The 56151-nt window shown below is 66.2% G+C and carries 53 protein-coding genes, 1 tRNA gene and 1 pseudogene (2 of these 55 cut by a window edge); 27 read left to right on the top strand and 28 right to left on the bottom strand.

Annotated features, from left to right (window positions below):
• From ACOEQ1_RS12355 to ACOEQ1_RS12335, 5 genes are all read left to right on the top strand, one after another.
• Positions 1-246: the 3' portion of an ABC transporter ATP-binding protein gene (locus ACOEQ1_RS12355; protein WP_419759555.1), read on the top strand. It extends 939 nt beyond the left edge of the window; the window shows 246 of its 1185 coding nt (coding positions 940-1185); the start codon falls outside the window, past its left edge; its stop codon occupies positions 244-246.
• Between the two features lies 1 nt (position 247).
• Positions 248-1477, top strand: a complete 1230-nt coding sequence (locus ACOEQ1_RS12350; protein ID WP_419759554.1) for an extracellular solute-binding protein — start codon at positions 248-250, stop codon at positions 1475-1477.
• 15 nt (positions 1478-1492) lie between these two features.
• Entirely contained in the window at positions 1493-2353 is an 861-nt protein-coding gene (locus ACOEQ1_RS12345) for an ABC transporter permease (RefSeq protein WP_419759553.1), read from the top strand.
• Positions 2350-3186, top strand: coding sequence for an ABC transporter permease (locus ACOEQ1_RS12340; protein WP_419759552.1), 837 nt, complete (start codon positions 2350-2352; stop codon positions 3184-3186). Before ACOEQ1_RS12345 ends, ACOEQ1_RS12340 begins: the two co-directional genes overlap by 4 nt.
• A gap of 180 nt (positions 3187-3366) precedes the next feature.
• On the top strand, positions 3367-8088 hold the full coding sequence (locus ACOEQ1_RS12335; protein ID WP_419759551.1) for a hypothetical protein: 4722 nt from the start codon (positions 3367-3369) through the stop codon (positions 8086-8088).
• Positions 8089-8418: 330 nt separating this feature from the next.
• Here the strand turns inward: ACOEQ1_RS12335 and ACOEQ1_RS12330 are convergent, their stop codons facing one another.
• The gene (locus ACOEQ1_RS12330; RefSeq protein WP_419759550.1) at positions 8419-8691 is read right to left on the bottom strand and encodes a hypothetical protein; all 273 of its coding nucleotides are present in this window, start codon (positions 8689-8691) and stop codon (positions 8419-8421) included.
• Between ACOEQ1_RS12330 and ACOEQ1_RS12325 the strand changes: the two genes are divergently transcribed.
• The 3 genes from ACOEQ1_RS12325 (at position 8681) to ACOEQ1_RS12315 (ending at position 10929) form a co-directional block, all read left to right on the top strand.
• Positions 8681-9355 carry a hypothetical protein gene (locus ACOEQ1_RS12325; protein WP_419759549.1) on the top strand — a complete coding sequence of 225 codons (675 nt, stop codon included), beginning with the start codon at positions 8681-8683 and terminating at the stop codon, positions 9353-9355. The genes ACOEQ1_RS12330 and ACOEQ1_RS12325 overlap by 11 nt on opposite strands.
• Before the next feature lie 71 nt (positions 9356-9426).
• The gene (locus ACOEQ1_RS12320; RefSeq protein ID WP_419759548.1) at positions 9427-10506 is read left to right on the top strand and encodes a glycosyltransferase; all 1080 of its coding nucleotides are present in this window, start codon (positions 9427-9429) and stop codon (positions 10504-10506) included.
• 252 nt (positions 10507-10758) lie between these two features.
• A complete protein-coding gene (locus tag ACOEQ1_RS12315; RefSeq protein WP_419759547.1) occupies positions 10759-10929 on the top strand; it encodes a hypothetical protein in 171 nt (56 codons plus the stop codon).
• A gap of 131 nt (positions 10930-11060) precedes the next feature.
• On the opposite strand, the gene ACOEQ1_RS12310 is transcribed toward ACOEQ1_RS12315, so the two are convergent.
• Positions 11061-11933: an oxygenase MpaB family protein gene (locus tag ACOEQ1_RS12310; protein ID WP_419759546.1), complete on the bottom strand. Its 873-nt coding sequence runs from the start codon at positions 11931-11933 to the stop codon at positions 11061-11063.
• A gap of 130 nt (positions 11934-12063) precedes the next feature.
• On the opposite strand from ACOEQ1_RS12310, the gene ACOEQ1_RS12305 reads away from it, so the two are divergent.
• Both ACOEQ1_RS12305 and ACOEQ1_RS12300 read left to right on the top strand, forming a co-directional pair.
• The gene (locus tag ACOEQ1_RS12305; RefSeq protein WP_419759545.1) at positions 12064-13785 is read left to right on the top strand and encodes an ABC transporter ATP-binding protein; all 1722 of its coding nucleotides are present in this window, start codon (positions 12064-12066) and stop codon (positions 13783-13785) included.
• A 168-nt stretch (positions 13786-13953) separates the two neighbouring features.
• On the top strand, positions 13954-14214 hold the full coding sequence (locus ACOEQ1_RS12300) for a hypothetical protein (protein ID WP_419759544.1): 261 nt from the start codon (positions 13954-13956) through the stop codon (positions 14212-14214).
• Between the two features lie 119 nt (positions 14215-14333).
• Here ACOEQ1_RS12300 and ACOEQ1_RS12295 read toward each other — a convergent pair whose 3' ends face one another.
• The 4 genes from ACOEQ1_RS12295 to ACOEQ1_RS12280 all read right to left on the bottom strand — a co-directional run bounded on the left by ACOEQ1_RS12295 (position 14334) and on the right by ACOEQ1_RS12280 (position 17711).
• Positions 14334-14663, bottom strand: a complete 330-nt coding sequence (locus ACOEQ1_RS12295; RefSeq protein ID WP_419759543.1) for a hypothetical protein — start codon at positions 14661-14663, stop codon at positions 14334-14336.
• 458 nt (positions 14664-15121) lie between these two features.
• On the bottom strand, positions 15122-15346 hold the full coding sequence (locus ACOEQ1_RS12290) for a hypothetical protein (RefSeq protein WP_419759542.1): 225 nt from the start codon (positions 15344-15346) through the stop codon (positions 15122-15124).
• 31 nt (positions 15347-15377) lie between these two features.
• Positions 15378-16766, bottom strand: a complete 1389-nt coding sequence (locus tag ACOEQ1_RS12285) for an amidase (protein WP_419759541.1) — start codon at positions 16764-16766, stop codon at positions 15378-15380.
• Between the two features lie 81 nt (positions 16767-16847).
• Positions 16848-17711, bottom strand: coding sequence for a dienelactone hydrolase family protein (locus ACOEQ1_RS12280; RefSeq protein WP_419759540.1), 864 nt, complete (start codon positions 17709-17711; stop codon positions 16848-16850).
• A gap of 169 nt (positions 17712-17880) precedes the next feature.
• On the opposite strand from ACOEQ1_RS12280, the gene ACOEQ1_RS12275 reads away from it, so the two are divergent.
• Both ACOEQ1_RS12275 and ACOEQ1_RS12270 read left to right on the top strand, forming a co-directional pair.
• Complete coding sequence (locus tag ACOEQ1_RS12275) at positions 17881-18048, top strand: hypothetical protein (protein ID WP_419759539.1); 168 nt, start codon at positions 17881-17883, stop codon at positions 18046-18048.
• 59 nt (positions 18049-18107) lie between these two features.
• Positions 18108-18521, top strand: coding sequence for an NUDIX hydrolase (locus tag ACOEQ1_RS12270; protein ID WP_419759538.1), 414 nt, complete (start codon positions 18108-18110; stop codon positions 18519-18521).
• Positions 18522-18630: 109 nt separating this feature from the next.
• Here ACOEQ1_RS12270 and ACOEQ1_RS12265 read toward each other — a convergent pair whose 3' ends face one another.
• The 7 genes from ACOEQ1_RS12265 to trxB all read right to left on the bottom strand — a co-directional run bounded on the left by ACOEQ1_RS12265 (position 18631) and on the right by trxB (position 24961).
• Positions 18631-19779, bottom strand: coding sequence for an acyltransferase family protein (locus tag ACOEQ1_RS12265; RefSeq protein ID WP_419759537.1), 1149 nt, complete (start codon positions 19777-19779; stop codon positions 18631-18633).
• A gap of 182 nt (positions 19780-19961) precedes the next feature.
• Positions 19962-20036 (bottom strand) — tRNA-Met (locus ACOEQ1_RS12260).
• An 83-nt stretch (positions 20037-20119) separates the two neighbouring features.
• A complete protein-coding gene (locus ACOEQ1_RS12255; protein WP_419759536.1) occupies positions 20120-20965 on the bottom strand; it encodes a phosphodiesterase in 846 nt (281 codons plus the stop codon).
• Between the two features lie 33 nt (positions 20966-20998).
• Positions 20999-22090 (bottom strand): tRNA 2-thiouridine(34) synthase MnmA, encoded by a 1092-nt coding sequence (gene mnmA / locus ACOEQ1_RS12250; RefSeq protein ID WP_419759535.1) that lies wholly within the window; start codon positions 22088-22090, stop codon positions 20999-21001.
• Between the two features lie 17 nt (positions 22091-22107).
• A complete protein-coding gene (nth, locus tag ACOEQ1_RS12245; RefSeq protein WP_419759534.1) occupies positions 22108-22851 on the bottom strand; it encodes an endonuclease III in 744 nt (247 codons plus the stop codon).
• A 24-nt stretch (positions 22852-22875) separates the two neighbouring features.
• Complete coding sequence (locus tag ACOEQ1_RS12240; protein WP_419759533.1) at positions 22876-23760, bottom strand: LysR family transcriptional regulator; 885 nt, start codon at positions 23758-23760, stop codon at positions 22876-22878.
• 232 nt (positions 23761-23992) lie between these two features.
• Positions 23993-24961: a thioredoxin-disulfide reductase gene (gene trxB, locus ACOEQ1_RS12235; RefSeq protein WP_419759532.1), complete on the bottom strand. Its 969-nt coding sequence runs from the start codon at positions 24959-24961 to the stop codon at positions 23993-23995.
• 169 nt (positions 24962-25130) lie between these two features.
• On the opposite strand from trxB, the gene ACOEQ1_RS12230 reads away from it, so the two are divergent.
• A complete protein-coding gene (locus ACOEQ1_RS12230) occupies positions 25131-25610 on the top strand; it encodes an Lrp/AsnC family transcriptional regulator (RefSeq protein WP_419759531.1) in 480 nt (159 codons plus the stop codon).
• A gap of 2 nt (positions 25611-25612) precedes the next feature.
• Here ACOEQ1_RS12230 and ACOEQ1_RS12225 read toward each other — a convergent pair whose 3' ends face one another.
• Together ACOEQ1_RS12225 and ACOEQ1_RS12220 are read right to left on the bottom strand one after the other, a co-directional pair.
• Positions 25613-26563, bottom strand: a complete 951-nt coding sequence (locus ACOEQ1_RS12225; RefSeq protein WP_419759530.1) for an NAD(P)H-dependent glycerol-3-phosphate dehydrogenase — start codon at positions 26561-26563, stop codon at positions 25613-25615.
• A 9-nt stretch (positions 26564-26572) separates the two neighbouring features.
• Positions 26573-27238, bottom strand: a complete 666-nt coding sequence (locus tag ACOEQ1_RS12220) for an OmpW/AlkL family protein (protein ID WP_419759529.1) — start codon at positions 27236-27238, stop codon at positions 26573-26575.
• Between the two features lie 213 nt (positions 27239-27451).
• Here ACOEQ1_RS12220 and ACOEQ1_RS12215 point away from each other — a divergent pair, with 213 nt between their 5' ends.
• Entirely contained in the window at positions 27452-27982 is a 531-nt protein-coding gene (locus ACOEQ1_RS12215) for a M23 family metallopeptidase (RefSeq protein ID WP_419759528.1), read from the top strand.
• Here ACOEQ1_RS12215 and ACOEQ1_RS12210 read toward each other — a convergent pair.
• Both ACOEQ1_RS12210 and ACOEQ1_RS12205 read right to left on the bottom strand, forming a co-directional pair.
• The gene (locus ACOEQ1_RS12210) at positions 27919-28728 is read right to left on the bottom strand and encodes a YdcF family protein (protein WP_419759527.1); all 810 of its coding nucleotides are present in this window, start codon (positions 28726-28728) and stop codon (positions 27919-27921) included. The two genes, ACOEQ1_RS12215 and ACOEQ1_RS12210, sit on opposite strands and share 64 nt — an antisense overlap.
• Positions 28729-28754: 26 nt before the next feature.
• A complete protein-coding gene (locus tag ACOEQ1_RS12205) occupies positions 28755-29198 on the bottom strand; it encodes a hypothetical protein (protein WP_419759526.1) in 444 nt (147 codons plus the stop codon).
• A gap of 166 nt (positions 29199-29364) precedes the next feature.
• Here ACOEQ1_RS12205 and chrA point away from each other — a divergent pair, with 166 nt between their 5' ends.
• Positions 29365-30543 (top strand): chromate efflux transporter, encoded by a 1179-nt coding sequence (gene chrA / locus ACOEQ1_RS12200; RefSeq protein WP_419759525.1) that lies wholly within the window; start codon positions 29365-29367, stop codon positions 30541-30543.
• On the opposite strand, the gene ACOEQ1_RS12195 is transcribed toward chrA, so the two are convergent.
• The gene (locus ACOEQ1_RS12195) at positions 30533-31795 is read right to left on the bottom strand and encodes an Hsp70 family protein (RefSeq protein ID WP_419759524.1); all 1263 of its coding nucleotides are present in this window, start codon (positions 31793-31795) and stop codon (positions 30533-30535) included. The two genes, chrA and ACOEQ1_RS12195, sit on opposite strands and share 11 nt — an antisense overlap.
• Before the next feature lie 136 nt (positions 31796-31931).
• On the opposite strand from ACOEQ1_RS12195, the gene ACOEQ1_RS12190 reads away from it, so the two are divergent.
• Positions 31932-32162 (top strand): hypothetical protein, encoded by a 231-nt coding sequence (locus tag ACOEQ1_RS12190; protein WP_419759523.1) that lies wholly within the window; start codon positions 31932-31934, stop codon positions 32160-32162.
• A 142-nt stretch (positions 32163-32304) separates the two neighbouring features.
• Here ACOEQ1_RS12190 and ACOEQ1_RS12185 read toward each other — a convergent pair whose 3' ends face one another.
• The 5 genes and pseudogenes from ACOEQ1_RS12185 to uvrA form a co-directional block, all read right to left on the bottom strand.
• A complete protein-coding gene (locus ACOEQ1_RS12185) occupies positions 32305-32457 on the bottom strand; it encodes a hypothetical protein (protein WP_419759522.1) in 153 nt (50 codons plus the stop codon).
• The gene (locus tag ACOEQ1_RS12180) at positions 32406-33005 is read right to left on the bottom strand and encodes an SDR family NAD(P)-dependent oxidoreductase (RefSeq protein WP_419759521.1); all 600 of its coding nucleotides are present in this window, start codon (positions 33003-33005) and stop codon (positions 32406-32408) included. The genes ACOEQ1_RS12185 and ACOEQ1_RS12180 overlap by 52 nt, the downstream gene beginning before the upstream one ends.
• 15 nt (positions 33006-33020) lie before the next feature.
• Positions 33021-34598 (bottom strand): FAD-dependent oxidoreductase, encoded by a 1578-nt coding sequence (locus tag ACOEQ1_RS12175; protein WP_419759520.1) that lies wholly within the window; start codon positions 34596-34598, stop codon positions 33021-33023.
• 67 nt (positions 34599-34665) lie between these two features.
• Positions 34666-35100: a CBS domain-containing protein gene (locus tag ACOEQ1_RS12170; RefSeq protein ID WP_419759519.1), complete on the bottom strand. Its 435-nt coding sequence runs from the start codon at positions 35098-35100 to the stop codon at positions 34666-34668.
• A gap of 139 nt (positions 35101-35239) precedes the next feature.
• A pseudogene (gene uvrA, locus ACOEQ1_RS12165) lies at positions 35240-38130 on the bottom strand (excinuclease ABC subunit UvrA).
• A 242-nt stretch (positions 38131-38372) separates the two neighbouring features.
• On the opposite strand from uvrA, the gene ssb reads away from it, so the two are divergent.
• The 5 genes from ssb (at position 38373) to ACOEQ1_RS12140 (ending at position 45549) form a co-directional block, all read left to right on the top strand.
• Entirely contained in the window at positions 38373-38873 is a 501-nt protein-coding gene (gene ssb / locus ACOEQ1_RS12160) for a single-stranded DNA-binding protein (RefSeq protein WP_419759518.1), read from the top strand.
• Positions 38874-39055: 182 nt separating this feature from the next.
• Complete coding sequence (locus ACOEQ1_RS12155) at positions 39056-40783, top strand: diguanylate cyclase (protein WP_419759517.1); 1728 nt, start codon at positions 39056-39058, stop codon at positions 40781-40783.
• Between the two features lie 27 nt (positions 40784-40810).
• The gene (locus ACOEQ1_RS12150) at positions 40811-42160 is read left to right on the top strand and encodes a chloride channel protein (RefSeq protein ID WP_419759516.1); all 1350 of its coding nucleotides are present in this window, start codon (positions 40811-40813) and stop codon (positions 42158-42160) included.
• Positions 42157-43881 (top strand): adenine deaminase, encoded by a 1725-nt coding sequence (ade, locus tag ACOEQ1_RS12145; protein WP_419759515.1) that lies wholly within the window; start codon positions 42157-42159, stop codon positions 43879-43881. Before ACOEQ1_RS12150 ends, ade begins: the two co-directional genes overlap by 4 nt.
• Before the next feature lie 9 nt (positions 43882-43890).
• Positions 43891-45549, top strand: coding sequence for an FGGY-family carbohydrate kinase (locus tag ACOEQ1_RS12140; RefSeq protein ID WP_419759514.1), 1659 nt, complete (start codon positions 43891-43893; stop codon positions 45547-45549).
• 98 nt (positions 45550-45647) lie between these two features.
• On the opposite strand, the gene ACOEQ1_RS12135 is transcribed toward ACOEQ1_RS12140, so the two are convergent.
• From ACOEQ1_RS12135 to ACOEQ1_RS12120, 4 genes are all read right to left on the bottom strand, one after another.
• Positions 45648-47114 (bottom strand): mannose-1-phosphate guanylyltransferase/mannose-6-phosphate isomerase, encoded by a 1467-nt coding sequence (locus tag ACOEQ1_RS12135; protein WP_419759513.1) that lies wholly within the window; start codon positions 47112-47114, stop codon positions 45648-45650.
• Positions 47115-47223: 109 nt separating this feature from the next.
• Entirely contained in the window at positions 47224-48648 is a 1425-nt protein-coding gene (locus ACOEQ1_RS12130) for an MFS transporter (RefSeq protein WP_419759512.1), read from the bottom strand.
• Positions 48649-48661: 13 nt separating this feature from the next.
• Entirely contained in the window at positions 48662-49879 is a 1218-nt protein-coding gene (locus ACOEQ1_RS12125) for an MFS transporter (RefSeq protein WP_419759511.1), read from the bottom strand.
• A 63-nt stretch (positions 49880-49942) separates the two neighbouring features.
• The gene (locus ACOEQ1_RS12120; RefSeq protein WP_419759510.1) at positions 49943-50989 is read right to left on the bottom strand and encodes an RluA family pseudouridine synthase; all 1047 of its coding nucleotides are present in this window, start codon (positions 50987-50989) and stop codon (positions 49943-49945) included.
• A gap of 54 nt (positions 50990-51043) precedes the next feature.
• Here ACOEQ1_RS12120 and ACOEQ1_RS12115 point away from each other — a divergent pair, with 54 nt between their 5' ends.
• From ACOEQ1_RS12115 to ACOEQ1_RS12095, 5 genes are read left to right on the top strand one after another with little or no spacing between them, the layout of a single operon-like run.
• Positions 51044-51331 carry a hypothetical protein gene (locus tag ACOEQ1_RS12115; RefSeq protein ID WP_419759509.1) on the top strand — a complete coding sequence of 96 codons (288 nt, stop codon included), beginning with the start codon at positions 51044-51046 and terminating at the stop codon, positions 51329-51331.
• A gap of 7 nt (positions 51332-51338) precedes the next feature.
• The gene (locus ACOEQ1_RS12110) at positions 51339-52628 is read left to right on the top strand and encodes a DUF445 domain-containing protein (RefSeq protein WP_419759508.1); all 1290 of its coding nucleotides are present in this window, start codon (positions 51339-51341) and stop codon (positions 52626-52628) included.
• Positions 52629-52659: 31 nt separating this feature from the next.
• On the top strand, positions 52660-53655 hold the full coding sequence (denD, locus tag ACOEQ1_RS12105) for a D-erythronate dehydrogenase (RefSeq protein WP_419759507.1): 996 nt from the start codon (positions 52660-52662) through the stop codon (positions 53653-53655).
• Positions 53656-53712: 57 nt separating this feature from the next.
• Positions 53713-53964 (top strand): type II toxin-antitoxin system ParD family antitoxin, encoded by a 252-nt coding sequence (locus tag ACOEQ1_RS12100; protein ID WP_419759506.1) that lies wholly within the window; start codon positions 53713-53715, stop codon positions 53962-53964.
• A complete protein-coding gene (locus tag ACOEQ1_RS12095; protein ID WP_419759505.1) occupies positions 53954-54241 on the top strand; it encodes a type II toxin-antitoxin system RelE/ParE family toxin in 288 nt (95 codons plus the stop codon). Before ACOEQ1_RS12100 ends, ACOEQ1_RS12095 begins: the two co-directional genes overlap by 11 nt.
• A 53-nt stretch (positions 54242-54294) precedes the next feature.
• Here the strand turns inward: ACOEQ1_RS12095 and ACOEQ1_RS12090 are convergent, their stop codons facing one another.
• Positions 54295-54936, bottom strand: a complete 642-nt coding sequence (locus ACOEQ1_RS12090) for a LysE family translocator (protein ID WP_419759504.1) — start codon at positions 54934-54936, stop codon at positions 54295-54297.
• A gap of 96 nt (positions 54937-55032) precedes the next feature.
• On the opposite strand from ACOEQ1_RS12090, the gene ACOEQ1_RS12085 reads away from it, so the two are divergent.
• Positions 55033-56151: the 5' portion of a Re/Si-specific NAD(P)(+) transhydrogenase subunit alpha gene (locus tag ACOEQ1_RS12085; protein ID WP_419759503.1), read on the top strand. Its footprint extends 18 nt past the window's final position; the window shows 1119 of its 1137 coding nt (coding positions 1-1119); its start codon is at positions 55033-55035; its stop codon lies beyond the right edge, outside the window.

The following is a 56151-nucleotide window of genomic DNA, read 5'->3' as shown; positions in this document are numbered from 1 at the left end:
ATTTTGGACGAGAGCGCGAAACCCGGTCCCGAATGGAACGTCATAGAGGGCAAGGTCGGGGAGGCTGTCTATCTGGGGGTCAGCCATCAATACGCAGTCGAGAGCCGCACCGGACAATCGCTGACGGTCTACGTGCAGAATCTTGGCAAGCCCATGCTGAGCCCGGGCGAGTTTGTGCGGCTCGCCTGGTACCCCGAACATACCTTCGTCATCGAACCATCTCCCGAAGCAGCCACAGGAGCATGATATGAGCAAAACGTCCAAGCCAGACGAGAAATCGATAGCCTTCTTACGGGGACTGACCGAACCTCGTATTTCGCGCGGGGACTTCATGCGCGGGGCCGCCGCGACCCTGGCGGCTATGATCCTCGGTGGACCGGGAGGGGCGGATGCCGCAACCGTCACTGATTGGGATGCGTGGTGGGCCGCGCAGAAGCCAACCGACAAATTCGTCTTCGCGAACTGGCCGCTCTACATCGACGTGACGAGCACCGGATCGGATCATCCTTCGCTCGACGCCTTCACCAAGGAGACCGGCATCAAGGTCACCTACAAGGAGGTGATCCAGAACAACGCGCCATTCTATGCGCAGATCGCGCCGGTGCTCAAAGCTCATCAGGCGACCGGCTACGACATGATCGTGATGACGAATCACTGGGAGCTGACCGAGCTGATCCTGCAGAAGTGGCTGGTTCCAATCTGGAAGGAGAAGGTGCCCAACTTCGCCAAATACGCCAGTTCAAGCGTCGTCAGCCCGGCCTATGATCCTGGCAACAAATACACGATGACCTGGCAATCCGGCCTCACCGGCATCGCATACAATCCCAAGCTCACCAAACGCGAGATCACCTCACTGGACGATCTCTGGGACCCAGCCTTCGCTGGCCATGTCGGCATGATGAACGACAACACCGAGCTTGGGAGTGCCGCTCTACTTAAACTAGGCATCAAGCCCGTATCATCCACGCCCGCTGACTGGCAATCCGCCGCGGCAATCCTGCGTGATCAGAAGGAAAAAGGTTTGGTCAGGCAATACTATGACCAAAGCTACATAAATGCCCTGGAAAACGGCGATTTGTGGATAACCCAGGCTTGGTCGGGCGACATCTATCAAGCAAACGAGAAAGGCTTCAAGGATCTCAAATTTGTCGTGCCGAAGGAAGGCGTGATGATCTGGCACGATAACATGTGCATCCCGATCGGAGCCACGAATGCGCTCTCTGCGCTGGCCTGGATGAACTACTACTACACCCCGAAGACCGCGGGCATCATCGAGGACTACGTCAACTACATCTGCCCGGTCCCGGACGCGAAGGCCTACATCGCCGACGTCATCAAGGATGCGGCAGTCGCCGACAGCCCGCTCGTTTTCCCGTCGGCTGCCGTGCTCGACAAGGCGCACGATTTTTACGCCTTCAAAAGCTATGCTGAATTTCAAAGGTGGAACGGCATTTTCAACCCGATCATACAGGCCTGACGGGAAGAACCGGCCATGCGGCGTCTGAGCAGACAATTCGCACCCTATCTGCTCAGCTTGCCAAGCTGGGCCTATCTGGCGGTTTTTTTCGCGATCCCACTGTGCTCGATGCTGGGCCTGGCGTTGGCCACCGGGAACCCGCTGGACGGCTATGTCGCGTCGGACAACTTCAGCGAATTCGCCATCGGCTTCTCGCAGTACCATGCCGAGTTCGAGCGCTCGTTCCTCTACGGCGCGATCTCCACCGTCATCACCCTGGCCATCGCCTACCCGGTCGCCTACTGGATCGCGTTTCATGGGGGGCGCAACAAATCCACCTACCTATTGTTGCTGATCCTCCCGTTCTTTGTGACGTTCGTGATTCGCGTGCTGGCTTGGGAGTTTATCCTATCCGACGAGGGTTTCGTCCTCGGCCCGCTGAAAAGTCTCGGGCTTATACCACAGTCCGCGCACATCCTCTCGACGCGGTGGGCTGTCATCGGCGGATTGGTCTACAACAGCCTGGCCTACTACGTGATGCCGCTTTACGTGGCGCTCGAGAAGATCGATCGGCGCGTAGTGCGTGCTGCGGGAGACCTGTTCGCGACGCCAACGGTCACCTTTATCCGCGTCATCATCCCGCTTTCTGCACCGGGAATCTTCGCCGGGTTTTTGCTGGTGTTCGTCACCAACGTGGGCGACTTCGTCAATGCCGACATTCTCGGTGGCACGGGCACCTACATGATCGGCAACGTGATCCAGGACAGTTTTTTCGTCAACCAGGACTACCCGCTGGCTGCTTCTTTGTCGTCGATGCTGATGTTCCTGCTGATGGTCGCGATCTTTCTCTACGCCCGCGTCTTCGGCACCGACACCATCCAGGACTACGCGGCATGAGCGCCACTGTCACCAGAGTGATGACGCGCCGCCCGAAGCCCGAACTCGGGCGGCGTCTGCTTGGTTTTTATACCGGCCTCGTCATAATTTACACGATGGTCCCCATCGCGGTGATGATCGTGTTCAGCTTCAACCTCGCGCCGAATGGGCATGTCGCACTGAAATGGCTCGGCTTCACGCTGGATGCCTACCGACACGCCTTCGGCATTGAAGACCTTACCGGCGCACTGATCAATTCGCTCGTGGTCGGTGTAGGCAGCGCGTGCATCTCGATCATTCTCGGGACGCCGCTGGCGCTGGCGCTGACCCGATACAACTTCCGCGCCAAGACCACGACCGACATCGTCATCTTCGCCGACATCGCGGCTCCAGCCGTCGTCGTCGGCGCATCGTTGCTATCGCTGTTCCTCGAACTCAACATCCCGCGCGGGCTGATCACGATCCTCATCGCCCACGTCGCCTTCAACGTGGCTTTCGCCGTCGTGGTCATCCGCGCCCGAATGACCGGCCTCGACCGCTCACTCGATCGCGCCGCGGCGGACCTTGGCGCGACGCCCTGGGTGGCATTCTGGACCGTGACGATGCCCCTCATCCTGCCCGGCATCGTCGGCGCCGGGCTGCTGGGGTTCGCGATGTCCATTGATGATCTCATCATCACGAACTTCGTCGCCGGGCAGACCCTCACCTTCCCACTCTGGGTCTACGGCGCGACCAAGATCGGCACGCCGCCGCAGGTCTTCGTACTCAGCACATTCATCTTTGCCGCCGGCGTCGCCCTCGCGGTCATCAACAGCCTCATCAACCGCCGGCTGGAGCGGCGGAACAGAGGTTGAAGACGACAAGGAAGCTGGCGGACTGACAATCCGCTCGCTGAGAGATCGCGCCGTCCAACTTGCCCTCTTTGTTAGGAAGTTTCTGTTACAGCGCGAACGAGATTGGCGGTCGCGTCACTGTTGAGACGACTGAAGCCCGGCGATCTGCCTGCATATCATCTTCCGGGGCACCTGACAGTCATGCCAATTATCTCCAGCGTCCTGACTGTCTACAGCACGACCTCGACAGGTTTGACGATATCGAGCGGCGGCGTCGTGACTGTTGTCGGGGGCGGCATCACGAGCGGCACGGTCATCAGCTCTGGCGGCACCGACGTGATCAGCTCCGGCGGGAAAGATTACACCGGCACCGTCAGCAGCGGCGGCAGGATGGTCGTTTCATCCGGCGGCACGAGCTTGTACGACATCATTAGCAGCGGCGGCGTTGCTACGGTTCTCAGAAGCGGCACGATGAGCGGCACAGCGGTGCGCTCTGGCGGCACGGAAATCGTTTCTTCCGCCGGCAAAGACTACAGCGCCGCCGTCAGCGGCGGCGGCAGCCTGATCGTCTCCTCCGCGGGCACGAGTTTGAATGACACCGTCGCCAGTGGCGGGATCGCGATTGTCGTCAAGGGCGGCACGATAAGCGCCACGGTGGTGAGTTCCGGCGGCACGGTCACGCTTTCGTCCGGCGGCGCGGATCATAGCGCCACCATCAGCAGTGGAGGCACCGAGATCCTCTCCTCTGGCGGCACGGGCTACAACGACGCGATCAGCGGCGGGGGCACCGTGATCGCCTTGTCCGGAGGGGAGGCCTACGCTGCCACCGTTCGCCAGGGCGCGACCCTGATCGTCTCCTCCCACGGCACGGAGGACGACGCCGCTGTCACCTCAGGCGGGATCGAGATCATCTCGTCCGGCGGCTATGGAGTCGGGGGCTTTAGTTACAGCGGTGGCACGACGATCGTCCTCTCCGGGGGCACCAGCGACGATAACCTCAGCAGCGGCGGGACGCTGATTGTTTCATCGGGTGGCACGAGCACGGTCATCTGGATCAGCGGCGGCACCGAGATCGTTTCTGCCGGTGGCATAGAAGCGGACGATTTGCTCAGCACCGGCGGGGTGGAAATCATCGCGGGTAACGCGAACTCCACCACCGTGAGCTCCGGCGGCAAGCAGGAGATAGTTGCAGGGGGCGTGGCGAGCGGCACGCTGTTGAGTGCTTTCGGCATAGCCATCGTCTCTTCCGGCGGCCTCCTGAGCGGCGCGACCCTCAGCGGCGTCGCCCAGCCTGCCTCCGGCGGCAGCGACATCGTTCTATCCGGCGGCGTCGCCAGCGGCACGGTCGTGCGCGGCGGCAGCGAAATCGTCTCTTCCGGCGGCACAGCGACCGGGACGATCGTCTATTCCGGGGGTTCGCAGTTCGACTTCCTGGGCGGGCTCACGATCGGCACGGTCTTGAGCGCCGGCTCGGAATATGTCTCCGGCGGCACGGGTATCAGCACCACGCTGCTCTCCGGCAGCTACCTCGATGTTGCATCCGGCGCCGTGGTGAGCGGCACCGCCGTGAGTTCCGGCGGCTTCGAGCTGGTCTTCTCGGGCGGAATCACGAGGGCCACGGTGGTGAATGCCGGCGGCTCCGAGGTCCTTGGCGGCCTGGTTATCGGCACGACGGTCGATGCCGGGGGCGGCGAATACAATTATTCCGGCGTCACCAGCGGGACGGTCGTGAACGCGAGCGGCGCCGAATTCGTCTATTCCGCCGGCACGGCCATGAGCACGGTCGTGAGCGCCGGCGGCGCCGAATTCGTCTACTCCGCCGGCACGGCCGTGAGCACGGTCGTGAGCGCCGGCGGCACCGAAATTATCTCTTCCGGCGGCACGGCCAGCGGCACGATCGTCGCCAGCGGCGCCACCGAAATCGCCTCGTCTGGCGGCGGGGTATTTGTCGGCGCCCAGGTTTTGAGCGGCGGCACCGAACTCGTCTCCTCCGGCGGCACGGCAGGCCGCACCACTGTCAGCGCCGGCGGCTTCGAGGTCGCCTCTTCCGGCGGCACCGCTTTCGGCACAACGATTGGCTCCAGCGGGGCCATCGTACTCTTCGGGGGCGCCACCGTGAGCGGGCTCCTCTTCTCCGGCGGCACCGAGATACTCGTCTCGGGTGCAAGTTCCGGCGGTTTGGTCCTCACCGCCACGGGGCTGGGCAATCTCGTCCTTGGCCCCGGGGGTGCTGCGAGCGGCACGATGACCGGGGGCGGCACGATCGAACTTGTCTCGGGCGGCACCGCCACGGGCAGCATCCTGAGCGGCATTGCAACCGGTTCTCTCGCCCTGCAGATCGTCTCGGCGGGCGGCGTCACGACCAACACCGTCATCGGCAGTTTCGGCGCGCAGACGGTTCTCTCGGGCGGCACGGCGAGTGCGACGCTGGTTTCGGGCAGCTCCGGGGGCAAGGGCCTGCTGACGGTCTCCTCCGGCGGCACTGCGACCGGCACGACCGTCACCGCGCTGGGGATCGATGCCGTCTGCTCGGGCGGCACGAGCATCGGCGCGAGGGTGGCGAGCGGCGGAACCGAGGCCGTGGCTTACGGCGGCACGGCGGTGGGCGCGGTCATCAGCCTCGGCGGCTTCATGCTCGTGTCGTCCGGCGCCACGGCCATCAGCACGACGCTGTTGAGCGGCGGCAGCCTGATCGTCGCCGCAGGCGGCACGGCGCTCGACAACATCTTCGCGAGCGGCGGCACGCAGATCGTCCTCTCGGGTGCGGTGGCCACGTCCAGCACCGTCTCCAGCGGCGGTTCGCAGGTGGTGTCCGGCGGCGGGATCATCAGCGGCACGACAGTCTCGAGCGGCGGCATCGCTCTGATCGGTTCCGGTGGAACCAGTGTTAGCGCCACGGTGAGTTCCGGCGGCCTCACGGTGGTGTCTTCGGCCGGTGTCGCCAGCGGCACGATCCTGTCGAGCGGCGGCATCGTCCTCGCACTGCCCGGCGGCGATGCCGGGAATGATGCGGTGGGGAGCGGCGGCACACTCATTGTCATTCCCGGGAGTGTCGTTTCCGGCACAGTGAGCGGCACCGGCGGCGAGGTCGTGTCGACCGGCGTCGTCTACTACCAGCCGGATCCGGCCGTGAGCGTGACCTCGGCCACCGTGGCGGCGTCCGGGTTTGTTTTATCAAACGGCGACGCGCTGTTCGTGTTGTCCGGCGGAACGGCCGTGGCGACCTCCGCCTTGAGCGGAGGGACGGTGTTCGTCTTCTCCACGGGGATCGCGAGTCATGCCGTAATCAGCAGCGGCGGCAGTCTGGTCGTGTCCGCCGGCGGCGTCGCAAGCGCAACCACGGTCGCGGGCGGCGGGACGGCCATGGTGTTCTCTGGCGGCGCGACGGTCGCGGACAGGCTCGGCAGCGGGGGGGCGGAGACGGTCCTTGCCGGCGGCACGGCGAGCGGAGCAGTCGTCAGCAACGGCGGTGCCCTCATCGTCACATCGCACGGCCTGACAGTGGGCGCGACGGAGTACGGGGCGGAGATCGTGTCGTCGGGTGGCGCTGCCAGCGGGTCCTATGTCGGCAGCGGAGGCACCATCACCGTATCGGCAGGCGGGACCGCGGTCAGCACCACGATTGCGGGGTCCGGCGTTTTCGATCTGCTAAGCGCCAGTGTGGCCTCGGGCGGCATCCTGTTCGCAGGAAGTGCCGCAACGCTTCTGGTCAGCGGCGCAGATGGCGGCGTCGTGGGCAGCGCCGGCGTCGTGGCGACGGTTCCCATAAGCAATTTTGCGATCGGAGACATCATCGATCTTGCCGGGTTGGCGGCGAGCAGCGTGACCTCGGTTACCTACGCCGGGTCGGGCGGTCTGCTGTCCGTCGCCTATGTCGGCGATGGGGGGCAGGCGCAGACGCTCGATCTGGCCGGAAGTTTCACGGGCAAGGCCTTCGCGTTTGCCGCCGACGGACAGTCCGGCACCGACATCACCGTGACGAATGTTGTGCAGTCCTACGATGCGGTGACGATCACGGGCGACTTTGCAGGGTCGGGCACGCTCTATGTCGTCTATGATCCGGAAGGTTTCCCCCCAAACGGGACACCGGGGGGCACCGAGACGGTGCTGGGCTCGGGCGAAATATCAAGCTTCGTGCTGTCGGGTGCGGATTTCAGCTTCAGCACGACCCTGCCGTCGGGTGGCAGCTACTCGTCGGCAACGATCGAGGTCACATCGAATAATCTGACGTTCGTTCAGGGTTCGGTAACGGACACTGCGATCGGAGCCACGGGTGCCACCGGCGCTACTGGAGCAACAGGCTCTACCGGCAGCACAGGTGTCACGGGAGCGACAGGCCCCACCGGTGGTACGGGTGCCACGGGAGCGACAGGCCCCACCGGCAGTACGGGTGCCACCGGCGCCACGGGAGGGACAGGCTCCACCGGCAGTACGGGTGCCACCGGCGCCACGGGAGCGACAGGCCCCACCGGCAGTACGGGTGCCACCGGCGCCACGGGAGGGACAGGCTCCACCGGCAGTACGGGTGCCACCGGCGCCACGGGAGCGACAGGCCCCACCGGCGGTACGGGTGCCACCGGCGCCACGGGATCTACAGGGTCCACCGGCAGCACGGGTCGCTACCGGCGCCACGGGCGCGACAGGCTCCACCGGCTGGTACGGGTGACACCGGTGCCACGGGAGCGACAGGCTCCACCGGCGGCACGGGTGCCACCGGTGCCACAGGAGCCACAGGCAGCACGGGCGCGCGGCTACGGGTGCCACAGGGTCCACCGGCAGCACGGGCGCTACCGGCGCCACGGGTGCTACGGGCGCCACCGGCAGCACGGGTGCCACAGGAGCCACGGGTGCCACAGGGTCCAGCGGCAGCGCGGGTGTCACCGGCGCCACGGGCGCGACAGGGTCCACCGGCTCCACGGGTGACACCGGGTCCACCGGAGCTACAGGGTCCACCGGCAGCACGGGCGCCATCGGGTCCACCGGAGCTACAGGGTCCACCGGCAGCACGGGCGCCACGGGATCTACAGGGTCCACCGGCAGCACGGGCGCGACAGGCTCCACGGGCGCCACCGGAGCCACGGGCGCGACAGGCGCTACCGGCTCCACGGGTGACACCGGATCCACCGGTGATACGGGTGCCACGGGCGGCGCTACCGGCTCCACGGGCGCCACGGGCGCGACCACGGGCGCGACAGGCTCCACGGGCTGACACCGGGTCCACCGGCAGCACCGGCGCCACGGGCGCGACAGGCGCTACCGGCTCCACGGGTCCACCGGGTCCACCGGCAGCACCGGCGCCACGGGCGCGACAGGCGCTACCGGCTCCACGGGTTCCACCGGGTCCACCGGCAGCACAGGGTCGGCAAGCCCGCTTCCCGGCCAATCGACGGAGGCAAGCGGTGCGCCCGCCGTTTTCAGTGCCTTCTTCAACGCCAGCACGGCCTTCACAGTCGTGACGGAAAGCGGTGTGTCCACCGCCGCCGGACCAGTTGTCTTGGCCTCCGCGAATTCTTCTGTGGCGCTCACTGCGGCTTCCGCCGTCGTCGACACGACTGCCGGCGCCAACACGATCACGACCACCGCGCCGAGCGTCATCTTTGCTGGACCAGACGACACGGTCTCCGCCGCCGCGGGATCGACGACCCTGTTCGGCGCCAGCTCGGGCGTGACACGATTCAGCGTCAGCGGGGCCGACAGCTCGATCACCGGCGGGGCTGGTGGCATCACCGGCATCGTTTCGGGTATGAACAGCACACTCGTTGGCGGCACGGGCACCAGCATCTATTCGGTGACTGGCGCCAACAATCTTGCGATCGCCGGCCCATCCGGGATCACCGGTATCGACGCGTCCGCAAGCAAGGGCCCCGAGACCATTGCAACGAATCCGCTGGGCGATACCGGCACCCTGGTGGCGATCCTCGGAAGTGGAGCGGACAGTGTGCTCGGCGGCTCCGGCGTGTCGACAATCACCGCTGGCACGGGCGGCGACGTTTTCGCCTTCATCAAGGGCCACGCTGGCGGGCTCGAGGAGATCATCGGCTTCGACGCTTCGGACAACCTGGCCTTCGCTGGCTATGACTATACTCTGGCCGACCTACCCCTCGAAACAGTGGGAGGCCTGGGCGACGTCATTACCCTTTCCGACGGAACCACAATCCTGCTTGCCGGTGTCGAGCATCGGATCTTCTAATCTGGCTGGTGATCGCCGGCCGAACGAAGCGGTGCGAGATGAACCAGTCAGGCCAGACAGTTTGCCTTTGCATGATCGTTAAGAACGAGGCGGAGGTGATCCGCCGCTGCCTCGACTCCGTGCTCGGCTTAATCGACACTTGGCTGGTCCTGGATACAGGCTCCACCGATGAAACGCAGGAGGTCATCCGCGACCATTTGCATGCCATCCCCGGCGTCTTGCAAAGCAAACCGTGGCGCGACTTCGGCCATAATCGTTCCCAGGCCCTGCTTTTGGCTCGCGGAATGGCTGATTACACACTCATAATGGATGCTGACGATAGTCTGGAGATCGAGGCCGGATTCAAGATGCCCGACCTATCGGCCTCGGCCTATAGTCTAGACATCATCAATGGCGGGACGCGCTTCAGTCGTCCCCAGCTGATCAGCAACGCCTTGCCCTGGCGGTATGAGGGCGTTCTGCACGAATATCTGACGTGTTCGGACCCGCATGACCACGCGCACCTTGCCGGCCTCCGCATCCGACAGAACCATGACGGCGCGCGGCGGAAGGACCCGGACACCTATCGGCGCGATGCGCTCGTTCTGGAGGACGCGCTCCGTCTAGCGACAGATCCCTTTCTGATCTCGCGTTATCGCTTCTACCTCGCCCAGAGCTATCGTGATGCTGGTGACCCGGCGAAGGCATTGGAGAACTACCGCCTGCGCGCCGAGTTGGGATTCTGGCCTGAAGAGGTCTTCATCAGCCTGTATCAGGCGGCGCAGCTGATGGAGACATTGCAGCATTCGCAGCGTGCGGTGATCGATACGTATCTGCGGGCGACAACGGCCTTCCCCAGCCGGGCGGAGGCCCTGCACGGCGCGAGCCGCTTCTGCCGTCTCAAAGGACGGCACGAAGAGGGTTTTCAGCTTGCCAAGCGCGGTCTCGCGATTTCCCGCCCAGCCGACGGGCTGTTCATGGAAGACTGGATTTACGCCTTCGGACTGCTCGATGAGCTGGCCGTCAACGGCTACTGGTCGGGCCATCACCACGAAAGCCTGCAGGCGTCGCTGAAATTGCTGTCGGACCCGGATTGTCCTCCGGAATATCGGGCCCGTTTCGCGGCAAATGCGTTCTGCTCGCTGGAAAAATTGCGACAAGCTACCGACTGATGGAGGTAAGAGTGGCGGTGACTTCGCGCGCCGCTGCTTAGATTTCGGCCTTCAACGTTCGACGAAGGAACTCCCGCGCCCGGCCACGTGCGGGATTGGTGAAGAACTGCTGAGGCGTCGTGTCCTCGATAACGCAGCCATGATCCATGAACAGGATGCGCGAGACGCCGTGAACCGAGTTCGCCGCCAGTGCGAATGAGCGCGTTGTATCAATTGATACCTTAACGCGACCGATGGTTTGAGGAGATCCGAATGCCAACCCATCTGGACCACCAGACGCCGGAACAACATCGTGCGCGCTCCGGGGCGCTGAAGACCCAGGCCCGGGCCAAATTCACCATGGCCGAGACGGCACCCGTTGCACCGCCCGTCGTCGAGGAAACGGCGATTGTGGCGCGAGAAACCATTCCCGGCGGTTGGTAATCGTCTTTGCACGTTGCCCGCGGTTCCCGGCCGCGAAGTCTGCGCGGGGCAGCGCGCTGCGGTGGTGAAGCTCGACCGTAGTCAGTGGCCTTAGCGCCGCGGCGGCGGACCCGCTCGGGTGTCTGGTCGGTCTACGAGAAGGCCCAGCGGAGGGTGCGGGCGACGCTCAGCGTTCCGGCGCGTACAAGTGGACGGGCCAGGGCCGGGTCCGGGAGCCCCTGTTGCCGCCGCGCCCAGGATGGCAGCAGATCGATGCCTGCCTGCATCGTTAGCGCCTGCAATGGCTCGACCATCCGGTTCTGGGCCGGCTGGTTCAATACCAGCCGGGCGACTTCCCGCGTCCGGTCGTCACATACGAGCTGCGGCCGCATCTCCAAGATCAATGCCTGTGCCTCGCGGCGGCTTCGCGGCACCGGGTTGGCGCCGAGCGGCTCGGCGATCCTGACCATTTCGGCGAAATAGCGATCCTGGTCGGTCACCCGCATGCGTGGTTCGGCGTAGCGGATCCAGGCATCGAGGAAGCTGGTGGTCTCAGTGACATGCACCCAGGCCAGCAGAGCCGGATCATTCGCGGCATAGGGAACGCCGTTGGGCAGCACGCCGCGGACGTGCTCGTGGATGCCGCGCACACGCGCCAGCAGGGCCTCGGCCTCCGGCCGGCCGCCATACGTGGTGACCGCAATGAAACGTGCCGTGCGCCTTAGCCTTCCATGCATGTCGGTGCGAAAGTTCGAGTGGTCCCACACCCCTGCCAGCACGGCTGGATGCAGCATCTGGAGCAGCAGGCTCGCGACCCCTCCCACCATCATCGAGGTCACGTCGCCATGAACGCGCCACGCAACCGAACGCGGGCCGAACAAACCGTCGGCCTGTCGGGTGACCGGTCGTTCGCCACGGGTGCGGTCGTTGAAGATAGCAGCCGTCCGGGCCGCGATCAGCCGCTTGATCGGCTGCGTCATTCCGTTGACCGACGCGCCGACGAGCGATGGAGATGGATTGGTCATCTAATGCAACAGGTCGGCAATGTCCCGGTCGCAAGCTAGAGGCCTGCCGATCACTTTCCGGACAGCCCCTCCTGAACGAGATGGGACGCCGCGCTTGCACTCTTCCTGGCGCCTGCTACAGGGCAAGGGAATGACCATCCTCCGCCGTTTCGCAAGCTACTACCGTCCGCATCGCAAGCTGTTCATCCTCGACTTCGGCTGTGCGGTGTTGTCGGGGCTGTTGGAACTTGCCTTTCCGCTTGCAGTCAGCACCTTCATCGACCGGTTGCTGCCCGGCCACGACTGGGGCCTCATCGCCGGCTATGCAGGGGGGCTGGTTGCCCTCTATCTGGTCAATACGGGCCTGATGGCGATCGTCACCTACTGGGGGCATGTGCTCGGGATCGCACTGGAAACGGAGATGCGCCGCCGCGCCTTCGATCACCTCCAGTCATTGTCTTTCTCCTTCTATGACGAGCAGAAGACCGGCCATCTCATCGCCCGCGTGACGCGCGACCTGGAGGATATCGGGGAAGTTGCCCATCACGGCCCCGAGGATCTCGTCATCGCCGTGATGACCTTCGTCGGCGCATTCGCGCTGATGTTTGTCATCAACGTCGATCTTGCCGTTCTGACGGTTCTTGTCGTGCCGCCGATCCTGCTGGTCGCGACCAGCTACGGCAATCGTCTGACGCATAATTTCCGGGCGATCTTTGCCGGTATCGGCGTCTTCAATGCGCGCGTCGAAGAGAATATCGGCGGGATGCGGGTGGTTCAGGCCTTTGCCAATGAGGCGCATGAGCGCCAGCTATTTGCCCGCGACAACCAATCCTATCAGCGTATCAAGCAGCAGGGCTACCGGCTCATGGCCGCGAGCACGGCGCTCACTTACCTGTCGATGCGGTCGACGCAGATGATCGTGATGGTGGCGGGCACGTGGTTCGTGCTTCACGGCGCGCTTACGCCCGGCGGCTTTGTCGGTTTCCTGCTGCTGGTCGGCGTCTTCTTCCGGCCCGTCGACAAGATCAGCGCGGTGCTGGAGACCTATCCTAAGGGCATCGCCGGCTTCCGCCGGTATTGCGACCTGATCGACACCAAGCCGACGTTGACCGAGCGCCCTGGCGCCCGTCCAGCCCCGCCGCTCGCCGGCGACATCGTCTATGAGGACGTGACTTTCGGCTACAGCTCCGAGCGCACCGTGCTGCGCGGCGTGAGCCTCCACATCAGGGCCGGTGAGACCGTGGCTTTCGTCGGCCCGTCCGGCGCCGGCAAGAGCACGCTCTGCGCGTTGTTGCCGCGCTTCTATGACGTGCATAGCGGCCGGATCATGATCGACGGCATCGACATCGCGAGCATGACGCTTACCTCCCTGCGGCAGCAGATCGGTGTTGTGCAGCAGGAGGTGTTCCTGTTTGGCGGAACGCTCCGCGAGAACATCGCCTACGGGCGCCTCGGCGCGAGTGAGGCTGACATCCTGGCGGCAGCCGAGCGCGCTCAATTGACGGGGATGATCGCCAATATGCCTGAGGGGCTCGACACGATCCTCGGCGAGCGCGGGGTGAAGCTTTCGGGTGGGCAGCGGCAGCGCGTCGCGATTGCCCGAATGTTTCTGAAGAATCCCCCGATCCTGATCCTGGACGAGGCGACCAGTGCCCTCGACAGCGAAACCGAGCGGGCCATCCAGCAATCGCTGTCGGAGTTGGCTGCCGGCCGCACCAGCCTCGTCATCGCCCATCGGCTCGCAACGATCCGCGATGCCGACCGGATCGTGGTGGTCGATCGGCATGGCGTGGTCGAGCAGGGGCGTCATGCGGAGCTTCTTGCGGCCGAGGGCGCCTACCGCCGCCTGCACGACGTGCAGTTCCGCGGATAGGGCTTTCCCGGCGCAGGTGGATGTCGGCTGCAGAACGGCGGCGCACCACGTATCGTGAAGCCCCTGATGTCTCGCATGGCCCGTCCGCATCCCCATCTGACGTTTGTCAAACAGCCGTCTTCAACTGCCAGCTAGCTAACCGCGTGTTCGGCTACTGGAGGATCCAACATGAGCGATCTTGAACTCGACGCGACGACAGCCCGGGCCTACGCTGAAGCCTTGCGGACCTCACTACACAACATGGCTGTGGCGACTAAACTTCACGGGCTGCCGCCAGACGCCGACGCCCTTCTTTCCGCCATCAATCACACCTTCGAGAGGGCAAATGCCGCCGCAGTTCAGGCAGGCGTGGCTCTACTCACCGAGAAGGAAAATGCCAAATTGGAGGATGAAGTCCACGTCGATGCGGCTGGGGATGATCGCGAATAGAAGGATTCTGCGTGTGGTGGCGGCTTGGGCGACCGCCCGCTTGACTTGCAACACCCGAAATTTTCGTACCCGCCGGCGCAAGACGCATCTTGGCCCGCACATCTGATGGGGGAAGGTGCCTAAGAATCGGCTCCGGCGCATTCCGTGACAGCATCGCGAGGGGCGAGGTCCTGCTTGAGGACAAACGATCCGCAACCTGGGCCCTCTATTTCGCCTGTTAAATTAGCAGGTTCGTGCACATCGCCGACAAGGCCTACGGCAACATAATCATCGGGTCTGAGGCGCCATGCGCCCGGCATAAGACTGACATGGCCGGAGTTGTTCTTGCTGCCGCTCATCTCGAAGCATCCGCTGGGCACTGTCGGGTTGCGCCGGTCAGCGTAAAATTCAAAGAGCGCATAAGCGTCACCGACCTTATCGACATTCATGACCAGCGTCAGATCGGTCACGCCCTGTGCACAGACATACTGACCCCGCCAGACCTCATAACCTGCGGCCAAGGCTGGCGTTCTGCAGCTCCCCAAGGCCAGTCCGAAGACGATTGTCAGCGCGGTCACTCGTGCAACGCGGCTGTCTGTCATCTCGGCTGACCAAGTTGTGTGCCTGCTCCGGATTGCTAGTCTTGCGAGCGACCGACCGAGTGGTTCGGCAACGGACGGCCGGCGCGATTACCGCGACGCGGCCCCTGGAGAGGTTCAGGAGCCAATGCGCCTTTTCGAAACGCCACGTTGAAGCTTTCCGTGTTGCGCGCAGCGCGCCATCCATCGTCAGCATGATCCATCGCCAGCGTCGCGCGAGGCGCACCCAGCCGTCTGTGGCTGCTTCATCCGCCCATCGCACGGCCCGGTCAGGCGTAGATGGGTGGGGCGTCGGCGGCCTCATGGCAGCCGCCGGCGCACCATGCGTATCAGCCGGGCGGCGGCGGCGGCCGGTAGCCCGGCGGCGGCAGGCGGTAGTGATGATGATGGTGATGATGGTGATGGTGACGGTGGTAATAGGGGGGCGGGGGCGGACGGTAGCCGGGGGGCGGGGGTGGACGGTATCCGGGCGGCGGGGGCACCTGGGCCAAGGCCGGCAAGCCGGCGCCAGTTCCAAGCGCGGCCAGAAGGGCCAGCGCAATTAAACGTCTCATCAAGTGATCTCCAGTCTGTTGAGGCGGATCATCAATCCAGCCTTGGCCATGGACGTTGCGGAGGCCGCATCGCCTCGAAGGCGGCTGCGACCCGGATAACGCCAAGATCGTCGAAGCGGCGTCCCGCGATTTGCAGCCCGATAGGCATCCCCGAGGACGAGTAACCGCAATTGATGGCAAGGGCCGGTTGCTCGCTCATGTTGAAGCCGACGCAGTAGCCGATGTGCTCGAACGGGCGGGACGGGTCGTTCAGGGGGCTCGCAAATTCCGCGGGGAACGAAACCACCGGCCATACCGGGGAGAGGACAAAGTCGAAGGGCGCGGTTGCCGCCTGCGTTGCCTCGCTGATCGCCGGGATCTGAGTGAAGCCGCGATAGACGTCCACGCCGGACAGGTCGCGCCCGCCCTCGATCCAATCCCGGATGTAGGGCAGGATCCGCTCATGCTGCGCCTCGGTCAGCCCGGACGTGTCTGCGGCAAAGCGTGTGCGCCAGAAACCGTCTAGCCCGTCGAGCATCGGTCGGGTCAGATACGGCCCGAGCGGCGCCACACGAGCCCCTGCTGTCTCGAACAGCCTTGCGGCGGCGGTGACCGCTTCCACGACCGCGGCCTCCGGTCGCGAGCCAATGCCCGTCTCGAGACAGAGCCCGAATGTCAGACCCCGCAGGTCGAGCGGCGACGCCGCCCAATCGATCGTGGTCGGTGGCAGGCTCATGTAGTCGCGTGCGTCCGGCAGGCTCAGCACCGACATGGCTAAGGCGAGGTCTTCGACCGTGCGGGTGATCGGGCCCACCGCGCGGCCCAGGAACGGCGGCGAAACCGGTATGCGGCCGAAGCTCGGCTTGAGGGCGACCGCTCCGCAAAGCGCTGCCGGCAGGCGGACGGAGCCGCCGATATCGGTGCCGATATTGATCGGCGCGTAGCCCGCGGCGGTCGCGGCTGCGGCCCCGGCGCTTGACCCGCCCGGATTGGCCGCAAGGTCCCAAGGGTTGCGCGCCAGACGGTGAAAGCTCGAAAGGCCCGAGGAGAGCATGCCGAAGTCCGGCATCGTCGTCTTGCACAGGATAACGGCGCCGCTTTCCCGCAGACGCGCGGCGGCGGGAGCGTCGGCTACCGCCGCCTTCGGATCGACGGCCGCTGTGCCCGCCGGCATCGGCACGCCTTTGGTGGCGATATTCTCCTTGATCGTCACGGGCACTCCGTCGAGCGGTCCTTGGGGCTTGCCCATGCGCCATCGTGTCTCGGAGGCCCGGGCCGCTTCCACCGCACCCTCCGCGTCGACGGCCCAGGTGGCGCAGAGGCGCTCGTCCCAGGCATCTATTCGGGCGAGGGAGGCGGCCGTCACCTCCACCGGTGAGAGGTTGCCCGCGCGAAAGGCGCGGATCATGGCGGAGGCGGTCAGGTCCGGAAGATCAGTCATAACCGGATAGCTAGTGGCGGAAGCCGCCGCTGTCTTCCCCCGAGGCCGATATTTGTCGCCGACGGGCGTACGCGCTCCGGATCAGGCTACGTCGTATTCCCGCAGCCAGGCGATGGCGCGCGCCCAGGCGGCCTGCGCATCCGCGGCATTGTAGCTCGGCCGGTAATCGGCATGAAAGCCGTGGCCGGCGTCGGGATAGTAGACGATCTCGACGGTTTTTCCTGCCACCTGCGCCTTTGCCTGCGCGGCATGGACATCCGCGGGTGCAATGCTTTGATCGCGGCCTCCGTAGAGCCCGAGCAGGGGGCATTTCAGCTGCCCCGCGAGGTCCAGAGGGGTCTGCGGCTGGATCGCGCTGGTGGGGCTGGCAACCGGACCATAGAAGGCGACGGCGGCCTTGAGCCGTGCATCCTTCTCCGCGAACAGCCAGACATCCCGGCCACCCCGGCAGAACCCGAGGGTCGCGACGCGGCTGCTGTCGCCGTGATGCGCCACAGCCCAATCGACGGTCGCCGAGAGATCCGCGAGCATCGTCGCGTCGGGCGCCTTCAGGATGACGTCGCGCATGATCTGGGCGGAGTCGGACATGGTCGACAGATCGGCGAGGCGCGCATAAAGCTCCGGCGCCACCGCGAGATAGCCGAGCTTCGCCAGCCGGCGGCAGACGTCCTTGATGTATTCGTGGACGCCGAAGATCTCCTCGATGACGATGACGACCGGCGGGTTGGCGACGCCTGCCGGCCGCGCGGCGTAAGCCGGCAGGTTGCCGTCGGCGACGGGGATCTGCACTTCTCCCACGCTCAGGCCGACACTGTCGGTGTGGATGGCCGCAGCCTCGGCGCGGGTGGTCGCCAGGGTGAAGCCGGTCATCAGACTGGTCATCACGAAGCCGCGCCGGCCAAGCTGCGGGCGCTCGAGGTGCGGCGATCGGTCGGCGCTTGGCATGGCAATCTCCTCGGTGTCCATCGCCTGATCGTCATGGCGTGTGCGGACCGTCGATGCTGTCGTCTCCGCGCCGATGTGCCATGGTGTGGTGCCGGTGAGGGCTCACGTTCAGGAGAACGGGAGCCAATACGGCATGACGACCCCGCTTGGTCCGCAGCGAGCCGACGCCATGAGTGAAAACGAACCCTCCGGCGGCCGCCGCGGCGCGCTGATGGCGCTGGCTTTGCTGGTGGTTCTCGCCGTGTTAGGCCTTTGGGTCAGCGGCGCGCTTCAAAGGACGAGCGCGGTGCAGGATTGTGCGATGCAAGGCCGCTCGAACTGCAGCTCGTCCCCGTAGGGGCTGCAAGAGGAGCCTGAGTGCTCCTTGATAACGCCTAGGAGGACCGGATAACGGGGATGCCCAAGACTTTGAAGCAGTTGGCCGCGCTCCCGGTCGCGACGATTGACGGCCGCACGCAGGTGCTGCTCATCACATCACGCGAGACCCGTCGCTGGATCATCCCGAAGGGACACCCCGAGAAGAATCGGGAGGCAAGCGCGCTCGCAAGTCAGGAGGCGTTCGAGGAGGCAGGTGTCTCAGGCAACATCCAGCCGGAGCCGATCGGCTGTTACCCGTCTTCGAAACGATTGCCGTCGGGCAAGTGTCTGCCGTGCAAGGTCACGGTCTTCCGGCTCGACGTGACGCGCCACCTCGAGGATTGGAAGGAGAAGGGCGAGCGGGAGCGGCGCTGGCTGCCGTTGGCTGAGGCCGCCGCGCTGGCTGAAGATGGCGGCCTCGGCGAGTTCCTGGCGCAACTGGACCTCCCGTAGCCTTTGCTCGAGCATTCTCACGCTCCGGCGATCGATAGCCGTGACCGGTGCAATCGCGCGACTGCCTTCGGGCGCTCGCTAATCGGATCATGTCCCCGTTGAACGGCAGCTAGCCCTGCTTGTTGCCGGGCGCCAGTATGGCGGGAGGTGCCTCCATAGGCTCGTCGCTCAGCGTCGCCTCCGGAAGTGCCGCTATATGCACACCGCCGCGCGACGGCAAAAGCATTGCCAGGATTGGCATTTCGACAAAGCGATAGACGATGACGGCAAAGACTAGCGAAGCGATCAGCGCGCAGGGAATGAAGCCGGTTGCCCCCACGCTCCGACCCATCGGCAAGTGCAGTCTTTCCCATATGACGGCGGCTGCCGATATCGCCACGGAATGGGTCAGATAGAGCGAGTATGACGCGTCCCCGAACAGCAGCAGGATGCGACTTGGCCTACGCGCCAGAACAGGCTCCATCACCAGGCTGCCGGCAACGATGAGGATCGCCGGGATGCCCAGGACGAGGACGCGGCGAACACCTTCCTCCACGATCAGCCGGTAATTGAAGACGATCAGGACGAGCCCGATCGTCACCACGATCACCCCGATGCCGAATGGCGCCCGCTGTAGATTGAGCATCATTGCAGCGAGGATCGCGCCGGCCGCAAACTCGAGCAGCAGCGAACTGGTGTAAGTCTCCAGGAGGGCGCTACCGGCTGGGACCAGCGAACCAAGGATCGCAAAGGCGCACAGCGCTACGACGACGGTGACGAGCCGGGTCGTCCGGTCGGCAATCAGAAGCGTGACACTGAAAATCGCGTAGAAGAAGATTTCAATCTGAAGTGTCCATCCAGGCACGAGGATGGGCCAGACCTGTCCGACAAAGACGTGATGAAAATGAGGCACCAGCAGATAACTGCAAATCAAGGTGTCCACGGTGATGTCTCTGTTTTGCAGACGATCGGGCAGGATGAGCCTGATTACAATCCACAAGGTGAGAGCGATCCACCACATGGGATAGACCCTGTAGATGCGGCGCTTGAGGAACTTTACCAAGCCGCCGCGGTGGTTCGTCGAGGTCCACATGATGAAGCCGCTGATGACAAAGAAAATATCGACCCCGGAAAGACCGATATTCCGGCCGCCGCTCCAATCTTCCGCCACCCGGTTCGAGAAGATGTGATAGTACACGACTATGAAGGCCGCAAACGCGCGCAGATATTGAATCGATACGAGCGTGGATAGTCCGCGCCCGCGCGAAATCCCTATCATGTCGATGCTCGCTTGTTGAGGTTCACTCGCAGGAAATAGCCAGCGGACGAGTCATCGCTACAAGAAGATCCAACGTCGCTGGCGCAACCAAGTAGAGGATCGTTTTCCCGCCACGATGGAACGACCGGGATGGAAAGCTCGCTTGGCCCGTGGCTGAGGAGTTATCGCTGGATACGCAAATCTGGTAGCGGCGGACGGATTTGAACCGCCGACCAAGGGATTATGATTCCCCTGCTCTACCGCTGAGCTACGCCGCCAAACCAGAACAACCGCCGCAGGTGACCCCGGCGCGGTGGGTGCGGATAGCGCCCGCCCCGCCTGCCGTCAACCCGGCTTGCGGTCAGGCCTTACCACCTCTAGCGGGGTAACCAGGGTAGTCGTCATCGACCAGGAAAGGGTAGGGGCCTGGGAAGCGCTCCACGAAGGCCGTATGCGTCGCGATCCCGCTCTCCGGCAGGTGCAGGTGCAGGTGATAGGCGGGCGGCTCCAGGACCAGCTGATCAGGCCGCCCGCCCAGCAGGTTCAGCTCCGTCTGATGCACGACGGCGGGTGCCACGATGACGATCGCGTGGCCCAGCCGCCCGACGATCGACCGGTGGTGATGCCCGGTCAGGATGCGCTCCACCTGAGGGTGCCGCTCCAGCAGCGCCCCCAGCGCCGTGGTGTTGCGGAGGAAAATCCCATCCATCCCCGCCGCACCCGTCAGCATCGGTGGGTGATGCAGCACCAGCATCGTCGGCTTGTGCGGATCGGCGCCCAGCGTCTCGTCCAGGAACGCCAGCCGGCGGTCGCACAGCAACCCGTGGCCGGCCTCCGGGACCACCGAGTCCAGCATCACCAGACGGACCGGGTAATCGTCCACCGCATACTGGACGAAGTCGGGATGTTTTGTCACCCCGGGCATGTGGCCGAGCCCGGCCCGGAAATGCTCCCGCCGGTCATGGTTGCCGGGCACCACGAACACCGGCATCGTCAGGTGGCGGCGGAACAGCTCAGCCGCCATCCTGTACTCCTCGGGGCGGCCGCATTCGGTCACGTCGCCGGAAACCACCACCACATCCGGGCGCGGGTTGAGCGCGGCGACAGCCGCGAGCGCGCGCTCTACCAGCATGTTGGTCTCGACGACGCGGGCGGCGGGAATGCCGCGTGGCCGCACATGCAGGTCCGATAGCTGGGCGATGAGCATGAGGCTGGGCTCCTTGGGCGGGAAGACGGAGGCCTAGCTCCCGACGGCCAGAAACTCCACCGGCCGTTCGATGAAACCGCCGCCGATCACCCGCTCCCCCTGGTAGAACACGCAGGCCTGACCGGGCGCTGGCAATGCGGCCTCATCCAGCAGAACCTCTGCGCCGTCTCCGCCTACAGGCCGCACCACAGCGCCCGCCGGCTCCGCCCGCGCACGCAGCTTGACCGACACCCGCAGCCCGGAGACGGGCGCCGCCGTCAGCCAATTCACTTCACGCAGCCGCACGACGCGCTCGCCCGCACCGCGCGGGCCGATCACCACCCGCCGGCGCGCCGGGTCCAGCCGTGTCACCACAGGCGCGGCCTTGCCCTCCGCACGCGGCAGCCCGAGCCGCTTGGCCTGGCCGACCGTATAGTGCGCGACGCCCTCGTGGCGGCCGACCACCCGGCCCTCGGCGTCGACGATCTCGCCCGGCGCCATCGCCTCCGGACGGAGCTTCCGCACGATGTCGGTGTAGCTGCCGGCGGGCACGAAGCAGATGTCCTGACTGTCGGGCTTCACCGCGACGGCGAGCCCCAGCCGCGCGGCTTCGGCGCGAACGGCGGCCTTGTCCGGCATGTCGCCCAGGGGAAAGCGGCTGTAGGCGAGTTGCTCGCGCGTCGTCGCGAACAGGAACCAGCTCTGGTCACGCGCCGCGTCGGCCGCCTTGTGCAGTTCAGGGCCATCCGTCCCCTCGACCCGGCGCACGTAATGGCCGGTGGCCATCGCCTCGGCGCCGAGGTCGCGCGCCATGTCGATGAGGTCGCCGAACTTCAGGCTCTGGTTGCATCGCACGCAGGGAACCGGCGTCTCTCCCGCCGCGTAGCCGGCAGCGAAATCCTCCATCACCGCCGCCCTGAAGCGGGCTTCGGCGTCGATCACGTAATGGGCGATGCCGAGGCTGTCGGCGACGCGGCGGGCGTCATGGATGTCCTCGCCGGCGCAGCAGGCGCCACGCCTCTTGGCGGCGGCGCCGTGGTCGTAGAGCTGGAGGGTCACGCCGATGACCTCATGCCCCTGTTCGGACAGAAGACCGGCGACGACCGAGCTATCCACACCGCCGGACATGGCCACGACGACCCGCATCACGAAATCCCTCGAAATTACGGGTCTTCTATCTCGGTGGCGGTGATCCGGCCACGCGGTTTCGGAGATGGCCGCTTCTCGGAGTGCGGCGGCGTCTTCGGCTGGAAGCCGCACCAGGGGGCCGCGTTGCAGCGCCAGCACTCTGGCGTCCGTGCCTTGCAGATATAGCGCCCGTGCAGGATCAGCCAGTGATGCGCCAGCAGCAGCATGTCCTTCGGGATGCGCTTGAGGAGCCCGTCCTCCACCGCGCGGGGCGTCGTGCCGGGCGCGAGCCCGGTGCGGTTGCCGAGGCGGAAGAGATGCGTGTCAACCGCGATCGTCGCCTCCCCGAAGGCGACGTTCAGCACCACGTTGGCGGTTTTGCGGCCGACGCCGGGCAGCGCCTCGAGCGCCTCGCGGTCGTGGGGAACCTCGCCTCCATGCTCGGCGATGAGGCGCTCGGAGAGCCCGATGACCGCACGCGCCTTCGCCTGCCACAGGCCAATCGACTTGATGTAGCCGCTGAGGCCGGCCTCGCCGAGCGCCACCATCGCAACGGGCGTTGGCGCGGCGGTGAACAGGGGTCCGGTGGCGCGATTTACGGCGGCGTCCGTCGTCTGGGCCGACAGCACGACCGACACGAGGAGCGTGTAGGGGTCTTTGTAGACCAGCTCCGTCCTCGCGTCCGGCCAATGCTCGTGCAGCGCCTGCATGAAGGGCCGCACGTTCCGGGCAGGCATCCGGGCAGCCGGCTTCGACTTCGGGAGCGGTGGCTCGGCCATCAGCGCATCAGTCCGACTGACGGATCAGGATTTCTCGGCGATATGCGCCAGGAGGAAGTCGCGGAAGACGGCGACGCGCTTCGAGTTCCGCAACTCCTCCGGATAGACGAAGAACACATCGACCTTCGGAGCCTTCACGTCCGGCAGGACGTGGACCAGCCCTTCGGTGTCGCGCGCCAGGTAATCCGGCAGCACGCCGATGCCGAGCCCGGACCGGATGGCGAGCGCCATGCCGTGCAGGTTGTTGATCTCGAGCGCCGCGCGGCGAGGGTTCCCTGGACGGCGGCCTGCTTCGGCCAGCCAGTTGATGTCCTCGACCGGAGGGCGATAGCCCCCGAACAGGATGATCTTGTGGTTGTCGAGATCCTCCGGCGTTTGCGGCGTGCCGTGCTTCTTGATGTACTCCGGAGCGGCGAAGACCGTCCAATGGATGTCCATGAGGTGCCGCTGGACGAGATCGGGCTGCTTCGGCGGATGCATGCGGATGGCCACGTCGGCCTCGCGCATGGCGAGGTCGAGGTCGCCGTCATCGAGCAGCAGGGACATCGAGACTTCGGGATACTGCTCGAGGAAGGCCTGGGCGCGGGAGGCGAGCCAGATGGAGCCGAAGCCCACCGTGGTCGTCACCTTCAGCCGCCCGGCGGGCTTCTCCTTGCTCTCGGTCAGCAGCGCCTCGGTCATTGCGAGCTTGGCGAAAACCTCCCGAACCGTGCGGTTCAGCGCCTCGCCCTGTTCGGTCAGGATGAGGCCGCGCGCATGGCGGTGGAAAAGCGGCACCTGCAAGGCTTCCTCGAGCGCGGAAATCTGACGGGAGACGGCGGATTGGCTGAGGTTCAAGGTATCACCCGCGTGGGTGAAGCTTCCCGCCTCCGCCACCGAGTGGAAAACCCTCAATTTATCCCAATCCATACTGCCGATCCCGATCCAGCCCGAGGTTCACTTCATTGATGGCGCAGCCCTCCGCGCCACCCTTCTCCTGCCTAGCGTAGCGATTCCGAAGCTCGCATCCACTCGCGGCAGCCTCCGAGCGAACTTCAGAATCAGAAGCTACACTAGCAAACATTTGATTCTAGTGTGCTTTTGGATTTTGAAGTTCGCAAGTCGGTGCTCCGAGACAGGCGCGAACTTCAAATTACGCACGCTAATAGGCCGCTACCGAAACCTCGGACAGGCTGTGCGACAGCCATTTCTCAGCATCCAGCGCCGCCATGCACCCGGAGCCGGCGGCCGTTACCGCCTGCCTGTATATCCGGTCCTGCACGTCACCGGCGGCGAAAATACCGGGCACCGAGGTTCGCGTGGTGCCCGGTTCCGTCACTATGTAGCCGTCGGCATCCAGATCGAGCGCGTCGCGGAAAATCGTGGTGTTCGGCGTATGGCCAATGGCGACGAACACGCCGTCCAGCGCCAGCGTCTGCGTCGCACCGGTGCGGACGTGCGAGAGGCGAAGCCCCGTCACCACAGCCGGCGTGCCGTCGCCGAGAATTTCGTCCACCGCATGGTCCCAGATCACCGAAACCTTGGGGTTGGAGAAGAGGCGGTCCTGCAGGATGCGCTCGGCCCGCAACACGTCGCGGCGATGCACCAGGGTGACATGCCGTGCATGATGGGTGAGATAGAGCGCCTCCTCCACCGCGGTATTGCCCCCGCCGATCACCGCGACATCGCGGCCGCGATAAAAGAACCCGTCGCAGGTCGCGCAAGCCGATACGCCCGCGCCGCGCAAGGCGCGCTCCGACGGAATCTCCAGCCATCGCGCGGAGGCGCCGGTGGCGATGACGATGGCGTTGGCGCGGAAGCGTTCGTCCGAGTCGGACAGACAAACGAACGGCCGCCGCGAGAAGTCGACCTGGGTAATGATGTCGTGGACGACGCGCGTGCCCATGTGCTCGGCCTGAGCCGCCATCTGTTCCATGAGCCACGGACCCTGGATGGCGTCGGCGAATCCGGGATAATTCTCGACATCGGTCGTAATGGTGAGCTGTCCGCCCGGCTGAAGTCCCGCCACGAGAACCGGGGAAAGCCCTGCCCGCGCCGCATAGATCGCCGCCGTATAGCCGGCAGGGCCGGCGCCGATGATGAGCACCGGGATTGGTTGCGTCTCAGGCATAACAATGGGTTCCACCGATTCGTAGCTGATTAGAATATCGGTCCTCGGAAAGGCAAGGCAAGGAAAAGCCTAGGCCTAACTGCGAAGTTATTGCTCCCGTTCGCTGCGAATGAAATAATATTGCGTGGCCCGCTGGCGTTGGACCGCGAGGGAGTGTTTGGATCCGCGTATGAAGATCGACCTGACCGATGCCGGCGACTTCGACGCGATCGACCGGCGCATCCTGAGCGAGCTGCAGATGGATGGTCGCATCACCAACGTGGAGCTGGCGCGGCGGGCGGGCATCTCCGCGCCGCCCTGCCTTCGCCGGGTGCGCAGGCTCGAGGAATCCGGCCTCATTCGCGGGTATCATGCCGAAACGGACGCCGGCAAACTCGGCTGGAGCATCACCTTCTTCGTCATCGTCGGGCTCGACAGCCAGAAGGAGGCGGTCCTTTCCGGCTTCGAACGGACCGTGGCGCAATGGGACGAGGTGCGCGAATGCCATATGATCAGAGGCGGCGGCGATTTCCTGTTGCGCGTCGTCGCCCGCGACGCGGCGCATGAGAATATTCTCACCCAGCGCCTGACAGGCATCGCCGAGGTCAGCCGCGTGCAGACGCTGCAGACGATACGCACGAGCAAAAATCAGCCGGGCGTTCCCATCTGACGTCAGTCGATCGTCGCCAGCAGCTTCGCCGACATGGTCGAGGGATTCCCGATCGCGGTCGCCAAGCCCTCGAAGAACGGCGAGGTGGCTCCCTGACGGCGCATGAAGGCGAGAAACGAAGTGATCGAGCGACTGCCTTCGGCCAGGGGGACCAGCGCGGAAACGCCCTCGCTGGACAGTGGGGCGATGCGTTCCCCAAGTTCCTGCCCGAAGCGGTAGTTGCGGGACTGGCGGGAGGTGCAGGTGAGAATGAGGTCGCCGAGCGCGCCCGGCGCCATCACAGTCTCGGCCCGGCCGCCAAGGCTGGGCAGCAGCCGCTGCAACTCGCCGATGCCGCGGGCGACATAGCTCGCGCGGGTGTTCTCCCCCAGCCCGAGGCCCTGCACGAGCCCGGCGCCAATGGCGACGATGTTCTTGGCCACGCCCACGATCTCCAACCCGCGCACGTCCGTGGTGGCAGTGAGGGCAAGCCGCGGGCCAGCGAGCCTTGCCGCCAGTGCCTGACCTTGGGCCGGATCGCGGCAGCCCAGCGACATCCAGACCTTGTGTCCTGCCATCATCTCACCCGCGAAGGTGGGGCCGGACAGCATGCCGATTGGGTGGCCGGGAAGATGGAGCGCGATCAGGTCCGTCGGGAAAGCGTGGGTTTCGGCATCCATACCCTTGACGCAGGAAAGCACCGTCGCCCGAGGGGCGTTGCGGGGGATGCGGTCCAGAACGGAGGCCAGAGCGCCGCTCGGCAGCGCCAGGATCGCGATGTCGTAGCGGGCAAGGTCGATCTCGGGCAGGTGGTGGATGAAGCGGGAGACGGCGTTCAGGCGTTGATCGGCAGCGGCTGGCCGGCGGGTGAAGACATCGATCGCGATGTTGTCGCTACGGTGCAGAGAGAGCGCGAGAGCCTGCCCGAAGCCGCCGTAGCCGACGATTAGAACGTGCCACGGATCGGTGGGCATCGGGGGGCGTCAGAACCGGTAGCCGATGCCGAGGCCAACGATGAGCGGGTCGATGTGGCCGTTCGCTTCGATCGCACCGTCGTCGACGGTCGCCGCGGAACTGACGATGAGTTTCTTGAGGTCCAGGTTGCCGTACCAGCGGCCTGTCACCTGCAGGTCGATCCCCGCCTGAAATGCCGCGCCGACTTCCGATTGCACGGAGAGCTGCTGCACAAGCCCACCGGCGGGCTGAGCGTCGAAATAAGGGAGGAAGGCAACTCCCACGCCGGCATACGGGTTCCAGCGCGAGCGGGGCAGAAGGTGGTACTGGAGGAGCGCGATGATCGGCGCACCCCAAACCTTGCCTACGTCGAGGCGGCCCAGTGCGGTGTCCTCCGCCGTCAGGTTGTTGCGGGTAATGCCGGCCTCACCTTCTATGGCGAGATGATCGGTCAGGAAATACGAGAGATCGACTTCCGGGGTGATCGAATTGCTGACCTCGATATGGCCTCCGATCAACGAAATCGTCGAATCCGAGTTGTTGGGAAAAATCCCGACGAGGCGCCCGCGCAGCAGAAAGCTGCCCGCAGTCAGACCTAACGGGTCACTGGCCGTCTGAGCATGAGAAACCGGGGACGACACCAGCATCGCGCAAACCAATGTCAACCCGACCAAGCCGACCGCTAGAACACGCATGACACCTCCCGCTGCGCCGCAAAAAACGTTTTGAGCGGAACAGCAGCGACCGTAAGAGCGAACCCGCTAATCGCATAGAGCAAGATCATTCCCTCCCAAAGCGTTAACGGAGCTTTGGAATGTTGTTTGAGAGGATCCGGCGTCCGACAGTGGTTCCTTCTGCCCAGCCCATCAAGCATTGCGCGCCCGAAAGCAACCCGGATGGAGACCGCCTTGAGGATCACGCCGCTTGTCCCCAACATCCTGTTCGTCTTTGGCCTCGGCATCGCCACTGCCACTGGAGCAGGGTTCCCTCCGTCACCGCTGATCAGGCCGGTGGCGCCTGGCTGCGTCACTTCGCCCTTCGGGCCGCGATATCTTGCCGCCGCGCCGGTGGCAGGCCGCTTCCACTGGGGTGTCGACCTGCGCGCGGCAGCAGGCGCCCGCGTGTCCGCCGTGGCTGCCGGCCGTATCATTCGCATCGACCGCGAGGGCATGGGCGGGCTGGAGGTTCTGGTCCAGCATCAGGGCTTTCGCGCGCTCTATGCCCATCTCGGCATGGTTGCCCCCGCCATCGCGGACGGAGCGACGCGGCTTCGCGCGGGGCAGTGGATCGGGCGCGTCGGGCGGACCGGCCTCACCCTCGGCACCCATCTCTACTTCGAGATCATCATCGGCGGCCGTCGTGTCGACCCGGCACCCTACCTCGGCGTCACCGCCTGCGGCCCCGGGAACAGGGCGCTGGTGCGGCCGAGCAGCCAGTAGGCAGCCAGCCCCACCCATTCATGGCTCGCGAGATCGACCATGGCGAGCCTGTCCGGCAGGGTGCCGCGGATGGCCGTCATGAGCGTCGGCGCCGTCTTGTAGCCGACCGGGTAGGGCAGCACCGTCCAGCCGGCGTGGCGGAACAGCCCGACGGAGCGCGGCATGTGCCAGGCCGAGGTGACGAGCAGCCAGACCTGACCCGGCTCGGGGTTGAGGAGCGCCTTGAGGAGTATCGCATTCTCGTAGGTCGTCCGTGACCGGCTCTCATAGACGATCCGGCTCTGGTCGACGCCCAGCTGCGTCCACAGCTCGCGGGCAACGGTCGCCTCCGGCATCGGCGCGTGGATGAGTTCGCCGTTGCCGCCGGTGAATGCCAGGCGCGCCTTCGGATAGTGCCGTGCCAGATAGACCAGGCTCGTCATCCGCTCCGCCGCATCGTTGAGGGATGGCATTCCGCGTGCCGCCGAGAGGTCGGTCTCCAGGGCTCCTCCAAGCACGATGATGCCAGTGACATCCGCCGGCAGCGCCTTCACCTCGGGAAAACGGTTTTCGAGTGGGGCAAGCATTGCGTCGCCCACGGGCAGGAAGGCGATGAGGGCCAGCGCCCCGAGGGAGAGGGTCAGGCAGGTGAGGCCGGCCCGCCGCCGGTGCCAGAACAGGAGCAGCAGTCCGAGCCATGCGAGGAGGAGGAGCAGCATGCTCGGCGCCAGAACCAGCCAGAGCAGCTTGGAGATGATGAAGAGCAAAAGACGGTTTCCGGCGGTTCAGCCGCTCAGCTGCACTGACCGATAACCTTGTGGCCACTGGCGGGATAGCTGTTGGGGTCCGTCCCCGGAGGGAGGATTTGGATCGCGCGGATATTGCCGACCCATGATTGCCCGTTCTGCCAGTGGAACAGGCTGAGATTGCCGTAGACGCAGCCGTTCTGGATCAGCAGCGTATGGTCGGCCTGCGAGGGGTCTGCGGTATCCGTTACCGCAATCCACTGGCCTGTGCCGTTCGAGATCGAGTAGGCAGGGAAGCCTGCGACGGTCTGTGTTGCGGCCACGTCCTCCGACTGCCCCTGACAGCCGATCCCTGCCCATAGCCGCACGACACCCGAGGGAGGCACGCCGCACGCATCCTGCGCCGAGGCCGCGACCGTCAACCCGAGGGAGAGCGCGGCGGCGATTACGGCGGTCGGCCAGGCGGCGCGGGGGGATAAGCGGCAGGGCATGGACGGTTCCTCCTGGATGGCGGGCCGGACCCTACTGCCTGCCGCTGCCGCGAACAACGCCGCCGCAACTGACGGACCTAACTCGCCATGGCGCAACCGCCCCTTCATCACGCGGAGACAGTGGATGGAAGTTTCTCGGTCCTTTTTAACAAAAAAGGACGGCGACTTGCTCTCGGGTGGATGGCCTTCGGTTTTCCTGACCTTTCTCCGCCTTGGCTGCACGAGTTTCGGCGGCCCGGTCGCGCATCTGGGTTACTTCCGGACGGCTTTCGTCGAGCGGCGGCGTTGGCTCGATGAGGCGACTTATGCGGACATCGTCGCTCTCTGTCAGTTTCTGCCTGGGCCGGCGAGCAGCCAGGTCGCGGTCACGCTTGGCATTCTGCGGGCAGGATTACCCGGTGGTTTGGCCGCCTGGGCTGGATTTACTTTGCCGTCCGCGACCCTCCTCATCCTGTTCGCGCTGGGCATCGGGCGATCGGCTTCGGGCTCTGGCTGGCTGCACGGCCTTTCCGTTGTCGCGGTGGCCGTCGTGGCTCAGGCGGTGTGGGGAATGTCACGCAGTCTCTGCCCCGACCGGCCGCGGGCGACGCTGATGGTCGCCGCCGCCTGTGTCATGCTGTTGTGGCCGGCGGTGCTCGCGCAGCTGGCGGTCCTGTCAGTGGGAGCCTTCGCGGGCTTGCTCTTCCTGCGGCAGCCGATGGCGGCCCCGGTGGGGCACCTCGATTTCGGCCTGCGACGTTCGACCGCCACCATGGCGCTTCTGGCGTTCATCGCGCTCCTCCTGCTCCTGCCGCTGATGGCTGCCGCGTCGCATAGCCACTCGCTCGACCTGCTGGCTCGCTTCTATCGTGCCGGTGCCTTGGTCTTCGGCGGCGGGCATGTTGTGTTGCCCCTGCTTCAGCAGGCGGTGGTCCCGCCGGGGTGGATCAGCGGCGGGCGCTTCCTCGCAGGGTACGGGGCGGCGCAGGCCGTGCCTGGTCCGCTCTTCACCTTTGCCGCCTACCTCGGCGCGGCAATGAAACCCTGGCCCAACGGCGTGGCGGGCGGCTTACTCTGCCTCGCCGCGATCTATCTTCCGTCGTTCCTGCTGCTGATCGGCGTGCTGCCGTTCTGGGATGGGCTGCGCCGGCAGGCGGGCACGCAGGCAGCGCTGCGTGGCGTGAATGCTGCCGTCGTCGGGCTGTTGCTCGCTGCGCTCTACACCCCCGTCTGGACGAGCGCGATCCGCGCGCCGGCCGATTTCGGCCTCGGCGTCGCGGCGTTCCTGATGCTGGCGGTGTGGCGGTTGCCGCCCTGGCTGGTGGTGATCGCTGGTGCCTTTGTCGCGGGCGCCTTCAGCGCGTAGCGCGGTCTCGCCCGATCAGCGCCAGTCCCTCGGCGACGGACACGAACTCACCGCCCCCCGACACCTTATCCCGCCCGAACCGGCTCTCGAAGAGGGCGCGCACCGCCGGCACGAAGGAGGTGCCCCCGGTCAGGAACACCCGGTCGATCTCGTCGGTCCGGATCCGCGCCGTGGCGAGGGCCTGATCCACAGTGGCCGCCATGCGGCGGAGGTCTTCCGCGATCCAGGCCTCGAACTCCCGCCGGGCGATCTCCCGCTCGATGGCGAAGTCGCCGTGGGCGAAGCGCAACACCGCCGTTTCGCGGCCGGACAACTCGGCCTTCACCGCGCTGACGGTCTGGTAAAGCTGGTAGCCGAGCTCATCCTCGATGAGGCGGATGAGCATGCGCAGGCGCTCGGGGTGAGCGCTGGCGGCGGCGACCTCCTCGATGGCGCGCAGCGTCCGCGGGGCTCGCATGAGCGACAGCCGATGCCAGCGGGCGAAGCCGGTGAAGTAGTCCGGCGGCACCGGCAGGTCCTTGCCCATGACGGTATAGACATCGCCCTTGCCGAGCAGGGGCGAGACGACATGATCGATGATGCGATAGTCGAACGTGTCTCCGGCGATGCCGATGCCGGCGTAGCCGAGCGGGGTGACGCGGGCGCGGCCTTTCGGGTCGAAGCGCATCACCGAGAAGTCGCTGGTGCCGCCGCCGAAATCGCCCACCAGCACGGTCGCGGGCGCCTCGAGCGTGCGGGCGAAGCGATACCCGGCGGCCTCGGGTTCCAGCGCCACGTCGATCGTGCCGAAGCCAGCCTGCATGAACGAGGCGCGGAGCCGCTCCTCGCCGAAGTCGTCGTCTGCCAGTTCGCCCGCGAAGCGCACCGGGCGGCCGGCGACGACATGGGCGCCGGATGCCTCGCCCTTCGTCAGCCCTTCGAGGAAGACCGAGACCATGTCCTCGAGGGTGAAGACCTTCCCGAAGATATTGGTGCGCGTGAAGCTGCGTTGCGCGAGGTAGGTCTTCATCGACATGATGAGCCGGCTATCGGTCGGGTCGTTGAGGTAGCTCTCGACGGCGTAGGGTCCGGCTGCATGGTGAAGCGAGCGGCGCCCCCGGGTTTCCTCGTTCCAGAAGCACAGCACCGTGCGGAAGACGGCGAGCTGCCGGTCGCCGACCGGGTAGACGGTGGTGCTGACGCTGCCGTCCGCCTCCAGATGGGCAAGCACGCTGTTGGTGGTGCCGAAGTCGATGCCGATCAGCCTAGTCATGCGCCCATCCCGTGCCGCCAAGGGGAGGGGGTTCAAGCCTAGTGCGCGGTCCCGCGCAAGGTCGGGCAGCGGGTAGCCGTGGCGCGTCCGCTGGTCAGCAGGATATCGTGGCGGTCATTAACGGGAGGAGCGGTCGATGGAGCAGGTTGTGGCGCTGCGGGCTTTCGTTCCGGCGAAGGACTACGCGGTCTCGAAGCAGTTCTATGCTGCGCTGGGCTTCAGGCCCACGATGGAGAACGACGAGGTCACGATCCTGAAGATGGAGAGCTTCAGCTTCATCCTCCAGAACTTTTACAATCAGGCCCTGGCCGAGAACCTGATGATCCAGCTGCTGGTCCGCAACGCCGACGCCTGGTGGCAGAGATGATCCCGCGCGTCTGGTCGACGCCTTTGGGGTCAAGGCGCCCAAGCCGCCGGCGATGCAGCCGTGGGGCCTGAAGGTCGGCTTCGTGTTCGACCCGTCAGGCGTGCTGTGGCACGTCGCGGAGGCGCCGTTCTAGCCGGACCAGCTAGAAGGTCTCCACCCACGGGCGCAGTTCCACCTCCAGCGACCAGGCGTTGCGCGGCTGCCGCAGGATGTCGAGGTAGGTCTGGGCGATGCCTTCGGGGCTCAGCGTGCTGTCGGGCTGGTCAACGGGGTCCGGCCGCCGGGCACTTCGCACGCCGCCATCGATGTTGAAATGCGCGACATGGATGCCCTTCGGCCCCAACTCCCGTGCGGCGCTCTGTGCCAGGCCGCGCAGCGCGAACTTGCCCATGGCGAAGGCGGCGGAGCGCGCATAGCCTTTGACGCTGGCCGAGGCGCCCGTGAGCAGGATGGCGCCAGGCCCTTCGGCACCATGCGCTGGGCGGCCTGCTGCACCGCAAGAAATCCGCCGAACGCCGATACCTGCAGCGACTGCCGCACCGCCTCGGGGTCCAGCTCCGCGAGTGGACCCGGCACCCGCATGCTGGCGTTGTAGATGACGACATCGGGCTCGCCGAGGCGCTCGTCCACCGACAGAAACAGGGCCGCGACCGCCGCCGGATCGGTCGCATCGGCGGCGAACGCCACGGCTCCAGTCTCGTGGACGATGTCGGCGAGCTTCGCCGTGTCGCGCGCCGCCAACGCCACCTTCAGGCCTTCAGTCGCCAGATGCCGGGCGACGGAGGCGCTGATGCCAGGCCCGGCGCCAATGATCAGGGCGGTGCGATAGGGTAAGGTTGCCATGTCGGGCCTCTTCTTTCAGCGTCCCTCGGCCAGTGCGGCGAGGAAGGGGCCAGATTGCCACTCGCGACGCTCCTCGAACAGACAGATCGCGCGGGCGACATCCTTGTCGCGATCCCAGCCGATCACGGCGTCGACCCGTCCGGCCTTCACGTAGAGCGCAATGAACTCCGGTTTTTCCAGGTCGCCATCGACAACGATGTCGTCCCACTCACGGGCGTGGCCGACATAATCCAGCCGCTTGAGGAAGTGGATGGTCCAGAACACCGGCACGGAAACATAGGGCGCCTCGCGCCCCAGCATACCGAGCGCCGCATGCCGCCCATGCTGCTGGGCGACACGCCAGTGCTCCACCCGGATCGGCTCGCCATCGCCGTACAGCGGGAAAGCGGCCACGTCGCCGGCTGCCCAAAGCCTGTCCGCCGCGCGCAAGTGGCGGTCGACAGGCACGCCGCCATCTTCGCGGAGGGTCACCCCGCGCAGCATCCCGGTCGCGGGGCTGATGCCGCCGCCGATGACGACGAGATCGGCAGGCAGATGTTCCCCACTCACCAAGCGCACGGCGGTAACGGCACTGTCGCCCTCGAAAGCCGCGACCTCCTCGCGGGCGCGCAGAACGATCCCCTGTTTCTGGTGGAGCCGCGCAAAAACGGCGCCGATCGTTGGTCCGAGCGGCTTTTCGAAGGGGGTCGCTCCCGGCATGACGACCGTCACCTCGAGCCCGCGTTCCCGCAAGCTGGCGGCGACCTCCATGCTGATGAAACCGGCGCCGACTACGACGGCGCGCTTTGCCTGCTTCGCCGCCGCCAGGATGGCATCGGCATCGGCAGCCGTCCTGAGAACGAATACACCGCGAAGTCCGATGCCGGGGCGCTTCGGGGTCTTCGGGATCCCTCCGGTGGCGAGGAGCGCCGCGTCATAGGTCAACGAAGTACCGTCAGCGAAGTGCACGGTGGCGCTGGTGGCGTCGACCTCGACGATCTCTGCCCGCCTCCGCTCGATGCGGTGGCGCTCGTAGAACTCGGCCTCATGGAGCGGGGACTTTTCCGCACCCGGCTCGCCCGAGAGCTTGTATTTGCTCAGGACCGTGCGGTCATAGGGGAGTTCGGCCTCATGGCTGACCATCACCAGCCTTCCGCCAAAGCCTTCTTCTCGCAGCGTCTGTGCCGCCGACTGGCCCGCCGCACCGGCTCCGAGAATGACAAAGCAGCGGTCGTCGTGGGCCGCCTGCGGCTCAGGAGCCGGCATCGCCTGTAGCGAGACAATGATGCGGCCGGCTTCAATCCGCGTCGGGTAGTGTGGCAGGGCATCGACCGCAGGGGGCTCGACGACCGCGCCCGACCGGAGGTCGAAGCTCGCTTTGTGCCAGGGACAAATGACCCGGTCGCCGCAGCGCACGCCCTCCGCCAATGGCGCGCCGGCATGCGGGCAGGTTCCTGCCACCGCGAGGATCAGGCCGCCCGACCGCGCCAGCAGGACTTTCTGCCCGTCGAGCTCGACACCGACCAGTTGATCGTCTGCTACCGCCGTCGCGGGACCGACATCCCACAGCCCGTCAGGGCGCCGCTTTGGCCCGGTCTCCGCCTCTTCCGCCATGATCGATCCCCCCGCCGGCTCGACTTGAGGCGGATCGAATTTCGTTCAAGGTGAGCGGGCCGAGGCTTCAGGCGCGCATGCGGGAAAGGTCGAGCAGCACGCCGGCTTCCAGTTCCTTGTCCGACAGCCGCTGCCGCACGAGATCGCCGATGCTGACGATGCCCAGCAACTCGCCGTCACCCATGACCGGCAGATGGCGGATCTTTGCCCGCGTCATCAGCGCCATGGCGCTCTCTACGGAGTCGGACGGGCGGCAGCTGATGATGGGCGCACTCATGAGCCTGCCAATGGGCATGCCGAGCGCACTCTCGCCATGGGCAGCGACGGCCTTGGCGAAATCTCGTTCCGTGAAGATGCCTGCGGGCCGTAGGTGATCGTCCTCGACGATGACCGCGCCGATGCGCTTCTCCGTCAGCATCCGGATGGTGGCGAGGAGTGTTTCAGTGGGGCGCGATGTCACAACCTGCCGGCCCTTGCGGTGCAGAATGTCCTGAATGGTCATCAAAATCTCCTTCGAGGGGGAAAGCTGCGCGAATGCGTTGCATAAAGAATTGGTGCGCTGCGGAGGTCTGGCCAACCCCATGACCAATAGTTCAGTCGGCGGACATCCGCGCTTGACCCTCGTTGAGCGACGAGTTCCGTCAGGCGCGACGGCGTTTGGGCCTCGCTTTCTCGGCCCGCACCGGAACCAGCGGCTTGAGGAATCGCCCGGTATGGCTGTCCGCGCTCGCGGCGATGTCCTCGGGCGTGCCCTCCGCGACGATCCGGCCGCCGCCGTCGCCGCCCTCGGGTCCCATGTCGATGATCCAGTCGGCGGTCTTGATGACCTCCAGATTGTGCTCGATGACCAGGATCGTGTTGCCTTGGTCCACCAGCGTGTGCAGCACCTCCAGCAGCTTGCGGACATCTTCGAAATGCAGGCCGGTCGTCGGCTCGTCGAGAATGTAGATCGTGCGGCCGGTCGCCCGCCGCGCCAGCTCCTTCGCCAGTTTGATCCGCTGCGCCTCGCCGCCCGAGAGGGTCGTCGCCTGCTGGCCGAGCTTCACGTAGCCGAGGCCCACGCGCGCCAGGATCGACAGGCGCTCGTAGATGCGCGGCACCGCCGAGAAGAACGGCAGCGCCTCGTCCACGCTCATGTCGAGCACGTCGGCGATCGACTTCTCGCGGAACTTCACCTCCAGCGTCTCACGGTTGTAGCGGCGGCCTTTGCAGACATCGCAGGTGACGAAAACGTCGGGCAGGAAGTGCATCTCGATCTTGATGAGCCCGTCGCCGGAGCAGGCCTCGCAACGGCCGCCCTTCACGTTGAAGCTAAACCGGCCTGATTTGTAGCCACGCGCGCGGCTGTCCGGCAGCTCCGCGAACCAGTCGCGAATTGGCGCGAACAGGTCGGTGTAGGTGGCGGGGTTCGAGCGCGGGGTGCGGCCGATCGGCGACTGGTCGATGTCGATGATCTTGTCGAGCTGCTCCAGCCCGTCGATCTTCGCATACGGCGCCGGCACCTCGCCCGATCCCATCAGCCGCCGCGACACCGCCTTGAACAGCGTATCGATGACGAGGGTCGACTTGCCGCCGCCGGACACGCCGGTGATGCAGGTGAAGCAGCCGAGCGGAAAGCTCGCGGTCACGTTCTTGAGGTTGTTGCCGGTCGCGCCCACCAGCGTCAGCATCCGCTTGGGGTCGAGCGGCCGCCGCACCTCCGGCATCGGGATACTGCGGCGGCCCGAGAGGTAGTCGCCGGTGATGGAGTTCGGATTGGCCTCCACCTCGGCCGGCGTCCCCTCGGCAATCACCTCGCCGCCGTTCACACCCGCGCCCGGACCCATGTCGATGACATGATCGGCGGCGCGGATCGCGTCCTCGTCATGCTCGACCACGAGTACTGTGTTGCCGAGCGCCTTGAGCCGCCGCAGCGTGCCCAGCAGGCGCTCGTTGTCGCGCTGATGCAGCCCGATCGACGGCTCGTCCAGCACGTAGAGCACGCCCGTGAGGCCCGAGCCGATCTGGCTCGCGAGCCGGATGCGCTGGCTCTCGCCACCCGACAGCGTCGTCGAGCCGCGGGCGAGCGTGAGGTAGTCGAGCCCGACGTCCATCAGGAACCGCAGCCGGTCGACGATTTCGCGCAGGATGCGGCGGGCGATCTCCTGCCGCTGCGGGGTGAGTTGCTCCAATACGCCCTCGAACCAGGGCAGCGCGCGGCGGATGGCGAGTTCCGAGGCCGCGGCGATGGTCGAGCCCGCGATCTTCACCGCCAGCGCCTCGGGCTTGAGGCGCGCGCCCTGGCAGACATCGCAGGGCTTCTCGGCCTGATAGCGGCTGAGTTCCTCGCGCACCCAGGCGCTGTCCGTCTCCTTCCAGCGCCGCGCGAGGTTCTTGAGCACGCCCTCGAAGGGCTTGTTCACGGCATAGGCGCGGACGCCGTCCTTGTAGGTGATCTCGACCGGCTCATCGCCGGTGCCGTTGAGGATCGCGTTCTGGACGCGCTCGGGCAGGTCGCCCCAGGGCATGGTCATCCGCACCTTGAAGTGTCGTGCGATCCCCTGGAGCGTCTGCTCGTAATAGGGCGTCTGGCTACTGCTCCAAGGTGCGACAGCGCCCGCGTTGAGGGGGCGGCGATCGTCGGGCACCACTAGGGCGGCGTCGAAGAAGCTCTCCATCCCGAGGCCGTCGCAGGCCGGGCAGGCACCATGCGGCGAGTTGAAGCTGAACAGCCGGGGCTCGATCTCCTCGATCGAGAAGCCGCTGACGGGGCAGGCGAACCGCGACGAAAACGTGATCCGCGCGCTGCCGTCCTTCGGCGCGTCGGGCGGCTCGGCATAGACCACCCCGTCGGCGAGGCCGAGCGCGGTCTCGAAGCTGTCGGCCAATCGGCCTCGATCCCTTCCCGCACGACGATGCGGTCCACCACCGCCTCGATGTCGTGCTTGGTCTTGCGGTTGAGGGCGGGAACCTCGGTGATCTCGTAGAGGGTGCCATCGACCTTTACGCGGGTGAAGCCCTTGCGCTGAAGCTCGCCCAACTCCTTGCGATACTCGCCCTTGCGGTCGCGCACGACCGGGGCGAGCAGCAGCAGGCGCGTGCCCTCTGTCATGGCCATGACGCGATCGACCATCTGGCTGACCGTCTGCGCCTCGATCGGCAGGCCGGTGGCGGGCGAGTAGGGGATGCCGACCCGGGCCCAGAGCAGGCGCATGTAGTCGTGGATTTCGGTGACGGTGCCGACGGTCGAACGTGGGTTCCGGCTCGTCGTCTTCTGCTCGATGGAGATGGCGGGGGACAGGCCCTCGATGCTGTCGACGTCCGGCTTGCCCATCAGCTCCAGGAACTGCCGGGCGTAGGAGGACAGGCTCTCGACATAGCGGCGCTGGCCCTCGGCATAGATGGTGTCGAAGGCGAGCGACGACTTGCCCGAGCCGGACAGGCCCGTGATGACCACCAAGCTGTCGCGGGGGATCGCGATGTCGACGTTCTTGAGATTGTGCTCCCGTGCACCGCGCACGATGATCGAGGAGCCGGCTGGGGTATGTGCCACTCTTGAGGGACCGCACTCTGATTGAAGTTCGTGAGATGTTCTCGTAAAGGCTTTGGCGGGATGCGTCGAGCGCCCCCCTCCGTCGTCAGCGCCTGATTGCCAGATGTGATGGCTACCGGCCAGCTTTCCCAGCGAAGAGTTCGTTCTTAAAACACAACAAAAGCCGGAGGGTGTGCTGGTCGCGACAGGGGAATTCGGCTAGCTTGGTCTATTGAACGCAATCGGACGGTCGGAGCAAAAGCATGGCGGGCAGCGTCAACAAAGTCACCCTGATCGGGAACCTGGGCAAGGACCCGGAGACTCGGAACACCCAGTCCGGCATGAAGATCGTGAACCTCACGGTCGCCACGAGCGATACCTGGAACGACAAAGCCAGCGGCGAGCGGCAGGATCGGACCGAGTGGCACCGGGTCGTCATCATGAACGACCGGCTGGCCGACGTGGCGGAGCGTTTCCTGCGCAAGGGCAGCAAGGTCTACCTCGAGGGGAAGCTCCAGACCCGGAAATGGACCGACCAGTCCGGTCAGGAGAAATACACGACCGAGGTCATGCTCGGCCGGTTCGGGGCGGAGCTTGTTCTGCTCGACCGGCTCGGGGAGGGCGGTGCCGCCGCTCCTTCCACGGGTGGTGACCGTGGGTTCAGCGGCCGGTCTGAAAAGCCGGCCGGCCGTGCTCCCGCCTCGGCAGGTTGGGACAGCGGCGGTGGCCGTGGCGGAGATATCGACGACGAAATTCCATTTTAACTTGCCGAGGCAAACGTTTAGTCTGTCCGGGGACTAGCGCGCCGCGCCGTTCCACTTAAAAAGGAACATAGGTAACAGCCGCTCGTGTGGCGTCTGGTCTGGGGTGCGACTAGCGGCTGCTGCACGCGGCGGCACGTCCCCCGGCCATTCCATGCGACGCCCCGGGAGCGCCGCAGTCTAGGATGAACCCACCTCTGACACAGCTGCCGGCCGAAGAAGCCGGCGACATCGTGCCATTTACGACGATGTGGCCCGATCTTGAGCGTGCGTGGCACTTGTCCTGTCAGGGCCAGGTCGAAGCCGCTCTCGCTCTTGCCCAGAGCGCTCAGGACGCCGCGCAAGCGGCCGGCGACCAAGGTCTTCGGGCCAGCGCCGCCACCCATATGGGCTGGTACTGCTTCATGCTCGGCTACTACGAGGAGGGCATCCTGCATGTCCTCTCGGCGCGGGACTTCTACGGCGTCATCGGCGACCGGCCTCGCGAGTCTTGGGCGCGCGCCATTCACGGCTGGTTGCTGATCGAGATCGGCGCTCCGAACGAGGCCCTGGACGAGGCGATGCTCGCCCTTGAGCTTGCCGAGGCCGCGGCGGAGCCCCGCGCCATCTGCTTCGCGCTGAACGTCGTCGGCGTCGTGTTCTGGATGCTGGGGCAGCTCGACCGTGCGGTGCAGTTCGCGGACCGGGCCGTCGCCCTGGCCCGGGTCATCGGCGATCACGTCGATCTTGGGCGATGGCTGATCAATCGCGCCGGCATCGAGGCCGAGTTCTTTCACCAGGTATCGTCGGCATCAGTCGAGCAGAAGGCCGTGGAGGCGCACATGACCCGCGCCCTCGCGCTCGCGCATGAGGCCCGGCAACTCGCGCTTGAGGCGGGCGACAGCTGGTCGGAGCGGCTCGCGCTCTGCAACCTCGCTGAATACTACCTCTGTCTGGGCCAGCGTGAAAATGCTGCCGGGGTGCTGGCGAGCCTGGATGCGATGCACGGCGACGGAGGCGCCCGGTCGCGCATCTACTACCTGTTCGCTCGCGGAAAGCTCGAGATCGCGGAGGAGGCAACCGAGGCCGCGATCATTACCCTCAGCGAGTGCGCGACCCTCGCGGGTGAAACCGGGGACCTCGAGATCGGCGTTCCGTGTTGCCGCTATCTGGCGGACGCCTTCGCTCTCAGCGGGCGGTTCGCCGAGGCGCTGCAGTGGCACCGCGAGTTCCATGCCCGCTACGTCCGCAAGAGCACCGACATCTCGCTCATCCGGTCCCGCATCGCTGCGATCCAGTACGAGACCCAGCAGTTGCAGGCTCGTGTGGAGACCGAACGGTCCCGAGCCGACGGCCTCGAGCAGATGAACCGTGCCTTGGCGCAAGAGGCCGCGCTGCTGATGAACGCCAGCATGGAGGACGTGCTGACCGGTCTTCCGAACCGCCGCGGGCTGGAGCGGGCCTTGCTCGACATCGCGGCCAAGGGCGGGCAGGACTATGCTTTCGCGATGATGGATATCGACCACTTCAAGCGGGTGAACGACACCTTCTCGCATGCCCTGGGCGACGAGGTTCTACGCCAGGTGGCGCTGCTGCTCCGCATCACGACGCGTGAGACCGACATGCTGTTCCGCTACGGCGGCGAGGAATTCGTCCTCCTGATGGAGGGCACCGACGTTCTGCTGGCTGCCAAGATCTGCAGGCGTGTAAGCCAGGCCATCCGCAGCTGGAGCTGGGGGCAGATCCATCCAAATCTGCGGATCACCCTGAGCATCGGCGTGGCTCTCGCTGACGAGGCGCGCACGCCGGTGGAGGTCATGGCGGTCGCGGACCAACGCCTCTATCAGGCCAAAAATGCTGGCCGCGACCGGATTGTCATGGACGGACGCATCAGGTTGCAGCACGCCGTGGCTCAGTCGCCGCTTATCCACTAGCGCCAGTTTGCAGCGGGCTGCGTCAGGATGAAGCTCAACCGTCGTCTGTTGCGCTTCTGGCGGCAACTGCCGCTCACGTCGCCGCGCCTCTGGGCCCGGCGCGTTGCCTTCTGGGCTGGCGCCGTGCTGGTGGCGCTCGTCGCCATTGCCTTCGCGGATCTTGCGGACGGGGCGCAGGCGCTATTCCAGCTTGTGACGGGGCCGCATCCCTGGCTCGTTCTCATTATTGCGCCCGTCGGGCTGGCTCTCTCGGTCCTGCTGACGCGGACGGTCTTCCCTGGGGCGCAGGGCAGCGGCATTCCGCAGGTGATGGCCTCGCTGCACATGGCCGATCCACGCCACGTCTCGCGCGTGCTCTCGCTGCGGGTCGCCGTCGGGAAGGTTCTGCTGACGCTGCTCGGCCTCGCCTCCGGCGCCTCGGTCGGACGCGAGGGTCCGACGGTGCAGGTAGGCGCCTCTATCATGCAGGCGCTCGGGCAGGCGCTGCGGCTGCCGCGGGTCGAGACGCAGCGCGGCTTGGTGCTCGCGGGCGGCGCGGCGGGGGTCGCCGCCGCCTTCAACACGCCGCTCGCCGGAATCGTCTTCGCGATCGAGGAGCTCAGCCACAACTTCGAGGCCCGGACCAGCGGCATGGTGATCACCGCCGTGGTGATCGGCGGCATTGCCACCTTGGCGTTGAGCGGCAATTACACCTATTTCGGCGTCACCTCCGTCGGACTGCCGCTGGGCACCGGCTGGATGGCGGTGATCCTCTGCGGGGTGACCGGCGGCCTCCTCGGCGGATTGTTCAGCCAGATCCTCATTACCATGGCACGCGGCCTCGGTGGCCCCGCCGGCCTCTGGATCAAGCGCAACCCGATCGTCTTCGCGGCTCTTTGCGGGCTCGTCATCGCCGTGATCGGTCTCGTCTCGCACGGCGCGACCTACGGCACCGGTTATGCCCAGGCGCGGCTGCTGGTGGAGGGAAACGCGCGGCTTCCGGCCAGCTTCTTCCTGCTGAAGTTGCTCGCGACCGCCGCGTCCTACCTCAGCGGCATTCCGGGCGGCATCTTCGCGCCGTCGCTCTCCGTCGGCGCCTCGCTCGGCAGCTTTCTCGCGACGTTCTTCACCCACACCCCGGCGCGGGCCATCGTTCTGCTCGGCATGGTCGGGTATTTCTCGGGCGTGGTGCAGGCGCCCATCACCGCCTTCGTCATCGTGCTCGAGATGACCGCGAACCAGCAGATGACGATCCCGATCATGACGACCTCCATGCTCGCGTTCGTCGTCTCCCGCCTCGTGTGCCGGCGGCCGCTTTATGGCACTCTTGCGCGCCGGTTCCTGCTAGAGACCGAGCCTGCGGCCATCCTGCGGCCGGCCCCGCTGGAGGATCCATGACGGTTCAGACGCGCGCGGGTGTTGCGGCCCGCATCGATCAGGCCCTGGGCGATGCGCCCGCCGATCTTGTCATCCGCAACGCCCGCGTGCTCGACCTTACAGGCGGCACGCCGCCGGATGAAACCGTCCCGGGCGATGTGGCGGTCTGCGGCGACCGCATCGTCGGGATCGCCGACAGCTATCGCGGTGTGCGGGAGATCGACGCTGGCGGGCGCTTCGTCGTGCCCGGCTTCATCGACAGCCATCTGCATTGCGAGAGCACGCTGGTGACGCCCCTGGAGTTCGACCGCTGCGTGCTGCCGCGCGGCACCACCACGGTCATCTGCGACCCGCATGAGATCTGCAACGTGCTCGGCACCGAGGGGCTGGAGTATTTCCTGGCCGCCGCGGACCGCACCATCCTCGATCTGCGCGTGCAGCTGAGTTCCTGCGTGCCGGCGACCCATCTGGAGACGGCCGGTGCCACGCTGACCGCGGCGGACCTCGTCCGCTACCGGCACAATCCTCATGTCGTCGGCCTTGCCGAGTTCATGAACTTTCCCGGCCTGCTGGCGAAGGACCCGGACTGCCTGGACAAGATTGCGGCCTTCGAGGGCGCCCATATCGACGGCCACGCCCCGCTGCTCTCGGGCAAGCGGCTGAACGCCTACCTCGCCTGCGGCATCCGCAACTGCCACGAGACGAGCAGCCTCGCCGAGGGTCGCGAGAAGTTGGCCAAGGGCATGCAGGTGCTCATCCGGTCGGGCTCGGTCGCCAAGGATATCGAGGCGCTGGCGCCGCTGATCACGGATTTCGCTTCGCCGTTCCTCGGCTTCTGCACCGATGACCGGAACCCGCTGGACATCGCCGAGGACGGGCACATGGACTACCTCGTCCGCCGCGCGATCGGTCTCGGCGCGCCGGTGGCGGCCACCTACCGTGCGGCAAGCTGGTCGGCGGCGCGCGGCTTCGGGCTGCGGGACCGGGGCATCGTGGCGCCCGGCTACCTCGCCGATCTGCTGGTGCTCGATGATCTCGAGACTTGCAGGGTCGCGCGGGTGATCCGGCGCGGGCAGCCGGTGAGCGCCGAGAGCTTCGCCGGTCGCGCGCCGCTGGCGGTTCCCGGCGGCAACACCATGCGGCGGGGCGCGGTTCGGGCCGAGGATCTCGCCGTCCGCGCTTCGGGACCCGGAACCCCGGTCATCGGCGTCCTGCGCGGCAAGATCGTCACCGAGCGTCGGCAGGCCGATCTGCCCTACAGCGGCGGCTTCCGCCATGCCGACCCGGCGCGCGACCTGCTGAAGGTCGCGGTGCTGGAGCGCCACGGCAAGAACGGCAACATCGGGCGTGGCTTCGTCCAGGGCTTCGGAATCCGCGGCGGCGCGCTCGCCTCATCCGTCGGGCACGACAGCCACAATATCTGTGTGTTGGGTGACGACGACGCCGACATGGCGCTGGCCGCGAACCGGCTGATCGACCTCGGCGGCGGGTTCGTGGCGGTTCGCGGTGGCGAGGTTGTGGCGGAACTTGCCTTGTCGATCGCCGGGCTGATGAGCGACCAGCCGTTCGAGACGGTGACGCACAAGCTGGAATTGCTGCGGGCGGCGGTGGGCGGCATGGGCTGCGTTCTCGACGAGCCCTTTGTGCAGCTGGCGTTCCTGGCCTTGCCGGTCATCCCGCATCTCAAGATCACCGATCTTGGCCTGGTCGATGTCGACCGGTTCGAACTGATCACGGAGTAGGACGGACCCATGGATGCGGTGATCGGCGTCGATGTCGGCACGGGCAGCGCGCGCGCCGGCGTGTTCGACGGCATGGGGCGGATGCTCGGCCAGGCGAGCCGCGCCATCCAGGCCTGGCGCCCTGAGGCCGATTACGTCCAGCAGTCGACCACCGACATCTGGGCAGCGGTTTGCGCCTCTGTCCGCGAGGCGCTGGTCCAGGCGGGCGATGTAACCGTTCGCGGCATGGGTTTCGACGCCACCTGTTCTTTGGTGGCGCTCGATGATGGAGGCGGCCCGGTCTCGGTGAGCCCGGATGGCGAGCCCGAGCAGAACGTCATCGTCTGGATGGATCATCGCGCGGGGGCGGAGGCCGATCGCATCAACGCGGGCGGCTATGACGTGCTGCGTTACGTCGGTGGCCGCATCTCCCTTGAGATGGAGACGCCCAAGCTGGTGTGGCTGAAGGAGCAACGGCCCGATGCCTGGGCGCGGGCGGCGCACTTCTTCGATCTCCCCGACTTCCTGACGTGGCGGGCGACCGGGAGCCTCGCGCGCTCCCTGTGCTCGACCGTCTGCAAATGGACCTATCTCGGCCACGAGCAGCGCTGGGACGAGGACTATTTCCGCGCGATCGGCCTCGGCGATCTTGCGGACGAGGGGTTCGCGCGCATCGGCACCGACATCCGGCCGCTCGGGTCGGTCGCCGGCAGCCTTTCAGCAGCGGCGGCGGAGGAACTGGGTTTGGCGCCCGGCATTCCTGTGGGCACCTCGGCGATCGACGCTCATGCCGGCGGCATCGGCGTCATCGGCGCGGCGGTTGGTGCCGAGCGGCCCGACGCTGCAGGCTTGCTTCATCGTCTGGCGCTCGTCGGCGGCACTTCGAGCTGTCACATGGCGGTTTCGGCGGAACCTCGTTTCGTGCCGGGTATTTGGGGGCCTTATTTCGCCGCGATGGTTCCCGGCCTCTGGCTCAACGAGGGCGGGCAATCCGCCACCGGCAGCCTGATCGATCATGTGGTGATGACCCACGCCGCCTATCCGGCGATGCTGGAGCAGGCTCGTGGTGCCGGGCAGACCATCTACCAGCGGCTGAACGCCGTGCTGGAGACGCTGGCGGCCTCCGTCGCTTTCCCGGCGGCGCTCACCGAGGGGCTGCATGTCATGCCGGATTTCCACGGCAACCGCTCGCCCCGGGCCGACGCCACCTTGCGCGGCATGGTGTCCGGCTTGCGGCTGGCCGCGGGCCCTGAGGATCTGGCTTTGCTCTATCTCGCCACGGTTCAGGCGGTCGCTTACGGCACCCGGCACATCGTGGAGACGCTCAACGCCGAGGGCTACGTGATCGACACCATCATGGCTTGTGGTGGCGGTACTAAGAACCCGGTCTTTCTTCGTGAGCATGCGGATGCGACAGGCTGCACGCTCGTCCTGCCTCAGGAGCCGGAGGCGGTCCTGCTCGGTGCGGCGATTTTAGGCGCGGTGGCGGGCGGTTTGCAGCCCGACGTGCCGACGGCGATGGCGACGATGAGCCGCGCGGGCAGCGTGATCGCGCCGGCCGCTGATGCGGTCCGGCGCTACCACGACGCCAAGTACGCGGTGTTTCAGCGGATGTATGCCGATCAGATGGCTTATCGCGCCGTCATGGCCGGTTCAGAGCCTCACGGAAAACTCGCTAGGGCGAGCTAGCTGGCGTGTTCGTCCGAGCATCGAAGCGGAGCGACCGTATTGGGTCGTGAGCATCGAAGCGCAGGATGGGCGCGTCAGATGGCCGCCATAGTAGAGTTTTAGCTCCGGCCGTAGGTGTCTTCGAGGCGGACGATATCATCCTCACCGAGGTAAGCGCCGGACTGGACCTCGATGAGGTGCAAGGGGATCCGCCCCGGGTTGAACAGCCGGTGCGTGCAACCGAGCGGCAGGTAGATGCTCTCGTTTTCCCGGACCAGCACTTCCTCATGGTCGCGGGTGACGACCGCGCTGCCCGCCACGACGACCCAATGCTCGGCGCGGTGGAAATGCTTCTGCAACGACAGCTTCTCGCCCGGCTTCACCACGATCCGCTTGACCTGGAAGCGGTCGCCAAGGATCAGCGACTCGTAGTGCCCCCAGGGGCGATAGCTGCGGTTGTGGCTCGTCGCCTCGGTGCGGGATTGCTTCTTCAGCCGCTCCACCACCTTCTTCACGTCCTGGGCGCGATCCTTGTGCATGGCGAGGACGGCATCCTCCGTCACCACCACCACCGCGTCTTCCAGGCCCAGCACCGCGGTCAGCATGCCGTCGCTGCGGACGTAGCAATTCCGCGCGTCTTCGATCAGGACGTCGCCGACCGCCACATTGCCTGCCTTGTCCTTAGCGCCCAGATCCCAGAGCGCGTTCCAGCTGCCGACATCCGACCAGCCGAAGTCTACGGCGATGACGGCGGCGCGCGTCGTGTGCTCGGCGACCGCATAGTCGAGGCTGATGTTCGGGCAGGCTGCGAATTCTTCGCGTCCGAGGCGGATGAAGTCGAGGTCGGCAGTCCGCGCCTCTACCGCACGGCGCGCCGTCGCCAGCACGTGCGGCGCATGCGCCTGCAGTTCCTCCAGCAGCGTGCTGACGGTGAAGACGAAGATGCCGGAGTTCCACAGCACCTTGCCGGTCGCGATCAGTTCGCCGGCCAGCGCGGCGTCCGGCTTCTCGATGAAGCGCTGCAGCACATGGGCTTCAGGAGCCTCGGTCAGCGGGGCTCCCATCTCGATGTAGCCGAAGCCGGTTTCCGGCCGCGTCGGGCGCATGCCGAGCGTCACCACACGTCCGGTGTGGGCCACTTTCGCGGCGGTGATCAGGGCAGCCCGCAGAGGCTCCGGGTCAGGAATGGCGGCATCGGCGGCCATCATGCAGATGACCGCCTGGGGATCGTCCTGCGCCAGAACGAGCGCCGCGGCTGCAATGGCCGGGGCGCTGTTGCGGCCCACGGGCTCCAGCAGGATGCGCGCGCCGGCGATCCCGGCTTCACGCAGCTGTTCGGCCACCACGAAGCGGTGCGCCTCGTTGCAGACGACGATCGGCGGCGAGAAATCCCCGCCGAAGGTGCGCAGCGCGGTATCGGCGATGAGGGACTTCTCGGAGGCCAACGGCCAGAACTGCTTCGGGAAGCTCTCGCGGGACACGGGCCACAGGCGCGTGCCGGAGCCGCCCGACAAGATCACGGGAACGATTGTGCCGATGGCCGGCTGCGCCCGGCGGGAAAGCTCGATCCTGAAGTCGGTGCTCATCAATCTGCGTCCTTCTTAATACGACTGTCCTTTACGGACGGCCGATCCGGCAAGAAACCACCCAATCCGTCTGGCATATACCACTACTTCATAAGCCATTTGACTGAACCTAAACGGCTGATCTGGCTGATTTGTGACGATGGCCGCTGACCGCGGCTCCGGCGGCGGCATCCAGTCTAAGGAAGTCCATCACGCCCAGGAGGCAGATCAGGCCCGCGCCGACAAAGGCAAACCGAAAATCCATTGCCGACAAAGGCGCCTGCGGAGGGCCAAACAGGCCATGTCCGACGCGCAGCAGAATGGCGCCCGCGGCCACACCCAGGCCGAAGGAGACCTGCTGACACAGGTTGAACAGCGTATTGGCGGACGTGATGCCGGCCGGAGGCACCTCCGCGAAGGCCAGCGTGTTCATCGCCGTGAACTCGGTCGATCGCGTCATCCCGGCCAGGAGCAGCAACGGAAGCTCGAGCCAAGGCGGCGTCTGCGGCATCAACACGGCGCAGCCGAAGAAGGTCGCCGTCAGCAGCGCTCCGTTGACGATGAGCACGGTGCGGAAACCGAAACGGCGCATCATCGGCGTGGTGAAGGGCTTGATGCCGAGGTTGCCGACGAACAGCACGAGCAGGAGCGAGCCGGCCTCGACGGGGCTGCGATGGAAGCCGAGCTGGAACATGAGCGGCAGCAGGAACGGCACGCTGCTGATCGCGATGCGGACCAGCGAGCCGCCGCGAACGGTGGCGGCAAAGGCAACCGCCCGCAGCGCGCCGAACTCGATCAGCGGCGCGCGAAGATGGCGGGCGTGGCTGAAGGTTGCCCAGCCGGCGAAGGCGCCGACCACCAACATGGCGGCGCCGAGGGCGACGCTGCCGGCGGCGGTGCCCAGCAGGCTCGCGCCATAGACGAAGGTCACGGCGCCGATGGCGCTGAGAGTGGCGCCCGTCCAGTCGAGCCGGCGGAGTTCCTCGGGCCGCGCGTTGTCGATGAGCACGAGCGTGGAGAGCAGCCCCACCAGGCCGATGGGCAGGTTGAGGAAGAAGATCCAGCGCCAGGAGGCGTAGGTCGTGAGGAAGCCGCCGGCAACCGGCCCCAGGATGGGCGCCACCAGAGCCGGCCATGTCAGAAGCGCCATGGCGCGCATGAGGTCGGCCTTGGGGGTCTTGCGCAACACGACGAGCCGGCCGACCGGCACCATCATCGCGCCTCCGAGGCCTTGCAGGATGCGGGCAGCGAAGAAGCTCCAGAAGCCGTCGGCGAGCCCGCAGAGCAGGGAGGCGCCGGTGAAGATCGCGATGGCGCTGGCGAAGACCGTGCGGGCGCCGAACCGCTCCGCCGCCCACCCGCTGAGGGGGATCCCGGCTGCCAGCATGATCATGTAGCCGGTGATGCCGAGGTTGAGGTCGACCGGGTGGACGTGGAAGCTCTGCGCCATCCGCGGTATGGCGGTCGTAATAACCGTGCCGTCGAGCAACTCCATGAACTGGCTGGCGGCGACGAGCAGCGCGATCAGGATCGGTGACGGCTTTTTCGTCGGCATGGCCGGCCTCGCGTCAGGCGCTGGGCCGGCCGGTGGGGCCGCGCTGATGCAGCAGGTAGGCGCCCAGAACGAGAAGCGGCGGCACGGTGCCGAGCACGGCCACCAGCGGCCAGCGGCCGATCGTGTAGAGAAGCGGCGCGGTGGCCGAGCCCACGGCGGCCGCCAGGAAGACGCCGGCGACGAAGATGGCGTTGAGACGGCTGCGCTGCTCGGGCGCGAGGTCGAACAGGACCTTTTGCGCGAACGGCTGATGCGCCTGCACGCCGGCATCCAGCAGCACCGTCGCGACCGCAAAGGCCGCGAGGCCAGCCCAGCCGTGCAGGGAAGACGCCGGCAGGGTCAGGCCGATCCCCAGCGCCACCATCACCATGGACCCGATCGTGCCGATGACCGTGCGGCCAGCGTCGGCCATGCGCCCGGCGATCGGCGCGGAGAGGGCGCCCGCCGCGCCGACCAGCGAGAAGATGGCGATGCCACGCTGGTGCAGGCCGAACTGCTGGTTGAGTTCGAGCGGAATGGTCGTCCAGAACACCGAGAAGGCGAAGAAGAGGCCCATGTGATAGGCCATCCGGCGCCGCAGCGCGCGGGTCCGCAACAGCAGCGGCAGCAGGGAGGCGAGGACCGCGACGTAGCTTTTGCGCCCCTCCGGGTAGCGCCGTGGCAGGGTCAGCCGCAGCACGACGGCGGTCGCCAGCACGGCGATGGAGGCGACGAGAAACACCGACCGCCATCCGCTGACGCTCGCGATGAGGCTGGCGATCGGCCGGCAGAGGAGAATGCCGGTCAGCAAGCCGCCGACGACCGCGCCAACCTGCCGGCCACGCTTGGCGGGATCGGCCAGATGGGCCGCCATCGGCACCACCATCTGGACCGTGACGGAGGTGAGGCCGATCACCAGACAGGCGAAGAGAAACACACCCGGTGTCCGCGCGAAGGAGGTCAGCAGCAGCGTGACCGCACCCAGGCTGAGGGTGATGACCATCAACCGGCGGTTTTCCAGGAAGTCGCCAAGCGGGACCAGCAGCAGCAGACCGACCGCGTAGCCGATCTGCGTCAGCGTGACGACGAGGCCATAGGCACCCGGCGCCAGACCTACGGACGGACCGATCAGCCCGATCATCGGCTGGGCCAGGTAAAGGCTGGAGACACCGATGCCCGCCGTCGCCGCAAGCAGTAAGGTCAACCCGGCCGACATGCCGGCGGGTTCGCGAAGCTCTGTTGTTTGGGACATGGGCTGAGCTATGGCCCCGGAACGGCAACTGTCAACGGATGCGGATTGTCGGCCAAACAGGCGTCAGCGGTCGCTGCCGAGACCCGCGACGGTATCGAGCGTCTCGACCAGCGCGCGGAAATCCGCGGGCGGTTCGGTGGCGAACGAGAGCGGCTCGCCGGTGCGCGGATGGGCGAAGGCGAGGCTTGCCGCGTGCAGCGCCTGTCGGGGGAAGTCCAGCAGCATCGTACGCACCTGCGGCGGCAGGCTTTTGGATACGGCCGGCACGCGACGCAGGTAGATCGGGTCGCCGACGACAGGATGAGAGCCTGCGGCGAGATGGACGCGGATCTGATGCGTCCGCCCCGTCGAGAGCTTTACGTCCAGCAGCGAGACCGCGAGGCGCCAGATCCGCAGCGTCGTGTAGTGGGTGAGGGCCGCCCGGCCGCCGGACAGCCGCACCGCCATGCGCTTGCGGTCCTTCGGGTCGCGCCCGATCGCGCCCTCGATGTCGCCGCTGGGTGGGCTCATCGTGCCCCAGCAGAGCGCCCGGTAATGCCGGTCGAGGTCGCGGTTGGCGAAGATCTCCGACAGGCGGGTGTGCGCGAATTCCGTCTTCGCGGCCACCATGACGCCCGAGGTTTCCTTATCGAGCCGGTGGACGATCCCCGGCCTGCGTTCCCCGCCGATGCCGGTGAGGCTGTCGCCGCAATGGGCGAGCAGCGCGTTGACCAGGGTTCCCTCGTAATTGCCGGGGGCGGGGTGGACGACGAGCCCCGCCGGCTTGTCGAGCACGATCAGATCCGTGTCTTCATAGAGAATGGTGAGCGGGATATTCTCGGGCTGGGGGACTGCGGGCACCGCTTCGGGCACGGTCAGGGCATAGGTCATGCCGGCCTGCACCGCCTCCGAGGGGTCCCGCACGGTCACGCCACCGCGTCTTGCCATCCCGTCCAGGATCAGGTTTTTGATCCTGGAGCGGGAAAGGGGCGCGAAGCTCTCGGCCAGGAAGCGATCCAGGCGCTGGCCTTCATGCTGAGGGGCCGCCTCCACCGCGTCGGGAAGGATGAGGTCATCGCTGTCGTCGATGTCGAGCTCTGGGTCAGGGTGCGGGATAGGGCTATGGGTCATCCGGCAGACATACCCACAGGTGAGAACCCCATGATAGGGCCACGGAGCGAGACGATGCAGAAGGCCAGGCCGCTGTTGATTGCGGTGATCGCCATGGGTGTGCTGATCGTCCTCGTCACCACGGTGGTGATCGTCAAGCTCGTGAAGGATGTGGTGACCGCGCCGGCCAGCGTGACCCTGACGACGACGATGCTGCACCAGCCCGCGGGCTCTCATATTGTGACGATCACGTCCGCAGGTGGCCGGCTCGGCGTTCTGCTGAATGGCGGCGGCCCCGACCGCATTCTGTTCGTCGATCCTGACACCGGGCGCGTCGCCGGCCAGATTATGCTGGGACAGTAGGCGGCTGATGGACGCGACACCGGGCATAGTTGGCCAGGATGCGGATACGGCCGATCGCCGGTCGCTCCGTCGTCACAAGCTTTTCGCCACCGGCCTGCTGGTTCTCATGGCAGCGATCTGCCTCGGCAGTTTCGCCCTGCCGTCCGGCCTGTGGCGTGATCTGGTGGAATCCGCCTCCAAGGCCGGTGTGGTCGGCGGCCTTGCGGACTGGTTCGCGGTCACCGCACTGTTCCGGCACCCGCTGGGCATCCCCATTCCGCATACCGCCATCATCCCGGCGCAGAAGGCGCGGCTCGGCCGGGCGCTGGGGCGGTTCATCGGCGCCCATGTCATCACCCAGGCGGAGGTGACGCGCGTTTTGGTGCAGGCCGATCTGCCAGGGCTCATCAACCGTTTCCTGTCCGACCCTGCAACGGTGAAGCCTGCCGCCGAGGCTATGGCCGCAAGTCTGCCGCGCATCCTCGCCTCGCTCGAGGACGGGCGCGCCCGGCGGCTCGTCGACCGGCTGCTGCCGCGCATCGTCGGCGGTCAGGCGGCAGGGCGCGTCGTCGCCAAGGCGCTCTACGGGCTGGTCGAGGGCGGCCGCCATCAGGAGGTTTTCACCTTCATCCTCGGCCAGCTGCGCGGGATGCTCACCAGCAAGGAAGACGACCTGCGCGGCGGCATTCGCGAGCGGGTGCGCGAACAGGGCGGCCAGCTGCTCGGCTGGGCGATCGGTGCCAGCGTCGCCAAGCGCGTCATCACTGCGGTGAACGACGAGTTGGACACCATCGGCCCGGACGGCTCGACGATGCGGATCGCCTTCGACGAGTGGGTGCGGCGCGAGATCGCGCTCATCGAGACCGATCCGGCGCGGGCGGCGGAGATCGGCAACGCCATCAAGCGCGTCGTCGCGCACGAGACTGTGCAGGCCTGGCTCGGCGATGTGTGGGCGCGGTTGCGCCGTGCGATCGAGCAGGACGCGGCGCGCCCGAACGGCCACACGGTGGCGCTCATCGAGGCGACCCTGCACAAGTTCGGCGAGGCGGTGCAGCAGGACCCGGCCATACGGGCGGGCGTGGAGCGCGGCACGGCGGCCGTCGTAGCCGGGCTGTTGCCGCTGGCGCAGGAACGCGCGGCTGATTTCGTGGCCGATGTCGTGTCGAAGTGGGACGCGCGGACCGTGGTGGACCGGCTCGAGCTGCGGGTCGGCCGCGACCTGCAATACATCCGGGTGAACGGAACGCTGGTTGGCTGTCTTGCCGGCGGGGTGCTGTTCCTGTTGCTCCGGGCGATTTTCGGAGCAGGCGCGCTGTGACACAACGAAGAAGACTTAGAGGAGGTCCAGGATGCATGTGATGATTTTGGGTGGCGCGGGCATGCTCGGGCGCAAGCTTGCCGAGCGGATCGCGGCGGATGGCGGTCTCGGCGGCGTCGCCGTGCGGCATCTGACGCTGGCGGATGTGATCACGCCGCAGACGCCGCATGGCTTTCTAGGCACGACGGATTGCACCGCTGTCGATCTCACCGTGCCGGGCGCGGCGAAAGGTCTTCTCACGACCCGGCCGGACATCATCTATCAGCTTGCGGCGGTCGTATCGGGCGAGGCGGAGGCCGATCTCGAAAAGGGCTATCGCGTCAACCTCGACGGCATGCGGCATCTGCTCGACGCGATCCGGGCCGAGCAGCACGGCAATGGCTGGCGGCCGCGGGTGGTGTTCGCCTCGTCCATCGCGGTGTTCGGCGGCGACATGCCGGATGTCATTGGCGACGACTATTTCCTGACCCCGCAGACGAGCTACGGCACCCAGAAGGCCATGTGCGAGCTGTTGCTGGCGGATTATTCACGGCGCGGCTTCATCCACGGCATCGGCCTGCGCCTGCCCACGGTCTGCGTGCGTCCGGGCAAGCCGAACCTCGCCGCCTCCGGCTTCTTCTCGGGGATCATCCGCGAGCCGCTGGCCGGTCTACCGGCGGTGCTGCCGGTCTCCGAGGATGTGCGCCACTGGATGGCGAGCCCGCGCCGGACGGTCGGCTTCCTCGTGCATGCCGCCGGGCTCGATCTTGCGTTGCTGCGGGGCCGCACGAGCCTGACGATGCCGGGCCTCTCGGTGACAGTCGGCGAGCAGATCGCGGCGTTGGAGCGGGTGGCGGGGCCGCAGGTGACGGCCTTGATCCGCCGCGAGCGTGATCCGGTGATCGCCCGCATCGTCGACGGCTGGGCGCGGGGGTTCGACACGTCGCGGGCGGCGGCGCTGGGCTTCACGGCGGAGACCGAGTTCGACGAGATCATCCGCGTCCACATCGAGGACGAGTTGGGCGGAAAGATATCGAGCCTCAACTGACGGTTGACAAAGATTGCCAATTGTTGCCACAGATATTGGTGAGGTACTATGGCGACAATGAACGTCTCTCTGCCGGCTCCGATGAAGGACTGGGTTGAAGCCCAGGCCCAGACCGGTCGCTACAGCAATGCTAGTGACTACGTTCGGGACCTGATCCGCAGAGATCAGGAACGAACCGCCGATCTGGCGGAACTGCAGCGGCTTGTAACGGCAGGGCTGGAGAGTGGTGTAAGCGACCTTTCCATGAACGATCTGCTGCGCATTGCACGTGATCGGGCAGCCGGCGTCTCGCCGGGCAATGAGCCATAGGACGACGCGAGAAGCCGATGAAGATATCATCGGCATCTACCTGGACGGATACCGCGGCTTCGGCCGTATGCAGGCGGAACGATACCACGACGGTTTGGCGGCAGCTTTTAAGTTGATCGCGGCCTACCCGTACATCGGTCGCGAACGAGTTGAGTTTCACCTTCCGGTCCGCCTCCACCCCTACAACGCGCATATTATCGTCTACCGCGTCATGCAGGATGGCCTTCTTATCGTGCGCGTCCTGCACGCACGCACAAATTGGCAACAGCTTCTCTAGCCAAAGACAAGTCGACCAAGACGATCCCTCACCACCGCTTGTTGCCGGTCAAATCATCGCCGCACCGGTCGCCATACGAGATCGGTGCCGGCATGCAACAGCGTGTGGATGGCGAAGCCGATGAACAGGACGCCCGATGCGCGTGTGATCAGGACCTCGTGCCGGCCATAGCCGCGGCGGATCGCCGCGGCACCGACGACCGCCACGAGAACCGCATAAGCCATCAGCCCGCCGGCAAGGGAGGCCAGCACCAGCACCGGCACCATTTCCCAGGTCAGCAGATGAGCCCGCGACGACAGCACCGCGGTAAAGGTCGCCACCGCGACCGGATAGGCCTTGGGATTGGTCAGGCCGAAGACCAGCCCATGCGCGAAGGGCCGCGGCACGCTTGGCCCCATATCGACCGCGGACCTGCGCGCCCGCACCGCGCGGATCCCGAGCCAGAACAGGTAAAGCCCGCTGATCAGGCCTAGCCCGTCGAACATCGCGCTGCCGACCGTCTTGACGCCGATGATCGCGGTGATGGCGAGCGCGCTCCAAAGGGCATCGCCCACCAGATGACCGCCGAGGAAGGCGGCGCCGGCGATGCGGCCTTGCGCTGCGCCGATTCCCAGCACAGCGAGCACGCCGGGCCCCGGCAGGATGCCGTAGATGAAACCGCCCATGGTGGCGGCGGCGAGAAAGGAGATGTCCATTCCGAAAGCATTGCACGGGCCGCAGCCGAGAGGCAGTCGCCAAGCAAAAACTTCTGGCCTAGTATCCCCACAAAAGAAGTTGGGGACCAACGACCCATGCGTATAGCGATACCCGCCGAAATCGATGACGATGAAACTCGCGTCGCGGTCACGCCGGAAACGGTGGGCAAACTCGTCAAGCTCGGTGCCACGGTGGTCGTTGCCCACGGGGCGGGCCGGAAATCCGGTATCCCCGATGCGGACTATGCCGCCTCCGGCGCGGAGTTGCGGGACCAAGCCGAAGTTGCGGCTGGCGCGGAGATCATCCTGAAGGTGCGACGGCCGACGCCGGAGGAGTTGAGCACCTACCCTGCCGGCGCCCTCCTCATCGGCATCCTCGACCCTTACGGCCAGTCGACGGCGCTCGAGCAGATTGCCGCCGCCCGCATCAGCGCCTTCTCGATGGAACTCATGCCGCGCATCACCCGCGCGCAAAGCATGGATGTGCTGTCCTCTCAGGCCAATCTTGCCGGCTACCGCGCCGTCATCGACGCCTCCGCCAGCTACGGCCGGGCTCTGCCGATGATGATGACGGCTGCCGGCACCGTGCCCGCAGCCAGGATCTTCGTGATGGGCGCGGGCGTCGCAGGGCTGCAGGCGATTGCGACCGCACGGCGTCTCGGCGCCATCGTCACCGCGACCGATGTGCGCCCGGCGGCGAAGGAACAGGTCGCGTCCCTCGGGGCCAAGTTCGTGGCCGTCGAGGATGATGAGTTCAAGCAGGCCGAGAGTGCCGCCGGCTACGCCAAGCCGATGTCGCCCGAATATCAGGCCAAACAGGCCGCTCTCGTCGCGGAGCACATCAAGAAGCAGGACATCGTCATCACCACGGCGCTGATCCCCGGCCGCCCGGCTCCGCGCCTCATCAACGCCGGGATGGTCGCGTCCATGCGGTCGGGCTCGGTCATCGTCGACCTCGCCGTCGAGCGTGGCGGCAACGTCGAGGGTGCGGTGGCCGGCCAGGAGATCGAGACCTCGAACGGTGTCCGCATCCTCGGTCACAGCAATACGGCGGGTCGGATCGCCGCCTCGGCCTCCGCGCTTTACGCCCGCAACCTGCTCAACTTCGTCGAGACGCTGATTGACAAGACCACGAAGGCGATCAGCCCGAACTGGGACGACGAACTCGTGCGTGCGACACTGCTCACCCGCGACGGCGCTGTCGTTCATCCGAAT

Origin of the sequence: Acidisoma sp. (assembly GCF_965199065.1) — a bacterium.
In the GTDB taxonomy this organism is placed as follows: domain Bacteria; phylum Pseudomonadota; class Alphaproteobacteria; order Acetobacterales; family Acetobacteraceae; genus Acidisoma.
This window is presented reverse-complemented; position numbering and strand designations above follow the sequence as displayed.

Coding starts and splice junctions, on each gene's coding strand:
- ACOEQ1_RS12350 (WP_419759554.1), top strand. CDS start 248: ATGAGCAAAACGTCCAAGCCAGACGAGAAATCGATAGCCTTCTTACGG.
- ACOEQ1_RS12345 (WP_419759553.1), top strand. CDS start 1,493: ATGCGGCGTCTGAGCAGACAATTCGCACCCTATCTGCTCAGCTTGCCA.
- ACOEQ1_RS12340 (WP_419759552.1), top strand. CDS start 2,350: ATGAGCGCCACTGTCACCAGAGTGATGACGCGCCGCCCGAAGCCCGAA.
- ACOEQ1_RS12335 (WP_419759551.1), top strand. CDS start 3,367: ATGCCAATTATCTCCAGCGTCCTGACTGTCTACAGCACGACCTCGACA.
- ACOEQ1_RS12320 (WP_419759548.1), top strand. CDS start 9,427: ATGATCGTTAAGAACGAGGCGGAGGTGATCCGCCGCTGCCTCGACTCC.
- ACOEQ1_RS12315 (WP_419759547.1), top strand. CDS start 10,759: ATGCCAACCCATCTGGACCACCAGACGCCGGAACAACATCGTGCGCGC.
- ACOEQ1_RS12310 (WP_419759546.1), bottom strand. CDS start 11,933: ATGACCAATCCATCTCCATCGCTCGTCGGCGCGTCGGTCAACGGAATG.
- ACOEQ1_RS12305 (WP_419759545.1), top strand. CDS start 12,064: ATGACCATCCTCCGCCGTTTCGCAAGCTACTACCGTCCGCATCGCAAG.
- ACOEQ1_RS12300 (WP_419759544.1), top strand. CDS start 13,954: ATGAGCGATCTTGAACTCGACGCGACGACAGCCCGGGCCTACGCTGAA.
- ACOEQ1_RS12290 (WP_419759542.1), bottom strand. CDS start 15,346: ATGAGACGTTTAATTGCGCTGGCCCTTCTGGCCGCGCTTGGAACTGGC.
- ACOEQ1_RS12285 (WP_419759541.1), bottom strand. CDS start 16,766: ATGACTGATCTTCCGGACCTGACCGCCTCCGCCATGATCCGCGCCTTT.
- ACOEQ1_RS12280 (WP_419759540.1), bottom strand. CDS start 17,711: ATGCCAAGCGCCGACCGATCGCCGCACCTCGAGCGCCCGCAGCTTGGC.
- ACOEQ1_RS12275 (WP_419759539.1), top strand. CDS start 17,881: ATGAGTGAAAACGAACCCTCCGGCGGCCGCCGCGGCGCGCTGATGGCG.
- ACOEQ1_RS12270 (WP_419759538.1), top strand. CDS start 18,108: ATGCCCAAGACTTTGAAGCAGTTGGCCGCGCTCCCGGTCGCGACGATT.
- ACOEQ1_RS12265 (WP_419759537.1), bottom strand. CDS start 19,779: ATGATAGGGATTTCGCGCGGGCGCGGACTATCCACGCTCGTATCGATT.
- ACOEQ1_RS12255 (WP_419759536.1), bottom strand. CDS start 20,965: ATGCTCATCGCCCAGCTATCGGACCTGCATGTGCGGCCACGCGGCATT.
- mnmA (WP_419759535.1), bottom strand. CDS start 22,090: ATGCGGGTCGTCGTGGCCATGTCCGGCGGTGTGGATAGCTCGGTCGTC.
- nth (WP_419759534.1), bottom strand. CDS start 22,851: ATGGCCGAGCCACCGCTCCCGAAGTCGAAGCCGGCTGCCCGGATGCCT.
- ACOEQ1_RS12240 (WP_419759533.1), bottom strand. CDS start 23,760: ATGGATTGGGATAAATTGAGGGTTTTCCACTCGGTGGCGGAGGCGGGA.
- trxB (WP_419759532.1), bottom strand. CDS start 24,961: ATGCCTGAGACGCAACCAATCCCGGTGCTCATCATCGGCGCCGGCCCT.
- ACOEQ1_RS12230 (WP_419759531.1), top strand. CDS start 25,131: ATGAAGATCGACCTGACCGATGCCGGCGACTTCGACGCGATCGACCGG.
- ACOEQ1_RS12225 (WP_419759530.1), bottom strand. CDS start 26,563: ATGCCCACCGATCCGTGGCACGTTCTAATCGTCGGCTACGGCGGCTTC.
- ACOEQ1_RS12220 (WP_419759529.1), bottom strand. CDS start 27,238: ATGCGTGTTCTAGCGGTCGGCTTGGTCGGGTTGACATTGGTTTGCGCG.
- ACOEQ1_RS12205 (WP_419759526.1), bottom strand. CDS start 29,198: ATGCCCTGCCGCTTATCCCCCCGCGCCGCCTGGCCGACCGCCGTAATC.
- ACOEQ1_RS12195 (WP_419759524.1), bottom strand. CDS start 31,795: ATGACTAGGCTGATCGGCATCGACTTCGGCACCACCAACAGCGTGCTT.
- ACOEQ1_RS12190 (WP_419759523.1), top strand. CDS start 31,932: ATGGAGCAGGTTGTGGCGCTGCGGGCTTTCGTTCCGGCGAAGGACTAC.
- ACOEQ1_RS12180 (WP_419759521.1), bottom strand. CDS start 33,005: ATGGCAACCTTACCCTATCGCACCGCCCTGATCATTGGCGCCGGGCCT.
- ACOEQ1_RS12175 (WP_419759520.1), bottom strand. CDS start 34,598: ATGGCGGAAGAGGCGGAGACCGGGCCAAAGCGGCGCCCTGACGGGCTG.
- ACOEQ1_RS12170 (WP_419759519.1), bottom strand. CDS start 35,100: ATGACCATTCAGGACATTCTGCACCGCAAGGGCCGGCAGGTTGTGACA.
- ssb (WP_419759518.1), top strand. CDS start 38,373: ATGGCGGGCAGCGTCAACAAAGTCACCCTGATCGGGAACCTGGGCAAG.
- ACOEQ1_RS12155 (WP_419759517.1), top strand. CDS start 39,056: ATGAACCCACCTCTGACACAGCTGCCGGCCGAAGAAGCCGGCGACATC.
- ACOEQ1_RS12150 (WP_419759516.1), top strand. CDS start 40,811: ATGAAGCTCAACCGTCGTCTGTTGCGCTTCTGGCGGCAACTGCCGCTC.
- ade (WP_419759515.1), top strand. CDS start 42,157: ATGACGGTTCAGACGCGCGCGGGTGTTGCGGCCCGCATCGATCAGGCC.
- ACOEQ1_RS12140 (WP_419759514.1), top strand. CDS start 43,891: ATGGATGCGGTGATCGGCGTCGATGTCGGCACGGGCAGCGCGCGCGCC.
- ACOEQ1_RS12135 (WP_419759513.1), bottom strand. CDS start 47,114: ATGAGCACCGACTTCAGGATCGAGCTTTCCCGCCGGGCGCAGCCGGCC.
- ACOEQ1_RS12130 (WP_419759512.1), bottom strand. CDS start 48,648: ATGCCGACGAAAAAGCCGTCACCGATCCTGATCGCGCTGCTCGTCGCC.
- ACOEQ1_RS12125 (WP_419759511.1), bottom strand. CDS start 49,879: ATGTCCCAAACAACAGAGCTTCGCGAACCCGCCGGCATGTCGGCCGGG.
- ACOEQ1_RS12120 (WP_419759510.1), bottom strand. CDS start 50,989: ATGACCCATAGCCCTATCCCGCACCCTGACCCAGAGCTCGACATCGAC.
- ACOEQ1_RS12115 (WP_419759509.1), top strand. CDS start 51,044: ATGCAGAAGGCCAGGCCGCTGTTGATTGCGGTGATCGCCATGGGTGTG.
- ACOEQ1_RS12110 (WP_419759508.1), top strand. CDS start 51,339: ATGGACGCGACACCGGGCATAGTTGGCCAGGATGCGGATACGGCCGAT.
- denD (WP_419759507.1), top strand. CDS start 52,660: ATGCATGTGATGATTTTGGGTGGCGCGGGCATGCTCGGGCGCAAGCTT.
- ACOEQ1_RS12100 (WP_419759506.1), top strand. CDS start 53,713: ATGAACGTCTCTCTGCCGGCTCCGATGAAGGACTGGGTTGAAGCCCAG.
- ACOEQ1_RS12095 (WP_419759505.1), top strand. CDS start 53,954: ATGAGCCATAGGACGACGCGAGAAGCCGATGAAGATATCATCGGCATC.
- ACOEQ1_RS12090 (WP_419759504.1), bottom strand. CDS start 54,936: ATGGACATCTCCTTTCTCGCCGCCGCCACCATGGGCGGTTTCATCTAC.